Annotated in this window: 44 protein-coding genes and 1 pseudogene; 21 read left to right on the top strand and 24 right to left on the bottom strand. The window is 41.4% G+C overall.

Annotated elements, in window-relative coordinates; genetic code table 11:
• Window positions 1-256: 256 nt before the first annotated feature.
• On the bottom strand, window positions 257-2677 hold the full coding sequence (locus QNI22_RS33325; RefSeq protein WP_314517830.1) for a TonB-dependent receptor: 2421 nt from the start codon (window positions 2675-2677) through the stop codon (window positions 257-259).
• 291 nt (window positions 2678-2968) lie between these two features.
• On the opposite strand from QNI22_RS33325, the gene QNI22_RS33320 reads away from it, so the two are divergent.
• Window positions 2969-5338 carry an ABC transporter permease gene (locus QNI22_RS33320; protein ID WP_314517828.1) on the top strand — a complete coding sequence of 790 codons (2370 nt, stop codon included), beginning with the start codon at window positions 2969-2971 and terminating at the stop codon, window positions 5336-5338.
• 494 nt (window positions 5339-5832) lie between these two features.
• Here QNI22_RS33320 and QNI22_RS33315 read toward each other — a convergent pair whose 3' ends face one another.
• The 3 genes from QNI22_RS33315 to QNI22_RS33305 form a co-directional block, all read right to left on the bottom strand.
• A complete protein-coding gene (locus QNI22_RS33315; protein WP_314517825.1) occupies window positions 5833-6822 on the bottom strand; it encodes a hypothetical protein in 990 nt (329 codons plus the stop codon).
• 83 nt (window positions 6823-6905) lie between these two features.
• Window positions 6906-7532, bottom strand: coding sequence for a helix-turn-helix domain-containing protein (locus QNI22_RS33310; protein WP_314517823.1), 627 nt, complete (start codon window positions 7530-7532; stop codon window positions 6906-6908).
• Between the two features lie 66 nt (window positions 7533-7598).
• Window positions 7599-7976 (bottom strand): hypothetical protein, encoded by a 378-nt coding sequence (locus tag QNI22_RS33305; RefSeq protein WP_314517822.1) that lies wholly within the window; start codon window positions 7974-7976, stop codon window positions 7599-7601.
• Window positions 7977-8773: 797 nt separating this feature from the next.
• On the opposite strand from QNI22_RS33305, the gene QNI22_RS33300 reads away from it, so the two are divergent.
• Window positions 8774-11080 carry a histidine kinase dimerization/phosphoacceptor domain -containing protein gene (locus tag QNI22_RS33300; protein ID WP_314517818.1) on the top strand — a complete coding sequence of 769 codons (2307 nt, stop codon included), beginning with the start codon at window positions 8774-8776 and terminating at the stop codon, window positions 11078-11080.
• A 245-nt stretch (window positions 11081-11325) separates the two neighbouring features.
• On the opposite strand, the gene QNI22_RS33295 is transcribed toward QNI22_RS33300, so the two are convergent.
• The 9 genes from QNI22_RS33295 to QNI22_RS33255 all read right to left on the bottom strand — a co-directional run bounded on the left by QNI22_RS33295 (window position 11326) and on the right by QNI22_RS33255 (window position 24477).
• Entirely contained in the window at window positions 11326-12078 is a 753-nt protein-coding gene (locus QNI22_RS33295) for an SDR family NAD(P)-dependent oxidoreductase (protein WP_314517815.1), read from the bottom strand.
• A gap of 49 nt (window positions 12079-12127) precedes the next feature.
• Complete coding sequence (locus QNI22_RS33290) at window positions 12128-13135, bottom strand: helix-turn-helix domain-containing protein (RefSeq protein ID WP_314517813.1); 1008 nt, start codon at window positions 13133-13135, stop codon at window positions 12128-12130.
• 231 nt (window positions 13136-13366) lie between these two features.
• Window positions 13367-13573 (bottom strand): hypothetical protein, encoded by a 207-nt coding sequence (locus QNI22_RS33285; protein WP_314517811.1) that lies wholly within the window; start codon window positions 13571-13573, stop codon window positions 13367-13369.
• Between the two features lie 234 nt (window positions 13574-13807).
• Entirely contained in the window at window positions 13808-15118 is a 1311-nt protein-coding gene (locus QNI22_RS33280) for an amylo-alpha-1,6-glucosidase (protein WP_314517808.1), read from the bottom strand.
• A gap of 23 nt (window positions 15119-15141) precedes the next feature.
• Window positions 15142-18312, bottom strand: coding sequence for a GH92 family glycosyl hydrolase (locus tag QNI22_RS33275; RefSeq protein ID WP_314517805.1), 3171 nt, complete (start codon window positions 18310-18312; stop codon window positions 15142-15144).
• A 55-nt stretch (window positions 18313-18367) separates the two neighbouring features.
• Complete coding sequence (locus QNI22_RS33270; RefSeq protein ID WP_314517803.1) at window positions 18368-20122, bottom strand: class I mannose-6-phosphate isomerase; 1755 nt, start codon at window positions 20120-20122, stop codon at window positions 18368-18370.
• Between the two features lie 12 nt (window positions 20123-20134).
• A complete protein-coding gene (locus QNI22_RS33265; RefSeq protein WP_314517801.1) occupies window positions 20135-21082 on the bottom strand; it encodes an ROK family protein in 948 nt (315 codons plus the stop codon).
• 24 nt (window positions 21083-21106) lie between these two features.
• Window positions 21107-22447 carry a sugar porter family MFS transporter gene (locus tag QNI22_RS33260; RefSeq protein WP_314517798.1) on the bottom strand — a complete coding sequence of 447 codons (1341 nt, stop codon included), beginning with the start codon at window positions 22445-22447 and terminating at the stop codon, window positions 21107-21109.
• 848 nt (window positions 22448-23295) lie between these two features.
• A complete protein-coding gene (locus QNI22_RS33255; RefSeq protein ID WP_314517796.1) occupies window positions 23296-24477 on the bottom strand; it encodes a XylR family transcriptional regulator in 1182 nt (393 codons plus the stop codon).
• Window positions 24478-24733: 256 nt separating this feature from the next.
• On the opposite strand from QNI22_RS33255, the gene QNI22_RS33250 reads away from it, so the two are divergent.
• From QNI22_RS33250 to QNI22_RS33210, 9 genes are all read left to right on the top strand, one after another.
• Window positions 24734-25465: a hypothetical protein gene (locus QNI22_RS33250; protein ID WP_314517794.1), complete on the top strand. Its 732-nt coding sequence runs from the start codon at window positions 24734-24736 to the stop codon at window positions 25463-25465.
• A 299-nt stretch (window positions 25466-25764) separates the two neighbouring features.
• Complete coding sequence (locus QNI22_RS33245) at window positions 25765-26334, top strand: hypothetical protein (RefSeq protein WP_314517793.1); 570 nt, start codon at window positions 25765-25767, stop codon at window positions 26332-26334.
• Window positions 26331-27044 carry a hypothetical protein gene (locus QNI22_RS33240; RefSeq protein WP_314517789.1) on the top strand — a complete coding sequence of 238 codons (714 nt, stop codon included), beginning with the start codon at window positions 26331-26333 and terminating at the stop codon, window positions 27042-27044. Before QNI22_RS33245 ends, QNI22_RS33240 begins: the two co-directional genes overlap by 4 nt.
• Before the next feature lie 38 nt (window positions 27045-27082).
• Window positions 27083-27622, top strand: a complete 540-nt coding sequence (locus QNI22_RS33235; protein ID WP_314517787.1) for a hypothetical protein — start codon at window positions 27083-27085, stop codon at window positions 27620-27622.
• Between the two features lie 22 nt (window positions 27623-27644).
• The gene (locus QNI22_RS33230) at window positions 27645-28280 is read left to right on the top strand and encodes a carboxypeptidase-like regulatory domain-containing protein (protein WP_314517784.1); all 636 of its coding nucleotides are present in this window, start codon (window positions 27645-27647) and stop codon (window positions 28278-28280) included.
• 448 nt (window positions 28281-28728) lie between these two features.
• On the top strand, window positions 28729-28869 hold the full coding sequence (locus tag QNI22_RS33225; RefSeq protein WP_314517781.1) for a hypothetical protein: 141 nt from the start codon (window positions 28729-28731) through the stop codon (window positions 28867-28869).
• Between the two features lie 26 nt (window positions 28870-28895).
• The gene (locus QNI22_RS33220) at window positions 28896-29801 is read left to right on the top strand and encodes a helix-turn-helix domain-containing protein (RefSeq protein ID WP_314517778.1); all 906 of its coding nucleotides are present in this window, start codon (window positions 28896-28898) and stop codon (window positions 29799-29801) included.
• Window positions 29802-31049: 1248 nt separating this feature from the next.
• Window positions 31050-32003: an NADP-dependent oxidoreductase gene (locus tag QNI22_RS33215; protein WP_314517776.1), complete on the top strand. Its 954-nt coding sequence runs from the start codon at window positions 31050-31052 to the stop codon at window positions 32001-32003.
• Between the two features lie 48 nt (window positions 32004-32051).
• On the top strand, window positions 32052-32501 hold the full coding sequence (locus QNI22_RS33210; RefSeq protein WP_314517774.1) for an ester cyclase: 450 nt from the start codon (window positions 32052-32054) through the stop codon (window positions 32499-32501).
• Between the two features lie 1488 nt (window positions 32502-33989).
• Here the strand turns inward: QNI22_RS33210 and QNI22_RS33205 are convergent.
• The 5 genes from QNI22_RS33205 to QNI22_RS33185 all read right to left on the bottom strand — a co-directional run bounded on the left by QNI22_RS33205 (window position 33990) and on the right by QNI22_RS33185 (window position 39845).
• Window positions 33990-34436, bottom strand: coding sequence for a PRC-barrel domain-containing protein (locus QNI22_RS33205; RefSeq protein WP_314517772.1), 447 nt, complete (start codon window positions 34434-34436; stop codon window positions 33990-33992).
• A gap of 231 nt (window positions 34437-34667) precedes the next feature.
• On the bottom strand, window positions 34668-34844 hold the full coding sequence (locus tag QNI22_RS33200; RefSeq protein WP_314517770.1) for a hypothetical protein: 177 nt from the start codon (window positions 34842-34844) through the stop codon (window positions 34668-34670).
• Between the two features lie 54 nt (window positions 34845-34898).
• Window positions 34899-35357, bottom strand: a complete 459-nt coding sequence (locus QNI22_RS33195; protein ID WP_314518058.1) for a tetratricopeptide repeat protein — start codon at window positions 35355-35357, stop codon at window positions 34899-34901.
• Window positions 35358-35374: 17 nt separating this feature from the next.
• Window positions 35375-36973: a tetratricopeptide repeat protein gene (locus tag QNI22_RS33190; protein WP_314517768.1), complete on the bottom strand. Its 1599-nt coding sequence runs from the start codon at window positions 36971-36973 to the stop codon at window positions 35375-35377.
• A 406-nt stretch (window positions 36974-37379) separates the two neighbouring features.
• Window positions 37380-39845 (bottom strand): ATP-binding protein, encoded by a 2466-nt coding sequence (locus tag QNI22_RS33185; protein ID WP_314517764.1) that lies wholly within the window; start codon window positions 39843-39845, stop codon window positions 37380-37382.
• Between the two features lie 28 nt (window positions 39846-39873).
• Here QNI22_RS33185 and QNI22_RS33180 point away from each other — a divergent pair, with 28 nt between their 5' ends.
• The 9 genes and pseudogenes from QNI22_RS33180 (at window position 39874) to QNI22_RS33135 (ending at window position 51647) form a co-directional block, all read left to right on the top strand.
• Window positions 39874-40200, top strand: a complete 327-nt coding sequence (locus QNI22_RS33180; RefSeq protein WP_314517762.1) for a hypothetical protein — start codon at window positions 39874-39876, stop codon at window positions 40198-40200.
• Between the two features lie 369 nt (window positions 40201-40569).
• Window positions 40570-42933, top strand: coding sequence for an EcoAI/FtnUII family type I restriction enzme subunit R (hsdR, locus tag QNI22_RS33175; protein WP_314517760.1), 2364 nt, complete (start codon window positions 40570-40572; stop codon window positions 42931-42933).
• A 5-nt stretch (window positions 42934-42938) separates the two neighbouring features.
• The gene (locus tag QNI22_RS33170) at window positions 42939-44045 is read left to right on the top strand and encodes an FRG domain-containing protein (protein ID WP_314517758.1); all 1107 of its coding nucleotides are present in this window, start codon (window positions 42939-42941) and stop codon (window positions 44043-44045) included.
• Between the two features lies 1 nt (window position 44046).
• Window positions 44047-45479: pseudogene (locus tag QNI22_RS40405) on the top strand (N-6 DNA methylase).
• A gap of 55 nt (window positions 45480-45534) precedes the next feature.
• Window positions 45535-46935 carry a restriction endonuclease subunit S gene (locus QNI22_RS33155; RefSeq protein WP_314517752.1) on the top strand — a complete coding sequence of 467 codons (1401 nt, stop codon included), beginning with the start codon at window positions 45535-45537 and terminating at the stop codon, window positions 46933-46935.
• Between the two features lie 21 nt (window positions 46936-46956).
• Complete coding sequence (locus tag QNI22_RS33150; protein ID WP_314517750.1) at window positions 46957-48708, top strand: hypothetical protein; 1752 nt, start codon at window positions 46957-46959, stop codon at window positions 48706-48708.
• A gap of 107 nt (window positions 48709-48815) precedes the next feature.
• Window positions 48816-50096 (top strand): AAA family ATPase, encoded by a 1281-nt coding sequence (locus QNI22_RS33145; protein WP_314517747.1) that lies wholly within the window; start codon window positions 48816-48818, stop codon window positions 50094-50096.
• Window positions 50093-50926, top strand: coding sequence for an HNH endonuclease family protein (locus QNI22_RS33140; RefSeq protein ID WP_314517743.1), 834 nt, complete (start codon window positions 50093-50095; stop codon window positions 50924-50926). Before QNI22_RS33145 ends, QNI22_RS33140 begins: the two co-directional genes overlap by 4 nt.
• 559 nt (window positions 50927-51485) lie before the next feature.
• Window positions 51486-51647 carry a transposase gene (locus QNI22_RS33135; protein WP_314517740.1) on the top strand — a complete coding sequence of 54 codons (162 nt, stop codon included), beginning with the start codon at window positions 51486-51488 and terminating at the stop codon, window positions 51645-51647.
• A 123-nt stretch (window positions 51648-51770) separates the two neighbouring features.
• On the opposite strand, the gene QNI22_RS33130 is transcribed toward QNI22_RS33135, so the two are convergent.
• The 6 genes from QNI22_RS33130 to QNI22_RS33105 form a co-directional block, all read right to left on the bottom strand.
• Window positions 51771-52400, bottom strand: a complete 630-nt coding sequence (locus QNI22_RS33130) for an MSMEG_1061 family FMN-dependent PPOX-type flavoprotein (RefSeq protein WP_314517739.1) — start codon at window positions 52398-52400, stop codon at window positions 51771-51773.
• Window positions 52401-52660: 260 nt separating this feature from the next.
• Complete coding sequence (locus tag QNI22_RS33125) at window positions 52661-53353, bottom strand: SH3 domain-containing protein (protein WP_314517737.1); 693 nt, start codon at window positions 53351-53353, stop codon at window positions 52661-52663.
• A gap of 233 nt (window positions 53354-53586) precedes the next feature.
• On the bottom strand, window positions 53587-54021 hold the full coding sequence (locus QNI22_RS33120) for a hypothetical protein (RefSeq protein WP_314517733.1): 435 nt from the start codon (window positions 54019-54021) through the stop codon (window positions 53587-53589).
• Window positions 54022-54437: 416 nt separating this feature from the next.
• The gene (locus QNI22_RS33115) at window positions 54438-54800 is read right to left on the bottom strand and encodes a hypothetical protein (protein WP_314517732.1); all 363 of its coding nucleotides are present in this window, start codon (window positions 54798-54800) and stop codon (window positions 54438-54440) included.
• 216 nt (window positions 54801-55016) lie between these two features.
• On the bottom strand, window positions 55017-55370 hold the full coding sequence (locus QNI22_RS33110; RefSeq protein WP_314517729.1) for a peptidoglycan recognition protein family protein: 354 nt from the start codon (window positions 55368-55370) through the stop codon (window positions 55017-55019).
• Window positions 55371-55489: 119 nt separating this feature from the next.
• Window positions 55490-56305 carry an RpnC/YadD family protein gene (locus QNI22_RS33105; protein ID WP_314517727.1) on the bottom strand — a complete coding sequence of 272 codons (816 nt, stop codon included), beginning with the start codon at window positions 56303-56305 and terminating at the stop codon, window positions 55490-55492.
• 123 nt (window positions 56306-56428) lie between these two features.
• Here QNI22_RS33105 and QNI22_RS33100 point away from each other — a divergent pair, with 123 nt between their 5' ends.
• Window positions 56429-57568: an RHS repeat-associated core domain-containing protein gene (locus tag QNI22_RS33100; protein ID WP_314517725.1), complete on the top strand. Its 1140-nt coding sequence runs from the start codon at window positions 56429-56431 to the stop codon at window positions 57566-57568.
• Window positions 57569-57671 lie beyond the last annotated feature (103 nt).

Genomic DNA, 57671 nt, shown 5'->3' with positions numbered 1-57671 from the left:
GTGAGTTATGCGCAGCCAAAAAAATGATCGGAGTTATGATCAAAGTCAAAAGTGCTATGAACAAAACACAATCTGCTCATTGATCGAACAGATTGCCTTTCCATTGCTAAAAAAACTTTTGCCATGAACTATACGCAAGCCGTCTTTTGCTGTGAATTAAACGCAAGAGTAAGGCTTGTCGTAAATTCAGTATTGTTACGGTTCGGATAAGTTGCTAGCTAACATATAGAATACTGTTGTTAGGCAGTTTGATTACTTAAAACTTATAGGTAAAACCAACTGCTATATTCCTGGGTTTTTGCGGATTGACAGACCAGTAACCTATATAATAGACTTCGTTGGTTATATTGTTAACATTGAATGAGACACGGAATCGTTCTGCATTGTAAAATACACTTGCATTAAGTAACGTATAACTGGGCAAATTGAATATACCTGTCTGACTATTATCAATTACTTTATAGGTACTGGCATAGTTTCCACCAATGCCAATGCCCAGATTGCGAAGTTTGCCAGTGGTAAACTGATAGGTTGCCCATAGATTTGCCAGATTTTGAGGACCTTGGCCACCCGGACTTCTGCCTGGCTCACTATAAAAATCGGTTTGATCTCCTGCAATAACTTTGGTTTCATTATGACTGTATCCGGCAATAATATTCAATCCCCGTAATGGGTTAGCTGTTAGTTCAAGCTCAAATCCTTTGCTGCCTACTTTGCCTCCCTGTGTCACACTGCGGGGATTGGAAGGATCTGGCATTACCCGGTTAGATACTTTGATATCATAGACAGATAAAGTTGCATATAGGTTATCTGAAAATAAACTGGTTTTTACTCCATACTCCAGTTGGTCTGCATGCTCGGGTTTGAAAGATTTTACACGAGGATTGCTTCCATCTGCATCAGTAACCTGTTGTGGAGCTACATTGATAAATGCATTCATGTAGTTAAAAAATAGCGATACTTTATCAATGACAGGCTGATACACTAAACCTAATTTTGGAGACAGTGCAAATTGGTCAAAATCATCTTCAGAAGTACTTTTCTCACCTTTGGAGTCAAAGTAATCTCCACGCAGACTACCCATGATTAGTAAACCAGGTGTAATGTTGAGTATATCAGATACATATATGCTATAGGAACTGTTACTTATATTACTGTGGCTTCCTTCTGTACCTGCCAGAATGTTGTCGATCGATGCCTCAGTCAGATAAACAGGAGGGAGGGTATCGCCAGAAAAAGGCTCTACATAGTTGACATCTCCCTGTGGTGTAACACCACGAGCATATGCCCAACCAGATCCATTGTCAATTACATTTCGGTTAAAGAAGTCCAGACCAATCACTACACGGTTTCGTAGACTTCCGATCTTAAAGTCTCCGTTAAAGTTCTGCTGAATATCTGTTGTATAGGTTACCTGTTGTTCTTTGTGAAAATATTGACTGAAGTAATTATCACCTGATACGTCATCCCATATATAAGTATAGAATCCGTTTGAACGAACTGTAGCGCGTGAAAGCACAGTTTGTGAAGTCCACTGACTGGAAAGTTTGTATATCATCTGTCCCTGCAGATTAAATCTTGGATTCTTAATGGTCAGATCATTGCTGGTAAAGGAAAGACTATTATTCAGATTTAACTCCTTTAGATTTTTGAAAGGAAGAGTACTTGCTCGGTCTGAGTGGAAGAATACAGGAGGTACAGCCCGTTCTTCGTCCAGTATCTCTGTCAGAAAGTGAAAGGAAAGTCTATCATTGACTTCATATACCAAGGCAGGTGCTATGAAAAAAGATTTCTTGAACCCTGCATCCTGAAAGCTGTTTTCTGTATGATAAGCAGTATTTATCCGTAACGCTACTTTTTCTGTTTTGCTTAAAGGGGTATTGATATCAGCTGTAATCCGGTTGAGCCCAAAACTTCCTGCATTATAGGTGAGAGTACCTTTAAAGGTATAATGTGGCTTCTTTGTAATGGTATTGATAAAACCGCCATATCCATAAAAACTACCTCCAAACAGTGTCCCGGAAGGACCTTTAATAACCTGAATCTCTTCCACATTTGCCGGGTCCAGATTACCACTGGTTAATCCGGGTAGGCCGTTAACCAGGGTAGTTTGCGCTTCAAATCCCCGTAAGGCAAAATAAGAAGCTCCATCACCTGCTCTTCCGGTTGATTCCCAAGTTCTGGTAATGCCAGGTACATTGCGCATAGCATCATCATAACTGGTAATAACCTGTTGAGTCATCAGTTCTGAAGAGATTATACTATACACCTGAGGATTTTCCAGGTTTTTCAGTGGCATTTTGGCAACAGAAACAGTTTCTCTGTTAGGACCTGTAGAAGATACAACAATCTCTTGAAGTTGAGCTGCATTCTCTTTTAGTAAAAAGTCAAGGGTTGTGGTTTGACCTGTTTTGATATCAACAGTCTGTTGTTGTGTTTCCAGTCCTACAAAAGATGCTATTACTGTTTGTGTCCCCTCAGATACACCTTTTAACTGGTAGTTTCCATTTTTGTCAGTTAATGCCCCTTTCCGACTTCCCTTGATCGTAATGTTGACAAATTCAGCTGGACTGCCATCTGATGTTTTTACAGATCCCTGCAGATTTCCATTTTGCGCGAAAGCCAGAATTATACTTGTAAAGAAGAAAAAGAGGCTGTAAGTAAAGGTCTGTTTCATAAAGTATGATTTGTTCTCAGCCTCAAAAGTATTATTTAGAATTATTTTAAACAACGACTATTTGAAATAATTCTAAATAAATTGCAGCTTAATGCCAGATCTTTCATTTCATCAAGCTGTTTAAAAAATGATGCAATCAATGCTTGTTAGTAAATCTTAAAAACGAACAATAATTGTCCGAAAACGGACATTCGGTAGAGGTTTATCTCCCTGTACAAGACTACAAGGAGTTTTAAGCCTCTGGTATAATCCTTGAGACGCCTATCTAGGGATTATTAATGTTATATACCTATGTTCTACAGCTACTTAAAAACCGCCTGGCGCAATCTGCTCCAGAATAAGACCTTATCGTTTATCAATATTATTGGTCTTTCTCTGGGGGTAGGCTTTGCTTTGCTCATTGGAATGTGGATTCATTTTGAACAGAGTTTTGATAAGTTTAATACCAATAAGGATCGTATTGCTTTTGTGGGAAGGCATCTGCTGTTGAATAATCAGAAAAGTACTGCCCTATCTGTTATGTTGCCCTTGTATGATGAGCTTAAAGCTAATTATCCGGAAGTAAAACGTGCGACGCGGTTTGACTGGGGGAGGATGCATAGCTTGGTGCAGGGCAACCACAAATTTAACAAAGAAGGTATCTATGTGGATCCTGATTTCCTGGAGATGTTCACCTTAGAAGTGATAAAAGGAAATCCGAAAACTGCTTTGATCGATCAGAATGCCATTGTGCTCACTCAATCACTCGCAAATGCATTATTTGGTTCTCAGGACCCTATCGGAAAACTTATTACAATTGATAATCAATACCCTCTCCAGGTGACTGCTGTGATGAAGGATGTTCCGAAAAATTCATCCATACAATTTGAGTTTCTGGCACCTTTCTCCTTTCTGATTCACCAGAATGAGGAAATCAAAGGCTCACGAACAAGATGGAATAATAATTTCCTGGGAACCATCATTGAGATAAAAGAAGGAACTTCTATGGAAGCACTTTCTCAAAAACTCAGTCCTTTGCTTAAAGATAAAGATACTGGAATAAAAGATCAGAAGTTGTTTCTTTTTCCAATGGTAAGATGGCATTTATACGATGATTTTACTAATTGGGTAAATACGGATGGAAGGATTGGCTACCTGCGTTTGTTTGGAATTATTGGTATCTGTGTTTTGCTTATCGCTTGTATTAATTTCATGAATCTGGCCACTGCCCGCAGTGAAAAACGTGCCAGAGAAGTTGGCATTCGCAAGGCAGTAGGTTCTCAACGGAGCCAGCTGATTGTGCAATTTCTAACTGAGTCGTTGTTGACTTCTTTTGTTGCCTTTGTACTTTCATTGGTATTGATTCAATTGATATTGCCCTCATTAAGCAATTTTGGGCTTGAAGATATAAGACTTGATTACAGCCACCCTGGTTTTTGGATGGCTGTGATTGCTTTTTGCCTTGTTACTGGTTTGCTGGCGGGGAGTTATCCTGCTTTCTATTTTTCCTCATTTTTGCCAGTACGGGTATTGAAAGGTGTGCTAAAGCAAGGCAAAGGCACACTCAGCTTCCGGAAATTTTTGGTGGTATCACAGTTTGCTATTTCAATCGGGTTAATCATTTGTACACTTGTAGTGTTTCTTCAGGTCAAACATGCCCAAACACGCCCCATTGGGTATAATCCGGATAACCTTCTTATGCTGAATAGCAATCCGGATCTGCTAAAAAATTACAATGCGCTAAAACAGGATTTGCTGAACACAGGATATATTGAAGCAGTTGCCAAATCGTCCAGTGGCATGACTTGGGTGAACAATGATTTTCCCCATTTTAGCTGGGAAGGAAAAGATCCCAATACAACTATTGCATTGGATGTGGTGATGACTGATTGGGATTATGAAAAAGCTACACAACTGACATTTTTAGCAGGCCGACCCTTTACAAAAGAATTCGCAACGGATTCCAATAGTATTATTCTGAATGAAGCTGCCCTGAAACTAATTGGGTACAAAGATCCTATTGGTAAGACGATCAAACTTGGGGATAAGGTGTTGACTATTGTAGGTGTTATTAAAAATGTACTTATGAGAGATCCTTTTAAGTCTGTTGCACCTGGTGTTATTTTATTTAATACAGATAATATAAATGTCATTTTGATCCGGTTAAAAAACAATGCAGGTCTGAAGTATACCCTGAATACAATTGAACCCATTATTGGAAAATACAATGCTTCTCTACCCTTTGACTATTATTTCGCAGATGAAGAGTTTGCAAAGAAATTTACTACTGAAAATCAGGTAGCCAGATTGGGAGGTATATTTGCTGGACTAGCTATTTTTATTTCCTGTCTGGGATTATTCGGGTTGGCTATGTATATGGTTGAACGTCGGGCCAAAGAGATTAGCATCCGAAAAGTATTGGGTGCCTCAGTGACGCATCTCTGGTTATTGTTGTCCAGAGAGTTTGTCTGGATGGTTGTCATTGCCTTTTTGATTGCTTCTCCTATAACATTATGGGTGATGAATGGATGGTTGAGGAGATATGAGTATCGCGTTGAGATCTATTGGTGGATTTTTGCCATTGCTGGTATACTTGCAATCAGTATTGCTTTGGTCACAGTGAGTGTACAAGCTATTAAAGCCGCCCTTGCCAATCCAGCAAATCGGTTGAGAACAGAATGATTATTGATCATGTAAAGTTATTCGTGAAATTAATCTTACCTGAATCATCCTGGTAAGATTGATATGGGTTCTCCCGAACTTTAAGGAGAAGGATTTTATTTTGGAGATGGAAGATGGTCGAGTAAAGTAAAAAGAATAAGCTATAAATTGAACAATGATGCCTTCAAACGCAAAAGGTTGTAATTGTGCGTTGGAAATCTTTTCCCGCTAGGAAAGCCCCTGGCTTTGCGCGGGGAGGTCCGGCAGAAAGTACCCTTTTTTGCTCACACACAAATCTGGCTCACCAAATTCTCGTTTGGTACCCTTTTTTGGCAAGCAAAAGATGAAGAGGTTAGTGGAAGAATAATGTAAGGGACAATAAGCAGACTCAGGAAAAGAGATTTCTCAAAAGCTAACCAGCATCTATACTCTTTTCAAAAGCATAGATGCTGATTTTGTAAAACAAGCATTTCATTCAATATTCGGGATGGATCATATTAACAGAACTATACTGTTTATTTTTTTAAAGAATGACTTATGCCAAATTTTTTGTTTTTGGTATCGACTATCAAAATGTAATTCAGAAAAAGTGCATTACCTGTCATTCCGCCAATACCGATTTTCTTCATTTGCATAACCTGTGCATTGCTAACACCATCCATATACGTTACAGTATGGATAGGCAATTTAGTTGTAGCTATTTCAATACTATCTTGTGTAGGGAAGGTGTTGGCTGTCATAACCTTCTCCCATGACTTTACCTGGTATTGAAGGGGTGTGGAATTGGGAACGGAAAGAGATAAACTTGTTTCTTTATCTGTTAGAAGTGGATATGCACTTGAGCCTGTGTCAAAATAAAGAATAGTCTTTTTGTTTTTCAACAGAGCAGGTAACAGGATGCGTTTCCCTGTAAAAATGAAATCCGATAAACTGAAGTCTGAGGCAATCTTTGTAGGGATACTATCGCCAATAAAAATCTTTTTTGCTGGATAGTCAATTACCAGGGTCTTATTCTCAAAGAAGTCAACTCCAATGGTTCCTATAATCTCTATACTGTTCTTTTCTTTCCAGTGAATCGATGTGCTATCAAATTGCCTGATCGTTATTTCTTTTGCCAGTATCTTCTTTTTACCTATTCGAAATGAGAAGTTAGTTACTCTATCTGCTGAGTCTTTTATCTGTACTGATTTAGGATATCTGGCTTGTATAGCTTTTAGTTTATTGGTATAAAACAGTGAATAAGGAGAGCCTGAATCAAACTGCATATAGAACAATTTGTCACAGTGTGGGATTTCCACAGGGATTAGCAGAGCTGAATAAGATTCTGGCTTTGACTGAAGGGTATCTGTATACCACTGAAAGTCCAGTTGATAATCTTCTGTAGGTACTATCAGTGTATTGGTAGGTGTTTGGGGTATCTGCTGAGCCAGACATACGTCTGCAAAGGGAGGTATGAAGTAAATGATCATGAGCACACTGGCTCTCAGAAGTGTAGTAGTTTGCATAGGAGTGTGATGGTTTATCAGATGCAAAACTACGGAGCAGACCAATGAACGTCTATAGACATTTGCACGTCATTTCCACGAAATTAGGCAATAACAGACGTCTTTGAGACATAAGAGGACGCTAAATGAAGTTTTTGTATCTGGAAAATTTGCAAAAGAATAATGACTGTATTCAGTGTATAACAGAAGAAAAATGTCCATATAAAATCTAGTACGTAAGGACTTGCAGCATATTTAACCTGAAGGAAGTTAAAGAGAAACGTTAGCAAAAGCAGCACATGAAACGATATTACCCAATAAATCTGACTGAGAATTACTTTTCTGGCAAAACAAATGATGGCAGGATGTTGCTCCTTTCGTTTCTTTAAAAGAAACGATGGAACAAGAAAGTGTACAAATGGGATGATCAGATACACAAAGCAGGAAAGACAAAGTAATCGTAGAAAATGTTTGTCCTCTTCTATGCTGGAAGAGTCCTCTTCATGCAGATCTTTTGTGAGATTTTGCTCAGGAGAATTGAGTCCTAGTAGTTCTTCATAGGGTATTTCTAAGGCAGTAGCAATAGCTTTTAGCGTATAATTGCGGGGGGTACTTTCTCCACTTTCAATTCGCTGAATAGTTCGGGCTGTAACTTTTGTTAAGGCAGATAGCTCTTCCTGGGTTAGTCCTTTGCTTTTTCGGGCATTACTGATTTTGTGATGTAGGGTCATCCTAGGTTTATTTTGTTTCTTTCAGGTAGAAGTAGAGCAGATTTTTTATACTATCTGCTCTACTAGTTAGGTATATTGCTCTACTATTTCAATTTTACTAACTAGGCTTATATCCAAAATAGCCATGCTAGACACATACTGGAAACTATAGCCAATTGTGAGTAAGACGTTTCTGTTTCTATATTTATAATAATCAAAGGGATATTCTTCACTGATATATCCGAGGTTTGGAAAGCTCAACTCATAATCCATATTGACACTAAATTTATTTAACTTCCATACTAATCCAAAGCTTAGTCCATAATCTGTTCTGTCAGGTTGTTCTTTGTTTGAACCAAATGTATTTGTTTTTGTCTTCTTATCGGGATATCGGCACCTGTTGTATTGTATGATCTTTACATATTTCTTTTCCTCCAATGCCATAAGCAAAATAGGGACCTGCATTGGCTCCAATTTTTGAGATCGAGTGTAACGAGGACTTAGTTGCTATTTTAAGAGGTGCCTGAAGGTAGATTTGATTGGTTGTCTTCTTCCAGTATATAAATAGGAGGGATAAGTGAACCGATCCATATATCCGCATCTTTGTGTATAGTGCCTTTGGTTGTTACTATAAGAGCATATTGCAGGTAGAAGATTTTAGAGAGTGCATACTCTCCTGTGACTTCTAAGTGAAAGCCAACCTATGATCTTTTATACCGATAAGGTAGTTAGTAGACTCTTCTGCATCGGAAATATTCACTCCTGCCTTTACTCCAAAAGTGAATGATGTGTTCTGTGCAAGCAAAAAATATGACCCGAAAAGTAAGGAGATTAGTAAAACGAGTCTGTAGTGTCGCTGCATAAGGTAATACAGTGATGGATAGTAGAAAATTTGCTGAGGAGTTTCTTTATTTCAAGCTTTTACTGTTGCCATTTGGGTAGTTGTCAGTAATTGCCAAAAGTCTAATCTATAAATTATTTTGTGTTACTATACGTGTTTTTATGAGTGACTTTCTATGAAGAACTGCTTTGCGAGTACTTTTAGTACTTATCCAAAGGATAACATTTCAGTAAAGCAAAACACGTAACAATAGCTGTATCAATTACCAGGCAAAAATCTGTTTTGGAGTTAAACGTATAGTATAAAGCACTATATTTTTCTACTAGCGCCTTTCCCAGAGTGTTTTCAGGCAGTATCTTGAATATATTTGTTTTACAAAGAAGAGCTGATAATGCAATCAACTATATACTTCTTTATTACTATGGTATATCTAACCCAGAGTTTTTATGTACTGCTGGTAAGCTTTTTCTGTTGTGCTAATCTGGCAATAAAAGCAGAGTCCTTCTATCCGATACAAAAGCAAGACCCGGCAGATAGTATACGCAGGCTCCTGGAGCAAAGTAATCTGAAGCGTGCTGATACCAACCGAGCGAATCTATTACTGCAACTAAGCGCATACTATTTAAATAGAAACCCACCCAACGCTGACAGTGCTTACCTATACGCCAGGCAAAGCTATATAGTAAGCAATGTTCTTCATTTTCAAAAAGGAAAGATTGAAAGTATTTACTTATTAGGGGATGCATTGGTGTGGAAAGGCAATGGGCAAACGGGGCGAAGCACCTTATTGAAAGGTATTTCCCTAAGCAAGCAACAAGGAGATACACTACAGCAGGCAATGGGCTGGCTATATGTGGCTGCCAGTTATGGGCGGACAGAAGCCGAAATACCTGAAAAGATTCGGGCCTTTGAACAAGCTATGCTTCTCTTCCGACACATCGGAAATAAAGAGAAAGAAGCCAATGCGCTGAAAGAAATTGCCGATATGCACTTCTGGCAGGGAAAATCAGCCCAGTCTTTGGGTGAGTTATTACAGGTAGTAACCCTTTACCGATCCATTAACTATCCTAAGATCCATTACACCTATGATCTGCTTGTAGCGGTAAACAAACAATTAGGTAATTACAAGGATGCTATTCAGTACGGATTAGCTTCGATTGAAAGCGCACGGGCTGCACAGGATACCACCTCATTCGGTCTTTTCCATGGGCGGCTCGGAACGATCCATGGAGAATTAAAACAATGGGAAGAAGGATTGCTTTATTTAAAAAAAGCTCTTTGGTACTTTGAGCAGGATAAAAATATCTGGATGGTACTTCATACTGCCCGACTTATTTCTGCTAATTTAATTGCCCAGAACCGACCCAGGGAAGCACTTGATTTCTTTCTGAACATTATCAGGAAATATCCTCCTGAACATGTACATGCTACCTTGGAAGTAGAAAGATCATTGGGTGATTGCTACCTGGCCCTAAAGCAATATGCTCAGGCCGAAAAACATTATCTTCAAATGATCCATATTGAAGAGAGCCGGGATAGAAAAGGGGAACATACCATCGTTACCTATGAAAAAGCGGGCAGCTTTTACCTGGCTATACAACAATATGATAAAGCAAGGGCTTACCTGGAGAAGGCTTTGCGTTTACAAAAGGAGGCAGGTACGCTGCTTACTATCGCTGATATTCATTTAAAGTTATTCAGGATTGACTCAGCTCAGGGAAGGTATCCGGCAGCGATTACCCATTATCAGCACTACAAAGCGTTGAATGACTCTATCTTTAATGAGGCAAAAAGTAAGCAGATTTCTACTTTGCAAATCCAGTATGATACCAGGCAGAAAGAACAAAATATTGCACTTCTCACCGAGCAGAATCAAGTGCAAGCAGGGCGTATCAGGCAAAGAGAGATTCAGCGCAACAGCATTATTGCTGGAGCCACATTGTTGTTGCTGCTTTTAGGGCTTATTTACAGGCAATACCAGGTCAAAAAGCGTAACAATGAGCAGTTGCAGGCTCAGAAACTGGAAATAAGCCGTCAAAATGTAGCATTGCAAGAGTTGCTCAAGGAAAAAGAATGGCTGCTTAGGGAGGTGCATCATCGGGTAAAAAATAACCTGCAAATGGTAATCAGTTTACTTGAATCACAATCGGCCTACCTGGAAAGAGAGGCCCTGCAGGCAGTCAGGGATAGTCAGCACCGGGTATTTGCCATGTCACTGATTCACCAGAAACTCTACCAGGAGCATAATGTAGCTACTATTGCTATGTCAGTGTATTTGCACGAACTGGTCCACTACCTGCGCGACAGTTTTGATATCAGCCAACGCATCCGCTTTGAATTACAGATCCAGCCCATTGAGCTTGATGCTACACAAGCGATTCCACTGGGGTTGATTCTCAATGAAGCCCTCACCAATGCACTCAAATATGCATTTCCCAATAACCAGGACGGCCTGATCCGGATTTCACTCATCGAACAGGCAGACCATCATTTTCTGCTTACAGTGGCTGACAATGGTGTGGGATTACCTGATGGTTTTGATAGTTTGACAACCAGTACTTTAGGCATGAAACTCATGCAGGGGCTTAGTCAAGATATCAATGCCCGATTGGAAATTGAAAGCCAGCAAGGTACCTGGATTCGGATCTGGTTCATGGCCCATCCTGTGTTAGGCCAACTACCTGTAGACAGTCTTCCGCTAGCAGATATGCTAAACGGGAAACCTTAAGGGTTGTGATCAGTTTTTAGAAGCCAATCCTGAGGAGATAATTCTGGATTCACTCCAGTATACTCTAATACAGCTTGGGCGTGTGATGATTCGTAACTTACTTGCTGAGAGAGGGTTGTTGCATATTTCTCCGACAGATGACCATGCCATTTGACTGCTCTCACACGAATAAGTTGGAGTCCTAAAATAAAAACATACCGGACGGTTGATAATAGCTTCAAGAGTCCGGTATGAAAAAAATACTGTTAGAGTCCTACTCCCCCGGTTGCTTCAATACGCTGGCCGTTGATCCATCGGGCATCCTCACTACACAGAAAGGCTGCAATGCCCCCTATATCGTCAGGTAGTGCTATACGACCTAGTGCGGAAATCTGGGCAGCAAAGGCTCTCATCTCAGGTGTATCGGTCATGGCGCCTCCTCCAAACACAGCTCCAGGAGCAATCGAATTGACAGTAATCCCTCTTGGTCCAAGCTCGGCTGCCAGATTTCGGGTAAACACGTCCATGCCCCCTTTCATAATACTGTAGGCAGAGACGCCCGGATAGCTGATACGTGCCACTGCCGAAGACATATTAATAACACGACCTGCATTGTTGAGTAAGGGAAGCATTTTCTGAGTCAGAAAGAATACACCTTTCAGGTGAATAGCATACATCTGATCAAACTCTTCTTCGGTTTGGGTGGCAATAGGTGAAGTATGACTCGTACCGGCATTGTTGATTAGAAAATCAAAATGATCTGTCTCAAAAGTATTCTTTAGAACCGATGTAAGTTTGGTGTAAAATGCGTCAAAGGTGCTGGTGTCTGCCGTATTCAAACGCAGTGCTGCGGCTTTGCGACCTAAGTCTTTTAGTTGAGTTACTACCGATTCGGCTTCTGTTTGCTGGCTATGATAGGTAATGATAACGTCAGTTCCTTTTTTTGCCAGGCTCAAAGCTATGTCTTTGCCGATACCGCGGCTACCGCCGGTAACCAGCGCAATTTTATTTGTTGTCATTGGGTTAATGTTTACAGTAAATGAACACTGCAAAGATCTACCCCTTACATCAGATTTGTTTTGTATACCTCAATCCGTCTTTTGTATAAATCAATCCTCTGTCTGATTTAGGCTTTCTGGTATTACCTTCTGCCCGGAAAGCGGCTGGAGAAAGCAGGGTCTGACGTTTGAAGAAATGGGAGAAGTGCGCAACGTCTGTAAATCCAAGACTGTCTGAGATTTCTGCCATAGTCCAATGTGTTTTCTTTAACAAAACCTGCGCCTCCTGTGCAATGCGTTCGGAAATCAGATCGGTTGTGGTACGTCCTGTTTCTTGTTTGAGAATCTTATTCAGATGATTTACATGAACGGCCAGCACATCTGCGTACTCTTTAGCTGTACGTAAACGCACCTGTTGTTGTGGGGTCTCAATCGGAAATTGTTGTTCCAGTAATTCAATAAAGAGTGACGTGATTCGTGCCGATGCACTATGAGTAGGATGAAGGGTTGTGGCAGGCTGCAATTTTTGTCCAAAGTGAATCAGTTCCAGCACATAGGTTCGCAACAGGTCATATTTGTAGGCATAGTCCGATTTCAGTTCTTCCTGCATCCGCTGAAAAATAGCCATTGCCCGCATACACTGCTCATCAGAAAGTACAAATACAGGATATTCGTTTTCGTCAAAGATCGGTAGTTCATCCAGCACAACCCCACTTTTTAGCGGTTGCAAAAATTCCGCGGTAAAGACACAAAACTTACCTGATAGGTTCATCTCAAATGGATGCCAGTAGAAGGGCATTTTAGGCGTGGAGAAAATCAAAGCAGCTTGTTTAATATCGAAAACCTTGTTGGGGTATATCACCTGACTGGCTCCAATGGTAAGGCTTATCTTGTAAAACGATCGGCATGGATAGGGAGAGGCAGGTGTTTGCTGAATATTTTTAAACAGGTTATTGATATCAAACAGATTAAAGTGGCCTACCTGATTCTGAATATCACTGGGTAAAAGTGCAGTCAGATCCGTATGGGTACAGAGAGTGATTTCTTCATACAATTCGGTCAATGAAGCTGTTTTCATAGGACAGTATTTATACAGTAGTTTTGTAAAATTCAAATATAAGGCTTACTCTTGAAGAGAGCTACATAATAGCTGATAAAAAAGGAAATATTTGAAAAGCTGAACTGCATAACAATACCTCTGGTTCATACATGATAAAAAGTAGTATCTTAGTAAGGAGGATATAGCAATTAGATTTCGTGTCATAGATAGGCTGATTTTTTGGAATTTATTATTGGGGAGAATGTATATTCAAAAAACAGGTGTCATTTCAAATGTAAAAGCAGGTTGTTTTTGATTCTGCTGAAGAATCACGCCTCTTTTCTGACTTCCTACAGTGAGCGGTCTTTCTCTTTTTTTATCCTCCTTGAAAGGATCATTTTCTCTTTTTGTCCTTCTTAAAGAACCTTCCCGCCCACGCTGATGCGTGGCAGGCAGTTGTCGGGACAGGTGTGACAAATAGAGCCATTTTTGCTTTCTGAGAAGGAATATTCTCCAGTCGGAAAGGCCGCTAACATTGCAACGAGATTGTTACAGAAGGCTTTCTGTGTAGTTTGCCTTGATAGCATTGAACGGATGTTTGAATAAATTTGAATAGTGACACTAAAAACAAAGCCTACACTTCTAAAAAGCATAGGCTTTGCTTACTATGTCAGACTGAATTGTATCCAAAGTCTGGAATGATTCATATTACTACTGTTTCTCTGTAACTTTTTGTTGCTCCGCCCACTCTTCCAATAGTGTGATTGCCTTATACAATACACCTGCTGATCCGCGGAAGGTACCTGAACCTTCAGGTTTGTTCTGAGGAGTATACCATTCGTAAAATCCCTTATTTTTGACGGCTCTGTCAGCCATAGGTTTTAGCTGTTGTATGGCCTCTTCAATGAATCCATAACGCACCAGTTGTTGAATCATTCTGCCTCCAAACCAGTCCCAGTCGCCTCCGTTCTGATAGCCATAGGGATACATTCCCTTGTTTTTGAAATACCCTTGCGGATAGGGAGGATAGACTGTAAGTCCAATGGTTTTTGCTCCACTGGCTTTTACATTTTCGATCATGTGTTGAAGGGAAGCTTTGATTTCATCTTTGGATAGCAGGTCGGCTTCTATCGCAATAGCTGTTCCTCCATGATAGTAAATACTATCTTCATTAAACTCTTTCGGAAATGGGGAGGACGTGAGATAAATATGTGGTTTGAATTTTTGCTTCTTCGCATCCCAGAGATGTTTCCTGCAGTTAGCTGCGATAGACTGACGGACAGTTTTCCAGCGTTGTTGTTTTTGTGGTAACAGGTGAATCAGATTGTCCAGTGCAATGATAAACATGGCATTGTCATAGATGTCAAGGGTATAGTGAGTCTGATCGGTAATAAATACCCCCCAGTCATGTTCAGGTTGTACATCGCCCCAGTCCACTGTAGTTGCTCCGTATAGAAGTCCATGTGTTGTATCCAGACGGTGAGTCAAAAGATAATCCATCGCTGCTTCCAACCGGTCTGCGATAGTTTTGTCTCCGATTTTTGCAGTGAGAAACGTGGTGTCTTTGGTAACAGTTATGTATTTGTACACAGCCTGAACCAGCGAAGATTCCTGATCCGTCTCTACCGTATTTTTATGTCCGGCATAGCGGGGTTCCAGGTCAGAATAGATATAGTCGTAGCCTCCTGCTGCTTTTTGTCGTGGAATAAATCCATCTACGATATTGCCATCTTTGCCCTGAAGCCGGAAAAACACTTCGAGATTTTCGCGCAAAGCCTGTTGAGGGGATACTTTGGCGGATAGCTCAATAAAGGTGTTGTAGTCCCGTATCCACACCTCTCCATACCCGTCTCCGGCATTGAATCCGGTTTTGACTATATCCAGTGACAACTTTTTCACTGTCGCATAAGATGGATTAGCTAGAATGGAATCTGCAAGGGAATGGGTTGGGGGTTGCTTTGACTGGCATGAACCAAGTAATACAATCCCTATAAGAATCAGTAACGATATATTTTTAGACATAAGAATGTAAAGTATAGATAAGATTATTCAGCAACTGGCGGTGGTATAATGCCCCAGTTTTTATTGGGTTGTGGTCCCATTTCCAGTACCAGGCTTCCTCCTTTGAGGAGTGCACTGGCTGAAAACCAGCAGGCGTTTAATTCTTTGCCATTTAATACAGCTTTTTGAACAAACTTGTTGGTTCGGGATGCATTGTGTGCTTCAATGGTAAACGATTTTCCCCGGCCATACTGACTGCCTAAGTCAATCACTACTTTGGAATAGAGAGGGCTGCCAATTTCATAGATAGGATCAATCCGGCAACCACCATCTGTCTGAAATAATCCCAGTGCAGCCATGATAAACCAGGCACTCATCTGTCCCTGATCCTCGTCTCCTAAGTAAGCATTGGAAACTCCTGATCCATAATAACGATCTACAATAGAACGGCTCCACTGCTGGGTAAGCCAGGGTTGTTTTACCCAGTTAAACAGAAATGCAAAATGCATTGACTGCTGATTTCCCTGTATAACCGGATAGTCCCAGTACTGATCTCCGGGTGCATTAAACCGGAGCTTTTCACTTTCTGTAAAGCCCCAGTTGAGCCTTTTGATAAATTCGTTCTGTCCAATGATCTTTGCCAGTGCAGGTACATTCTGAGGAACAAAGAACGTGAGCTGCCATGCATTGCCTTCGACGTAATGCTCATTTGCGCCTGATTTAAAGGGATCAAAGTTTGCCTGCCAGTTACCATCCGAACCTCTCAGGTGGGCATACCCTGTTTTGGGATTGATGGCATTTTGCCACCAGTTGGCACGATCTGAAAATTGCTTATAAGAAGCTTGCTGGCCAAGTGATTTGGCAAATTGTGCTACACAATAGTCATCAAAGGCGTATTCCAGTGAATTTGAAAAACGTCCCTTATCATAAGGAACAAACTTGTGGGTAAGATAGGGTTGCAGGTCTGCATTGCCTGCTAAGCCGTTTCCTACCTTTTCAGGCAGGGTGGTTTGTGTTTTAATGGTTGCAGCCAACGCTTTGTTTACATCATAATCCCGAATACCCATCTGATAAGCACTGACCACAAGCGGAATTTCGTGTTCGGCAACCATCACCGGAATATATTCCATTCCTGCAGGGCCTTTAGCCAGCCAGCCATTGGCATCATACATTGCCAGCTGGGATTTAACCCATCGGGATGACCATTCCGGGGTAACCAGATTCCAGAACTGGTTCAGGTTCCAGAATGTATTCCAGAAGGCATCACAACCTAGTGCTACATCTTTTGGATTGGCAAACTGGTGAACTTTCTCTGTTGCATCTACCCATTGGCCATTGACATCACTCCAGGTATTGCGGCTACAGAGAGCACGATACATATTGGTATAAAACCGAACCTTTTCTCTTCTGTCGCTGGTGCTGATCTGAAGGCGGGATAACAGTTCATTCCAGGTTTTAACCTGAGCCTGACGCACTGCATTAAAGTCCCATCCAAATGGCTTGACTACCTCGGTTTCCAGATTGAGCCGGGCATTTTCCAGGCTGACCAGTGAAAGAGCCGAACGGACCTGTACAACTTTGTTTTGCTCGGTATCAAATTCGGCATAAGCTCCTGCATGGGCAGGTTTTATGCGATGGATCTGATTGGTGTTTTGTATCGAATCATTGATCCATGTACCTAGTTGTCGTATCGGTTGATCAAACTCAATGACAAAATAAATGGTATACTCCTGATCCACTCCTCCAGACCAGGCATCAGGTGTTTTCTGCTTGCTGAAGCCTTCTATGGTGTGATCATTTTTCTGTTTCACTTCCAGTTCTTCAATATGATAGGTATACTCAGCCGGAATCTGAAAGTCGACCATCACCCGAGAATCTTTCCGGTTAGGGAAGGTATAGCGCTGAAATCCGCAACGGGTTGTAGCGGTTAGTTCAGCCTGAATGTCATAATCAGTCAGATGAACTTTGTAATAACCCAATGGGGCTTGTTCGGATGCTTTATCCATACGGGATCGATAGCCTTGTCCGGGATGTTGGGGATCGCCTACCTGTATTTTGAGCGGACCATTGACTGGCATAATGCCAATAGCTGCCATTGTCCATTCATGAATGTGGCTAAACGAGCCAATGCTTTCAATGCTCGGGTCATAGCCTGCCTGCCATCCGGCGGGTTGATTATCAGGACTGAGCTTTACCATGCTGAAAGGCATCCAGGGGCCGGGAGCTATCATCCAGCGGGAATGGGCTGACCCCATCTGTGTGTCAACATAGTCTGCCGGAGTGATTAGGGGTTGTGCTGAACGTGCTACTTTACCTTTTAGTAGTGTTTTGCCATCCAGCTTTATTTCATACTCACTTTGTTTGTTTTGTGTCACCGCAGGCATAGGTGCTTCCAGTTGGTAACGTCCTGTTTCAATGGTCTCTTCCTGTATTTTTACCTTATCCAGCCATACACTCAGACGGGGTTTGCCTGACAGATGTTCCAGATCTATCAGCAGAGGCTGATAGGGTTTGCCGTCTTTTTCAATCTGATAGGCAGCAGGTTGTATCGTGCGGACAAACACCTGAGAGGGTTGGGTTATCTTTACATTTTGTGGCCCTTCCAGTCGTATCTGGTCAAACAATAACCAGGAGCCTTGCAGAATGGTTAAGGTGATTTCGTTGCCTGATTGAAGCCATTCAGTACGAAAAGGTACTTCCAGCGTATATTTTTTTGCACGAAACAGATTGCCTGTCAAGGAGGAATCCCCACCACCAGCAGGAAGCTGATATGTGGTAGCATGCCCATTGATGCTAACCTTGAAAAGGGGAGGATTGGTAGCTGCATTGTCAAGCAGATTCAGAATCAGTTTCCAGTTACCAGTAGCAGGCTTCTGGTCGATCCCAAACAGAATACTAAGTTGCTGATACCGAACACCGGAAGTAGGGCCTGTGCCACCCCATCCGTCCGCCGGACCAGGCAGCGCATAGGGCCAGTCAGTAGCAGGAGAGGAGCGACCAATCAGATAGTAACGGTCTTCCCAGCCAAAATCCTGGTTGAGGAATTGACTGAAACGGGAGGGAGCCAGCGCAAACTCTGTTCCCTTGCCATCCTGAGAGCCAATCTGCCAGATTACATGGGACTGTCCCCATACACCTGGTAGTGGAAGGCAGAGAAATATCAGATAAAAAAGCCATTTCCTTCTGGCATAAGAGAAGTGTTCAGCTATAGTCATTGTGGTTAATGAGTGGTAACAGATGGATGATAGTTTTCTCAGAGAAACTTACGTTTTAGGGTATCGGATTTCTCACATACGCTTTCATTGTTGCATACATGGATGAATTCCCAATAGGACGAACGGTATATTCTCCCACAGCAGCAGGGACAACAAATGTTTCTGCATAATGAACCTCAAACGGAGCGAATGCCTGTGTTGGACTTTCCACCAGTACCTGATCTCCTTCTACCAGATTCAGTACATGGACAGTACCTTGTGTATGGTGGGAAACCTTAGTCGTAAACCAGTGTCTTCGTGTTTCGATAAATTCCAGTGCATGTAGTCCGGTACGTTCTTCTTTCCAGCCTTCGCCACTAGCTAGTATTTCAATCTGGTCCAGAAGCTGCTGAGCTGTCCAGTTTTGATCCCGTTCCCATTGAATAACCTTGCGTCCGTGTTCAATGTGAATTGGCCGCGGTTTTCCATCGAGTCCCATTCTTCCCCAGTCCCAAAGCTTGAAAGTAAAGATATAGGGGGTGGCACTGATTTCAAGTACCATGCTGTTTTTGCCAGAACAATGGATGGTTCCTGCCGGGATCAAGGCATGATCGTGTTTTTTGACAGCCCACTTGTTTACATATTCATCTGCATCAAACGGATTACCAGAATGTTGTGCGTCCTCTAGTGCAGTAATCATCCGGTCAGGGTCAATTCCTTCTTTCACCCCAAGATAGACAAAGGCATCGGGTTTGGCATCCAGAAAGTAATAGCTTTCATCCTGCGTATAAGGCATCGAAAAGTGTTCATGGATATATTCTCGGGTAGGATGGACCTGAAGACTTAGGTTGCCTCCATCCATGGTATCGAGCATGTCAAACCGGATTGGAAACTCTTCTCCAAAAACAGCATGTACATGCTCTCCAAGTAAAGCTTGGGCATGCAGGAAAACCAGATTGATAGCAGGTGTTTCCAGTGAGATGTCTCCAAAAGCCAGAAGCAGGCTGTTTTCCTCTGGTACACAGTCAAACCCCCAGGCAAAGTTAACTACAGAGCTATCCAGACCCATCACCTCTTTCATCCATTGTCCTCCCCAAGGACCCGGATCAAAAAACGGTACAGGTCGGAAGGGTTGTTTTACCAGTTGAGAAAGACTCTCCAGATAGGTAGATCCGGATACCATTTTCGGAACCTCTGCCTGTACGGTATCCAGGTAGTAATTCAGACGGGTAAATAATGTCTTTTTGTGTAGGTCGAGTACCCGCCAGTCAATAAAGTAACTTTGTTTATACAAACGGGAAAATGCTTCAGTTGCATTATCTGCTCCCAGGTTGCTTACCTGCTTTTGTCGCATCCGCAGTTGAATCTCCCAGCGTGGCATATCCAGATACAGCAACAGGTCTGGTTGTGGCGCTACATACGAAGCTCCCTCTCCATACACAATTACCAGTCCTGTCCGGATAGCCTGAATTTGTGCCTGAATAGCTGATACTTTCTCTTCCTCAAAGAAATCCTTGATTGTTAGATTGGTAATTCTACCAAACACAGGGTCATCGGTTAAGTCCGGATCGACCATTTGCCTGCATTGCTCTACGGATTTAAAGGCATCCGTACTTTTAAAAAAGGCAGTATGTGGCAAAGACCGAAAGGCGCTTTCTGCTTCTGTATGATTGACACCCTGATAGGTATCCACAACAAGGATCACCCGTTGTTTTTGGAGTTCCTGTAACTGATTGGTGAGTGCATCTAAAATAGCAGGCCAACCACTAATAACCTGTTGAGAATCTGCAGAGACAGTTGTTTTAGGAAATTTATCGTAATGAGATGACATAACACCAAAAGATTAATGAGTATAGCTGGTTAGTAGATAATCCATTCCTAGCAAAGCCGCAAATTCAATCTGTTCGGCAGCGACAATGGAGACATTATTGTTTTTACTCCAGCTGTGTTTTTGCTCCATGTGTTTTACATAAGGGATTATAATTTCACTATTATGCATGATGCCACCGCCAACAATCACTTTTTCAGGATCATAGGCATGAATCAGATTGATAATCCCCAGAGCCCAGGCCTTCAGGCTATGATGCACTAGTTTATTGGCAAGTGAATCGCCTATTTTAGCTTGCTGAAACAAGGTTTGGAAGTTTATCTCCTCCTGTCTGGCTAACGTGCTGGACGGAAAGATAGGCGAACTTTCGACCAGATCCTGTAGTGCCCAGCCAGAACTTTCGGTTTCCAGACAACCAATATTTCCACAGTTGCACACACGACCATCCAGGTTAATAGTCATATGTCCACCCAGATTGCCTGCCAGGTAATTTCTGCCGCGTACTAGTCGGCCATCCATGATAACTGCTGAGCCAAACCCAGTACCCAATGTAACCAGTACCAGATCATTGGATAATTTGCCTGCTCCATATTGCCATTCTCCTACCAGGGCTGCCCGTGCATCATTCTCAATAGCCAGAGGGATATTCCAGTGAGTTACTGCCCAGTCTGTAAGATCGATATCTTTGGCATTGGGATATTTGACATAGTCAGACAGAATACGTTTGTTTGGACTGTCTACAATACCCGGAAAGGCAATGCCTATCCCATAGGGTACTATGGATGTCTGACGAATCAGATCATTGATTACCGGTACCAGTTCGTTGAGAATGCTTTCGAGACTGGCACGGGAGGAGGCGGGTTGTTTGTGAACCGTTACGATTTTTCCCTGGTGCACAATACCAATCTTAAGGGTAGTGCCTCCCATGTCAATAGCTATCGCTGCTTTGGAATTTGGTGTCATGGACAAAAAAATAGGTAGATACAATTACTTCCACTGTTGTTCTATCTCTTCCAGTGTCAGATTCTTTGTTTCAGGAATGTTTTTCAATGTGAATAAGAAGAGCACAATAGAATTGCCCATGAAGATCCAGAACAGATAAGCTCCTCCTACACTATCCAGCAGGATAGGAGTAAATTGTGTAATAAGAAGCACTCCTACCCATACCATGCCTGTAGCGACAGACATCGCCACGCCCCGTGTTTGGGTAGGGAAAATCTCTGAAATAATAATCCAGGGAATGGGTCCGAGTGAAGAGGCAAAACAGGCGATATAGGCCAATATGGCAATCAACAACCAGGGACCTGAAAGAAGAGAGAAGTAAAAGCAGTACCCAACTACTCCCAGGCAGATTGTCATACCTGCCACACCCCAGAGGAGCAGTTTTCTACGTCCCTGCCAGTCGACCAGCCAGAGGGCCACAATGGTAAAGATGGTATTGATAATGCCAATCAGAAATGTTTGCATGAAGGCTGAGTCAGCCGAAAAGCCTATGCGTTTGAAAATTTCCGGGGCAAAATAGATGATGGCATTGATTCCGGTAATCTGAGAAAACAAGGCCAGCACAACACCGATACTCAGGGCTTTCCGAAGTCCGGGTGCAAACAAGTCGCTAAATGTGCCTGTCTTTTTCTCCAGAGACTCCCTGATTTGTTCACGGATAGACTCTGCCTGTTGTGTACCATTGACGGCCTTGAGAATGTCCAGTGCCTGTCCGATTTTCCCTTGCTTGATAAGCCAGCGTGGACTTTCCGGAACAAAGAACAAGAGTATGCCAAACAGAATGGCCGGAATCGTTTCAGACCCTAGCATGATCCGCCAGCCGGTTTGTGTATTCCATGCCTGATCACCCATAGCCGCAATCTGCATGTTTACATAGTAAATCAGGTTAATTCCAATCACGATGGCAAGTTGATACAAGGTTACCAGTCTGCCTCGTATATGAGGAGGGGCAATTTCGGCAATGTATAGTGGGGAAAGCATAGAGGCAGCCCCAATGGCTAGTCCACCCACAAAGCGAGCCAGAATAAAGAGAGACAGACTATTGGGTAATGCCGTTGCAATCCCTGAAATGGTAAATAGAAACGCTGTCAGCAGCAAGGCTTTTTTACGGCCAAACTGATCACTGAGATAGCCTGCGAAAGCTACACCCGCCACACATCCCCAGATGGCACTGCTGGCTACCCAGCCAACCATGGTGGGCGAAAGATCAAACCGGGCTTGTAAAAAACCGATAGCACCCGCGATTACAGCTGTATCATATCCGAAGAGCAGTCCGCCAAGAGCTGCTACCAGACATACTCTGAGAACAAAAAGAGAATTAGCCATTGTGCAATAATTCCTGATAAGTAAAGTCAGTACCTGAGAGCCTTCTGTTCAGGCTTTGTCAGGTTTGTGTTGAGTTGTAAAGATGGAGGGGTTTTTCAGAAAAGAACCTGCATTTTGCGTTTATAAGCTGTCCAATTGCGAATGGATTATTTGAATAGGAAATGGGAGGATGAGAAGAATGTCTTTTATCCTCCTGTAAAGAATATTCCCACTACTGGCTAGTATCTATACTTGTTTATACTCTCTGTCTTCACTCTTCCATCAGCTTCTTTCATTCTTATTTGTTTGTATCCAAAATTGGTTTAAAGTCCAGAACATTTCTCTTCTTATCGCCGTGTCACTTTTTTGCTTGCCCAAAAAAGTAACCCAAAAAGGGCACTTTCTGCCGAACCTCCCCCCGCAAAGCCATGGGCTTTCCTCGCGGCAGAAAGAAGGCCAACGCACAGATACAACCTTTCGCGTTTAAATGCATCTTCACTCTCTTTGTACCAAAAAATAATCTGATTATTCCTTACCTCTAGCACATGGCACAAAGAAAATAATGGTCACTTCAATCGTGTGTGGTGGTGTAGATGTGTAGGGTTTCCTTTTCCCGCGAGGTTGGCCCTTGGCCTGTGGGCAGGAGGATCGGGAAAAGGTGCCCTTTTTGGGTTACTTTTTTGGGCAAGCAAAAAAGTGACACGGCGATAAGAAGAGATACGTTCTGGACTTTAAACCAAATCTGGAAGGAAACATGCACAGGCTTGTGGAAGAATAATGATTGGGAATATGAACAGATGAAATTGAAGCAACAACCCTATAGCGCACATTTCCACAAAAGGAAAGGATTGATAAACCCTCACAGGGTGCTAGTGTAAAGGAGCAGAATTACCAGACTGGTATTTCTTTCTATACTCCAGAGGACTATACCCTGTAGCCTGCCTGAAATAGCGGGTGATATTGTCTGGGTTTTCAAAATCCATTTCATAAGCAATCTGCTGAATAGTCAGCGTTGACTCAGAGAGTAAATACTTAATCCGGTTAATACGGACCAGGCGGATCTGATCGAGAATGGATGTATTAAGCTGGGACTTGAATTTCTTTTCCAGAATCCGTCGGGAGTGGTGGGTTACGGCAATTACATCTTCCACCCGAATATTTTTAAAAGGAGCATGCTCTCCGATAAATGATAGTGCTAACCGAATCTGAGGGTCATCAATAGCCAGCGAACTGGTCGATTGACGGACTACTACCGTCTTGGGAGGAATGATAAAATCTGCTTCCGGGGGGTGGTTGGTATCCAGCCAGTGTAACATCCCTTCTGCTACCTGGTATCCAGCCTGAAACGCATTCTGATCTATGCTGGATAGAGTAGGTTGCATCATCTCACAAAGCAACTGGTCATCGTCTACTCCCAGAAGAACCAGTTCGTCGGGTATGCTCAGATTGACTTTTCGGGCGGCTTCCAGCAAGTGGATGTTAAGTTCATCTGTAGCCGAAAAGACAGCACAGGGTTTGGGGAGTTGCTGCGCCCATTGGCCGAGATTGGATGGCAGGTCTTCCCAGCTCATTTGCTGGCTATCAAACAGGAATGTTTCTGCGAATAGTGAACAAGCCTGCAGGGATTGTATAAATGCCAGTTGTCGCTCTATAGACCACTGAAACTCTTTGAATCCTATAAAGCCCAGATGTTTATACCCTTTTTCCACAAAATATCGGGCTGCGAGTTCGCCTATCGCTTTGTTGTCTGCCCACAGATTGATACAATCGGGATAGGTTTGGGTATGAGGAGATATAATAAGAGGAACCTGAAAGGATTGCAACTGATCCATTCCGGCAGTTTCCCGTGCGATGATTCCATCCGGATGCCAGTGTTGTAAGCGGGTCCACAGCTTATCCGAGTCGGCTGGCTGGATATAGGTAGGTGAATAAAAGAAGAAGGTAAACTTGTCGTATAGTTTATTAAAATGCGTGATGCCTTTAAGAACATCTCTGTCGTAGGCTCTGGACGTATCTAACAGTACAGCGATTCGATAACGTTGGGGTGTCAAGGTATCTGTATTTTTCTTCTTTACGGCTGTAAGTATAGAAAGAATTATTCAATTCTCTGAAAAAATGCAGACCTGTGGAGTTTCAATCCCCGATCTGATGGCCTTTCCGGTTTCGTTGTTTTACAGATTATCATGCAACTATTTCAAATTTGAATAGTATTTTGTAAATACGTCAATAGAAAACTGTTGTAAACGTACAAATCTCTTGCCATAAGAGAATGAAACGTATACTATTACCGGCAACCAGACAATCCTGATGAAGCTGACTAAACGACATGTAAAATTTACTTCAGAGTTGAGGGATCAACTCGCTATCTATTTTAACGAACACGGATATTATCTAACAGATAAAGAGTTTGTAGAATTTAGGTATGATAGTGATACCTATTCCGATTATGTGTGGTTATATGCTGGAGAAGACAAATGGAAGAAGAAATTCAGTACAATGATTGAATGTGCAAGGACCATTAAATATATTGAAAGTTACTGGGATGAATACAAGAAAACACCTCTGGCATTTTCCGAAAAGATACTTTTGTATACGTTTAGTGGTGTCCCTTATGAGAAAGACCCAGTATCGCATGCACAAAAGAATCCAACCCGAATGGAGATTCCTTTTGATAATTGTTCCATTGAAGATATTAGTAACAAGCTAATTTACAGCTGGGAAACTTTGCTTAAGCCTCGGTTAGATCAATACTCACATATTGACAAGCTAGACTCTGTTGTTAATAAAACACTGGAAAAAATTGACTTTCCTGTACATAATGATGGAATCTGGTTCTACAAAATGATAATTGCTAAACTTGCTGGAAATCCTATGTATGAAGACATTTATACATACATAAGTCAGTTATATAAAAAGTGTATAAGTGATGAAACTATGTCTACTCACAAGGAATACTACAAAACTCGTTTATGGGTAGTAGAACAATTATATCTAAAGCTGAGAGATGTAAAACCTTTAGATAATACCAGTTTAATTTAATACATATTCTTTCCGAATTAAACGTTTCCATGTGAACAATTACCTGTACCTGATCGGATAGATACGTTTATATCCAAAGAGATCTATTTATTTGATGTTATGTGCTGGAATCACAAACCTATAAAACCACCTGCTCCATTGTTTTATCAAATCTCTGGATTTGATAGTTTACCTTTTTTCTGATAATATTCGCCCGAAAGTTATATTGACACTAAAGGAAAGCTATTCGTTGGGTAGGAGAGCTGTGAGGCTTTCTATAATAATAATATAACACTTCAGGATTTCTATACCACACAGCTATGAGCTTGTTTTCTGGATTTGAAACAGATGTTAAAAATATTCAGGTCTTCCCTCAATGGCGAGTACTGCTATATATTATTGTTGGATATGGCCTGTGCCAGATTATTTTTTACTTTTCTACTGATTTTTTTAAATCCATAGTAATCTATGCCGGGCTTGGACTTACTTTTTCCATTGCCATTTCAACCATGCTTTCTGAAACCAGGCTCCGCATTGTACTCTTCTTATCTTTAAGTACACTGCTCTATTTTCTAATGTTGCAACTATCGTTAGTACAAGCCTATTTTTCTCCAAACCCTTTTTTTGTAATCCTGGCCTCTGTCAGTGGGGCTATTTTAGAAACACTCCTTTTCTGTACCTTATTTCAGTGTTTAGGCTATCTTACCTACCTTGACATTATTTTTGTTCTGCTATTTGCTGCGCTGGCATTTTTTGTTCTGACAGCTGTCCATTTGCCGGGTAGCTCAGACTTTGTGGGGATAGTAATCTGGCAACTGGCTGTGGGATATGCATTCACCAGAATCTATACCAGAAAGATAGCTACCCAAAAGCCTGCTGAGCATCCATGAATAAGAAGTTATCTCCTGCCAGACTCCTCTTTATCCTGGCTTTCTTTGCCTGTGCAGCAATCGTAGATGTATGGATCGTTTTTTCAAACACGGAAGCAGAAATTCTGGCTGGCAACATCCGATATAGCCATGAATGTGGATGGATTACACAGGATCATGCCATTCCGGATGGCCCCAGACAACTGCTAACAAGGATGTATCAGCAAAACGCAACCCGAAAAGATAGTTTTGACATCACCTACAGGCAGACTATGAAGTATTCCTTTTCCGGAAAAAGGCTCATTGCAGAAGCTGCCTCCACCTATCGTTTGGCAACAGGAATGAGCAAAGAACAAACAGACGCTGCTACACTTTTGATCCTCATGGATGTGTCAGAGCAGTTTGAGGATATGCAGGGTAGCTTTCCCTATAAGCTTATCAGTGAAGGATCTTCCTTCCGGAAAGGAGATCTTACGGGCAATCTGCTTGCTTACTACAAAGCACTCCATTCGGAACCGCCAGATACTGTAACTTCTTCACTTACCTGGCAGGCTCCAGATGCTGCATTGCAACGATGGCAACATGAGTCTTCTCAAAAACAGGAGAGGTTTATTCCTCTACAAAAAGATAGTCTCTCCCAGTGTTTTCTGTGGAGTTTAGTAGCTCAGGCACAGAGCTTGAATCTATCTCCCAGATTAATAAACCGGAAACGAGATCTTTATTTTGAGTAGATAGGGTAATGTGTTTTTTGGGTGAGCTAATACCAACAATGAAAAAAGACCAAATTGACAGGGACATTAAAGCAGGTAAGTTGTCCAGTAAAGAGTTTCAACTGGATACGTTCAGAGCGGTCATTGTGCTAAGTTGGCTGTTTGTACTTACAGTGGCGGCTGTAGCTATTGTTGTATGGGATTGGCTTCATTCTAAACAGCCAGTAACAGAAATAAGTATAGTAGGAATACTAGTCGGGGTATTTTTTATGGTACAACTACTCTCATTTTTTCGGGAAGATAGATTGACCAGTATAGAAACAGGGCTAAATAGTGAACAAAACAGACAGCTTATCAGACAATGTATTCACAAGCTTGGCTGGAAGCTTACTCATGAGAATACCTATGTCCTGGTTGCCTATACCAGTGTGTGGTCTCGCTTGCTAGAACAACAGATTGTAGTATTGCTTGAAGATGAGCATATTCATGTGAATGTAAAGCATATTGGGACTTCACGAGGCAGGTTTCCGTATCTGTTTGGCTTAAATCAAAGACGAATCAATCAATTTATGGAAAAAATAAAGGAAAAGCATCTATGATATAGTAACACGCATTGGAAAAATGAAAAAAATATACATTTTGTTTGGGTTGCTCATGCTTGTGTCCTGTAAACCATTGGAGAGTCGGATTGTAGGAAGATATTGGCACTATGCAGACTTTGAATTTCATACTAAAATTACGCTGCATCCAGACCATCGGTTTGTATTTGAGGGGCAGGAGGGATTACAATTTCTGAAAACTCAAGGAAGCTGGGAAGTAAAAGGGCATCAATTGATTTTAAACTCTGATCCGGAGTTGTTTCTTTCCAGAGAATCTACAGTAGTAGAACAGGGTATCAGTGCAACCAAAACTTTTTCTGTGAGAGTTCTTGACCAGGATGCGGCTGCACTGCCGGGAGCCTCTATTCAGATGACTCATCAGGGACAGATAACAGGCAGGGCTGGCGACACTAGTGGAGAAGGTCTTTTTCCATTGGCTGATTATGATAGTTTACAGGTCAGTTTTATAGGGTATAAAGAGCTGACGGTGAAACTTCCCGATAAGACGATTAACTCCATTACCGTACAATTAGCACTGGATGATCTGCAAGGGTCAGTCAAGTTTAAGAATGAAAAGTGGCAGGTGAAATCTGGGAGCTTATTTGATCCCAGATTCAAAAGCAGAAAGTGGAAGAATAGGTATAAGAAAGTAGACTAATGGTATTTGGACTCGAATATTCCACGCAAGTCAGGCTTTAGCTTATCCTGATCAACACCTTGAACCAATACAGGGTCCAAAATACCATCTAAAGAAATACTATGTACTTTTCTCTCAGAGACCAAGCGTAACTCTATTTGTCACAGGATTCTTTCAGAAGGACAGAAAGGAAGAAGATTGTTGGAAGGATAAGAAAGAGAGTTATTCTTTTTGTGGGGCCTTTATTTGCAAAATCCTTTTCCAGAAAAGATATGGGACTTTATAAGCACAGCCCTAGTTACAGGCCAGACTACCTATCCTTTGATTTTAACCATTAATGCTTTGACTTTGACTATTCTGTCTCACTACGAAAGAATACTTTTGTAATCAAAAACAATTATAGGTTAACTCGGTGTCTCCCGACTCTACCTTAACGGATTTATTTCTGGAATGCAAGTCGGAGGAATCTATGAGAGTCATTTCTGCCATCAGTGCTTGTAATCGGTTGAGTATTTCTGCTGCTATTGACTGTGTGATTGCTTTGCCTGTAAGCGATGAAGCAAACCAGGTAGGCGGGCAAACTATTGGAACCAATGGGGCTATGGTATAACTTTATAACTTTGACAGATAGTTAGTATGGAAAAAGTGGAATCGCTGGAAGCCTTCTATCGGCAAAAGTTAGGGTTCTGGCCAAGCGAAAATGTACATAGCATCGGACATTTTAATGTCTTTGGGATGGAAGATTATTCAGGACCCAAACCTCCTTATCCGATGCCATACAGTCGGAAGGATTTTTTTAAGATAGCCCTTATTTATGGACCCAATACAGTAGACTATGTGGATCAGACTTTTCATGTGCAACACAACATGTTGATGTTTGCCAATCCGTTGGTTCCTTACCGATGGACACCTGCTGATGAAAAGCCCAGGGGGGTATTTTGCCTGTTTACAGATACGTTCTTTAAAGGGCATGGAAGCCTGAAGGAATATCCTTTGTATCAGCCCGGTGGTACACCTATTTTAGACCTTACCGATGAAGAAGTTGCTACTGTCAGAGCTATTTTTGATAAGATGTTTCAAGAGATCCGTTCAGACTTTAGCTTTAAATACGATGTGTTACGCACATTAACACTTGAACTTATCTTCACCGCCTTAAAACTAAGACCTGCCCTGTCGGAGGTAGTTAAAACCGGTCAGTCCAACGCATCAGAAAGGATAGCTACTCTCTTTCTGGAATTGCTGGAAAGGCAGTTTCCGATTGAAAGTCCTCTACAGCAGATACATCTTAAGTTTCCGGGAGAATTTGCGGAACAGTTGCATGTACATAGTAATCACTTAAACAAAGCACTCAAGGAGATTACCGGAAAAACCACCAGCCAGCTTATTTCTGAACGGATTGCGACAGAGGCAAGGGCGTTATTAAAGCATACAAACTGGAATATTGCAGAAATTTCCTGGTGTCTGGGATTTGAAGATCCTTCTAACTTTATCAAATTTTTTAAGAAAAATACTACGACTACTCCTAAGCATTTTCGGGAATAGATACATTCGGAAGAATTCTATACTGAGTAAAGCTGCCTCTATGCTTTTGGAAAGAAGGTAGTCGCTTATTTTTTTTGCTTGTTTGTATCCAAAGTTGGTTTATAGTTCCTTTCTTCAGTCTTCCCTAGGCCACTTCTTTTTTGCTTGCCCAAAAAGGTTTTTATCTTCAATACATCCATCTTCCTACCATATTACTTTTTTGCTTGTCCAAAAAAGTAACCCAAAAAGGACACTTTTCTCCGGTCCTTCTGCCCGCAAGGCCAAAGGCCAACCTCGCGGAGAAAAGATTGCCAGCGCACCTACACCACCTGCCGCGATTGAAGTCATCACCACTCTCCTTGTTGCATCAAAAAGCTGGCTTTCACTCTATTTGTCAATATGTTATCTTCTTCTAATTTATCTTTTTTCTTTATTGTCCTGAAAAGAACAATCTATTCTTTTGTCCTTCTGAAAGAATCCCGTGGCAAGACCGGCGGCCTTTGGATTCTGACTGTACTTGTTATTCTCACAAACCAAACGTGACACTATTTGTCACAGGATTCTTTCAGAAGGACAGGGAGGGATGAACCTTCTAAGAAGACAAAGGTGTGCTGATTGGCAGCGTGTCACGCATTTATTTCCGTCGTTGGTGTTCTCACCAAAGAGCTGTTTCCCCTCATGCAAGTTGGTATTATCACCAGCCTGGAGAAGAAAGAAAAAACACTCTTCCTGTTCTTCCGAAAAGCTCAGCTTTCCTCCTTGTCCTTCTGAAAGAATCTCTTCTTGAAATGATTACACTCTGTCCTTCTGGAAGAATCTTGTGACAAATAGAGTGATCTCTGGTTTCTGGGCGAAGATTACCTCCAAAAGTAAAGGCCGCTGGTCTTGTCACAAGATTCTTTCAGAAGGACAATAAATAAGAAAAAAGGAATAAACCGACAGCATTGAGCGGACGCTGCTCTCAAAATAGTCACGGGTGGATACCCACGCCAGTGACTTTTTATGTTAGTTCCCTTTTCCAGAAATGCTATAAGACAGGATAAGGACAAGAGGTCGTTTAGGGACGGGTGTAGCTAGTAGCCGACCTGTTTTTTGTTGAACAAAGCTGGTGTTTAAAGGACCTGCATTTCATTGGATAGAGCCTCTTCACCGAACTTTTACTTTACTACAAATGGGGTGTTTGATATATACCATTTTTGGTTTGATTCAACCCATTCCATGCCATGACCCAGCAGTACTTTTGTAGGGTAAACATTAACTGGTAAACACATGAAAAGTTACATTTTGAAAGCAAATGGTGGAATTGAAAACCTGGTTGAAAGTTCGGATAGCATTCCTGACTTACAGCCTGACGAAGTGCTTATCAAAACGAAAGCGATTGGATTAAATCCCATTGATAGTGCAGTGAGGCAGTATCCTCACATGCTGGAGATGATTACCCAGCCCAATATTCCCGATAAAGTAATATTGGGCTGGGACGTGGCCGGGGTAATCGAGAAAGTGGGATCACAGGTTACAGCCTTTCGGGAAGGGGATGCCGTATATGGCTTGCTCAATATGCCCGGTCTGGGACGCACCAATGCAACCTATGTTGCTGCCTCCTCAACGCATATTGCCTTAAAGCCAGCCCAACTCACCTTTGCTCAGGCGGCAGCTGTACCGATGGCTGCGCTTACAGCGTATCAGGCAGTGCTACAGGCACAGATTACACCAGGAGAGCGAGTTTTAGTGCATGGCGCTTCCGGTGGGGTGGGGCATTTTGCTGTCCAGATAGCCAAACAACTGGGAGTCTATGTAATAGGAACCAGTTCGGCAAAAAATAAAGCATTTGTTGAAAGCCTGGGTGTAGATGAATGGATTGACTACCAGGCCAGACCTTTTGAAGAGGTAGTTGCCAAAGTAGATGTCGTGATAGATACCGTCAATTCGGTTGAGCACATCCGCAGGTCTATCAGCGTGCTTACTACAGGAGGGCGTCTGGTTTACCTGCAACCGCATTTTGAAAGCCAACTGGAGGATGCACTGGCAAAAGCCAGCGTACGTGGATACAGGATCTTTGTCAATTCTTCCGGTGAGAACCTGACCAAAATTTCCGAACTAATTGAAAAGGGCTTTGTCAGGCCTCATGTGTCTCAGGAATTTCCATTCAGCCAATTGCCACAGGCTCATCTTGCCCTGGAAGCTGGTCAGACACCTGGAAAAATTGTTGTCGGGGTTGATTAATCATCCCATATACTTATCAACTATATATAATTAAACACTAAAATTACTATGAAAGACTATCAAACAGAAGGCCTGGTACGAGGTATTAGCCCTGAAGAACGCAATACCATCCATTCCTTCTATAATCTATTTGCAACAAGAGATTTTACGCTGCTGGATCAGATTCTGGCTACTGACTGGGAAGATATTCCATTAGCTCCCGGACAGCAGGCAGGGGCAGCAGGATTTAAAGATCTGGTCCTGAATTTTACAGCTATGTTTCCTGATATCATGATTACCATTCTGGATATTGTGGGTGCAGAAGGGAAAGTGGGAGTAAGAGCCCAACTGTCATTTACCCATACGCATGAATTTATGGGCATGCAGCCATCTAACAAAAAGGTTGTCATTGCGCTGCATGAATTTCATTATCTGGAAAAAGGAAAGATTGTAAAAACATGGCATCTGGAAGACTGGATGAGCATGTTATTTCAAACAGGCTCTTGGCCTGTCCAGTAGCTTATACGATATACAACGATCTGAAAAGTAAAGTAGTCCTGATTACCAGGGTTACCAAACATGAGTCATCCCGAATTTTGGATGAGAATTTGTTTTACAAAATCAGCGTCTATGCTTTTGAAAAGAGTATAGGCGCTGATTGATTTTAAGAAACCTTTTTAGTTGGGTTTGTTTATTGTCCCTTTCATTATTCTTCCACTGACCTCTTCATTTTTTGCTTGTCCAAAAAAGGACAACAAATGAGAATTTGTTGGGCCAGGATGTGGGCCAGCCGCAAAAAAGGGCAAAAAATTCCAAAGCTTCGCCCCACAGGGCTAACGCTAGGCCCGCGGAATTTTTATCCCTACGCACCTACACGACCATGCGCGATTGAAGTCGTCTTTGCTCTCTTTGTAACATTTATGATCCTTTCTCAATGACATTTTTTACTAAAAATTCGGGATGATTCATTTAAGTAGCCCTGATAATCAGGGCTACCAAAGGCATAGGCTGCAAAGGCAGATTTGAATTAGGTTCTTGAAGAACTAAAGATACATGGGCTGCGATTTTGCCCATTTTGAGGAGGGTAGCTAGTGGTCTTATGGTGTCCCATACCCTTTCCAGAAATGGAGGTTTAAAGAGAGAGCACTGGTTCGAATAGAAAGACGCTGGTTCGAACGTCCGTTAGGACCCAATTTGAAAGCAACGTCCGTTGCGTTGGGACAAAGAGAGCCAAGTCCAGGTTTGTGATACTACTCAAACAGGGCTTTACCCACCAATGCAGCGGACGCTCAATGCTGTCCCCTTAAGAAAACCACTCAAACTATCTCACCTGTCCTTCTGGAAGAATCTCGTGGCAAGACCGGCGGCTTTTCCGAGTGGAGAGCAATTCTCTCTCAGAGAACAAACATCGCTCTATTTGTCACAGGATTCTTTCAGAAAGACAGAGAGGGATGAACCTTCTAAGAAGACAAAGGTGTGCTGATTGGCAGCGTGTCACGCATTTATTTCCGTCGTTGGTGTTCTCACCAACGAGCTGTTTCCCCTCAGGCAAGTTGGTATTATAATCAACCTGGAGAAGAATGAAAAAAACTCTCTTCCTGTTCTTCCGAAAAGCTCAGCTTTCCTCCTTGTCCTTCTGGAAGAAACTTGTGACAAATAGAGCCTTGTCTGGGTTCTGAGAGAAAAATAATTTATTTCCAGTCGGAAAGATCGCCGGTCTTGTCACAAGATTCTTTCAGAAGGACAGGAAGAGAGAGAATTCTTTCAGAAGAACAATAAAGAAATATGAAAAAAAGAAACAAACTTTCTTAAGTGATAGCATTGAGCGTCCGCTGCTTTCATAATGGGCACCGATGGACACTTGTGCCAGAAACTTTCTTTGTTTCCAAAAAAGATATGGGACACGATAAGGCCACTGGCTACGTCCCTCAAAATGCTCTCATCTCGCTACAAAATCTAGCCTTTTCCCTTCTTTACTACTAATTTAAACAACCTCTTATACATGTATTATCCTCCATAGCCTTTACCTTCTCCTTCCTTTGCCGTTTCGTTAGGAGCTTGACCTGGTGTAAGAGGAGCTGTAGAATTAGCCTGTGTACCCTGACCGGTAGAGGCATTGTCCTTCCAGTACGTTGGTAGCTGATACGTCTGATATAACTGATTCAGAAAGTTTTTATCGCTCACCAGGTCACCAAGTGCATTTCGGTCTACTTGTACATTGTAGCTTTTTACCTTATCAGTGTCAATTACATAACCGCCTGACTGTAAGTCTGCTTTCATCATTGTCCAGGGTAAGGCATACGATCCCTGATCGAACTCTGCTATTACACAGACTACTTTACCTTCTTCCACATCCATCAACCATTCGATGACTTTGCCAATTTCTTGTCCCGACTGATCTTTAAGTTTTACAGCGGATAAGCGTGCTCCCAATGCTAATGTGGGCGTGTTCATAGTTGAAAAATTTAAGGTTAAAAATGGAAAACTGAGCGTTGAACAACAAGCGCTTTACTTTAAACTGTCTGATTATCAGAATTGTTTTGTTTGATGTGCTTTATTGCTGCTACAAGCCAACTGATTTTTTTCCATAGAATTTCTACTAGAATTATGCCACGCCAGCACTTGTACCCTGCATGATGGAGAAGCTCTCAGGAAAAGAATATATCGTGTATGATAGAGCTTTGACTAACCGAAAGACAGTACGTCAAATCCTTCACCAATGCCTGGTTGCTGGCTAATGTTGAAAGTACTTTGTCCATTGGGAAGCATCTTTACTACTTCACTTTTGGTACTTGTTCGAGTAGAAAGACGCTGGTTCGAATGTCCGTTAGGATCTATCTTGAATGGTGGGAAAGTGGTCATTGGTGATAACACCAACGACGGAAATAAAAAGTAGCCCTGATTACCAGGACTACTTTACTTTTTGGAAGTGGGCTTGCATAAGTTACAAGCTTCTTTATAGCCCAAAGAGCATGCTTTCGCATAGTCTGGACAGGCATCTTGTTTGAGGGTTTCTTTAATGACTCCTATGTTATAATACGTGTCTGCAAAATTAGGTTTGAGTGTGGTCACTTTGGTATAGTCTGCAAGTGCTTCCTGATACTTTCGCAGATTACTGAGTGCAACCCCTCGTTTAAAATACGATTCTGAATCATCAGGTTTGAGTTTAATCATTTGGGTATAGTCCTCTACCGCTTCCTGATAGCGTTGTGATTTGAGGTATACGTTCCCACGACTTACATAGGCATTGGCGTAATCTGGCTTAAGTTGAATCACCTTTGTCAGATCTGCCAGCGCCTCCGGATATCGTTGCAATATGTTATATATAAGCCCTCGGTTTAAATACGCATCTGTATACTCAGGCTTGAGTTGAATGGTTTTTGTAAAGTCTTCTACGCATTCTGATAACGTTGAAATTTAATGTACATGTTTCCCCGACTAAAGTAGGCTTCCGACAGATCAGGTTTAAGTTGAATCACTTTGGTATAGTCTGTAATAGCTTCCTGGTATTGTCGCAACTCACTGTACAGATATCCCCGATTAGCATAGGCATCTGTATAATCCGGCTTAAGCTGAATGGCCTTTGTAAAATCAGCAATGGCCTCCTGAGCGTGGCGTAATTGATAATAGGCCATTCCTCTGGTGAAGTATACTACTGCCATAGTGGGATCAAGCTGAATCGCTTTTGTGAGATCAGGTATCGCCTCCTGATAGCGTTTCGATTGGGTAAATATAGTCCCGCGATTGATGTAGGCTGCCAGATAATCGGGTTTAAGCTGAATGGCTTTGGTATAGTTTGCAATGGCTTCCTGGGTGTGTTGCAAATAAAAATGTGTACGTCCGAGGTTTGAATAGGCTTCGGCAATGTTTGGCTTGAGCTGGATAGCTTTTGTCAGATCAGCCAATGCTTCCTGATAGCGTCCTAACTTATTGTAGGCATTCCCTCGATTGACATATGCTTCCGCAAAATCTGGCTTGATCCCGATGGCCTTTGAGATATCTGTCATAGCCTCCTGAGGATGTTCTAACTCATTGTACAGGCTTGCTCTGTTATTATAGGCTTCCACATAGTCAGGCTTGAGTGTAATTGCCTGAGTGAAGTCGGCAATAGATTCCTGATAACGTTTTAATTGGGTATAGGTATTTCCGCGATTGAAATAGTATTCAGCCTTAGCTGGATCTATGTTGATGGCCTTGGTGTAATCGGCAATGGCTTCCTCGTAACGGTGTAAGGTTTCATAGGCAAGTCCGCGATCATTATATATACCTTTATAACCGGCATCGAGACTGATAGCCTGTGTGTAGTGGCTAATGGCATTTTGATAGTGTTGCGCCAAATGGGAGATAGCGCCTTTGACATAGTGCACACTTGCATTCTGACTTGTGGTACTTACAATTTGTCCCTTTGCTTCGGTATACCCTTCCAGAACAGATTTTTTTCTTGTTTCTAAACAGGCATGTTCAGACTGCATCTCATCCTTGCAATCCGGATGAGACATTTTCGTTAAATAGAATAGCGCTTGTTCCTCTGTGGCTCCCTGTTTTTCTAAAAGTAAACCAACATAGGCATCTGCGGCCCATTCATATTGTCGCAATACCTCTAACGGAGCCGATTGTTTATGTAGTGGCTGATTGCTCAAGTAGCGCCCGATTTCATAGGACAGTATACCTAATGCATTCCAGTCTACTTTATTGCCTGCAAAAGTTCTGGAAAGAAAACTTTTATTGTACAGAATGTAGCGAATGCCTTGCTCATCTTCATAGGCCAGACAGGTCTTAATTTTTGGACATTCTACCAGGAAAAGATTGAGTTCTTCATATTTGTTGATGGGAGCCAGGATGTGTTCGAAAACGGTATCTGTTTTGATGGATTGTGCACTGACTCCGGGTTTCTGGTTTTTCAGGCATATGCCTGCATCGGTAAGTTCGTTCTGTGCAAAACAGAATTGTACATGGGTAAGCAGTAAAAGCGATAAACAAAATCGCAACATTGGGATATGGGTTTAAAATGTGATTGGGGCAGTCTTGTTGATGTCGAGGCAGGTAACCTGTGTAGTTAGTATACAGTTTCTGTCGTTAGCTCGTAAATAAAAACCAGCAAAGGTAGTATTTGCCCTGCTCTTATTCAACAGGAAGTCTAAAGCCTTATCGTGTCCGATAACTTTTTCAATCTAGGGTTTTAGGGAAAAGGCACTGGTTCGAATAGGAAGGCACTGGTTCGAACGTCTGTTCTATATACTGTCAACTAAAAAAAACACTCATTCCTCCCTGTCCTTCTGAAAGAATCCTGTGACAAGACCGGCGATCTTTCCGACTGGAAATAAATTATTTTTCTCTCAGAACCCAGACAAGGCTCTATTTGTCACAAGTTTCTTTCAGAAGGACAGAAGAGAGAGTTTAGTGACTACCTTCCCTAGCCATACCCTCTATTGATTCAGGAGGTCGGCTGGTATCTTCTTGTCCTACTAGTGGAAAGCGAACGGTAAAGCGGGTACCTACATCTACTTGACTGTCTACGTGAATGCTTCCTCCCAGCGATTCTACCTGTTTTCTTACCAGATATAAGCCTATACCTCGTGAGTCGGCATGGGCATGAAACGTCTTGTAGAGGCCAAAGAGCTTGTGTCCGTATTTTTCCAGGTCTATCCCCATACCATTATCCTCGATCTCAAGCAGCACATTACCGTCTGCCTGCCAGGACGTAATTTTGATGTAGGGTGTTCTTTCCGGGGAACGGTATTTAAGGGCATTGGAAAGGAAGTTATGAAGAATACTTTCCATATACACCTTTGGATAGCGTAGAGACTCAACTGCAAGCTGTGGGTGAATCTGTGCGCCTGTTTGTTCTATATGGCTGGAAAGGTTTGCCATTTCCCGCCGGATAAGTTCTGGCAGGTCAATAAGCTCAAACGAAAGTTCTTTACTCTGATTCACTTTGAGTAACTGGTGCAGTTCCTGTAGCGTTTGTTTCATATGACCAGAAACCAGAGCAATTTTGTCCAGCACCAGTTGAGCCGTGTCAAAATCTTCCTGGTGGTGATACAGCCCGAGCAGTCCCTGGATGTTGTTTAAGGGGGCAATCAGATTATGGGAGGCAATATGTGTAAAGTCTTCCATCTGTGCATTCTTACCCTCCAGTTGCGTATTGAGGTCACGAAGTTTTTCGGCCTGGCAGGTAAGCTGAATACTCACGACCGTTTTACCCAGCGAGCGAATCCGTTCAATCTCCAGTTCACTCCAGACAGCCGATTTGCCCTCAATGGCCTGTTCCCATTTGGCAAACGACTTTCTCGGATGCAGCCTTTGTTCTGAATCCATCTGTAACGACTTATCGGGGTTACCTGCCCAGGTGATGGTCTCCTTGATCTCTGGTTTAAAATACAGAATATATTCCTGATTGTGTCTGGATAGCTCCAGCAATAGCAAGCCACTGGCTACCTGTTTAAACCCAAAAGCAGGAGGATACACTTTATATAACTCCTGTGTATGGTACACCTGTGGCAATGTCTGCTCACTCGCCCACTGAACCAGCTTTCGGATGGCAGCCTGACCGGGACATTTTCCCAGCGTCGTTATTTTGCCATTCAGCACCAGGGCTGCTCCTGTAGCAGAGGACAAATCAAGTAAAGTAACAGGTTTTACAAATAAACTTTTCTTAATGTTCAGGCTTTCCTCCATCTTCTGTATAAGTGTCTTTTCCACCTGTTTATAGGTCTGGTCCAGTTCCTTATCGTCCTTCTCTTTAGCTGAGAGAATGCAGGAGGCATAGTACTGGGTAATCAGGTTGGCCGTAGTGCGCTGGTAGTAGTCAATCAGACAGGGCGATTGGTGATGACCGCATATGAGGCCCCACAGATTGCCTTTCACCAGGATCGCAATGGATACAGTGGCTCCTACCTCCATATTCTGTAAGTACTCCAGGTGAATTTCAGAAGGGTTTCGCAGTTCGGTACTGCTGACATTGGTAGGCTTGCCTGTACGTGGATGCAAATAGGGTATAAGGGGAACACTTTCTGCGGCTACATCTACAATCTGCCGGATACCTTTCTTTCTGAGCATGGCGCGTGCTTGTTCGGGGATATCACTGGCCGGAAAATGATGATTGAAATACGACTTTACTCCTGGCTTTACTTTCTCTGCCACCACATGTCCATGCCAGTCCTCGTCAAACTGATAGATCATTACCCTGTCGTAATCAAACAATTGCTGAATTCGCTCGGCGGCTACCAGGGAGAGTTCGTTAATCGTATTTTTTTGGCTTAGCTGCTGAAAAGTAGCTGCCTGGTGAGCATTCAGTTGGGTAAGCTGGGTAAGGGAGTGATGATGGGTAGGCTCTAATTCCAGCAGCAGTTTATCTTTCAGATCATGCAGCAACGCTATGTAGTGCTTTTCCTGTATGACTACTGGAAAAGGAGAGGCTACCATTTCTTGTGCTGCCGAAGCTTCACCGAATGAGCTGATCTCCGCAAGCACTTCTTTAGGCAATAGCTTCTCATAGGACATGTTCAGACACTGTTCAGCCGCGATCCCTGTAAGCAGATGTATATTTTCGCTTACCTGAGCGATTGTCTTACGCTCGGTATCCAGAACCAGCAAAAATCCATGGGCCTGAATGGTGCCAATGATGTGAATAGGTTCTTTGTCACAATTGGACTGGTCAATTTGTAAATGTGGATAGTTCTTCATCGGAACAGGCCCCTTATATGCCTGAGCTATTTTGTGTATAGTATGTGTACTGTGGAATGACCTACAAAACGTAGTAAGCGAGAAATGAAAGAAAAGGATAAAAATTCGCGCCAGAGTGTAATGAGTAGGTTTAATATGGGAAGTGACGGGAGAGGTAACGTTGTAAAAAATCTTCATTTTTGTATTCTACTCTTTTTGTGAATTCATGAAGCTACTCTCCACCTATGTGAAAAGTGCCTTCTGGTGGGGCTTTATTCTGCAGGCTTTGTTTTATGTACTATCTCTGATAGCGATTATCCTAGCTATTCCTGTTTTAAATTATAGGCGGCCTGCTCGTGATGGATGGTGGTTTGTTTTAGGTCTGAATCTTTTTCTACTGGGATATTTGCTTCTTTTCATCAACTCATTTATTGGGGTTATGAAGCCTTCTTATCAGGTTAACAAGGGATCAATGTTAGCAAACGGATTGTTTGTAGGAGGAGTGATACTATGTTGGCTTATACGTTTCTATCAAGTTAACTATAGCCATTAAACATGTATACATGGCATTTTAAGTTCTCAGCTTACTTTTCTGTTTTGACAGTTTAGTGTATATCTCCCTTCGATTATCGAATCATTTTATCGCATATCCTATACAAAAGCTGGTAATTATTGTAGAATTTAGTTAGTGTTCATGTAAGGTTTTTGTGAAGTTATGCGTTTGAAAGTCAGTCATTTCTGTCTCAGTACAAACCTAATACTATCAGACCCTTTTCTTATATGTATGATTTATTGAATTTTTGTATAATAGATAGAGAAATATACCTGCTTCCGGGTATTGTATGTGAGGTCATTATCTTTGATATTGCATTCTTAAAGTAACGCCTCTATTTAGCTTGTTTTACTCTGTAAGAAAGAGAGTATGATTTCGAAAAAAGACCTCTCAGAACGGGACATCTGTACCAAGTTTATCACCCCTGCTATCCGAAAAGCAGGGTGGGATATACAGACACAAGTATTGGAAGAAGTTAGCTTTACAGATGGACGTATCCTGATTCGTGGTAAGATGGTAGGTCGTGGTAAACAGAAAAGAGCTGATTATATACTCTATTATAAATCAAATATTCCCGTTGCTATTGTTGAGGCGAAAGACAATAAACACACGGTTCGGGCTGGGTTACAGCAAGCTATTGAGTATGCCCAGATTCTGGATATTCCCTGTGTATTCAGCAGTAATGGTGATAGTTTTTTGTGGCATGATCGTACAGCTACAGGCGAAGATCTGGAAACCGAGATAGATCTTGATAATTTTCCTTCACCTCAGGTGCTTTGGGAAAAATACAAACAATACAAAGGAATCTCTACTGAGGAAGCTGAACGGATTGTTTTACAAGACTATTATACCGACATATCAGGTAAACGTCCACGGTACTATCAGCAGATTGCCATTAACCGAACCATTGAGGCTATTGCCAAAAAGCAAAACCGTATTATGCTGGTTATGGCAACAGGAACAGGCAAAACGCTTACTGCCTTTCAGATTGTATACCGCCTCTGGAAGGCCGGAGTAAAGAAACGAATCCTGTTTCTAGCCGACCGAAAAATTCTGGTGTATCAGGCAGATAAGACATTTGACTACTTTAAGAATGTAAAGACTACGGTAGTGAACCGAAAGGTAGATAAGTCGTATGAATTGTATTTTGCATTGTACCAAGGCTTATCCAGTAGTGAAGAAGAAAAGAATACCTATAAACAGTTCTCCCCTGATTTCTTTGATCTGGTGATTATTGATGAGTGTCATAGAGGTAGTGCCAATGAAGACAGTGCCTGGCGGGAGATTCTGAATTACTTTAAAAAGGCTACCCATATTGGTCTGACTGCTACCCCGAAAGAAACGACAGAAGCTTCTTCCAGTGAATATTTTGGTGATCCTATCTATACCTACTCACTGAAGCAGGGTATTGACGATGGTTTCCTGGCTCCTTATAATGTGGTGCGTATTGGACTCAATGTAGACTTAGACGGGTACCGACCTGAGAAAGGCAAGCGGGATAAGTATGGCTTACTAGTAGAAGACCGGATCTATAACCGCAAGGACTTTGAAAAGAACCTGGTGATTGACGAACGGACGGATCTGGTAGCCCGGAAGGTGGCAGAGTTTATGAAGGTTACAGACCGCTATAGTAAGACGATTGTATTCTGTGTGGACATTGACCATGCCGAACGTATGCGAAGTGCGCTGGCACGTCATAATGCGGATCTGGTGAAGGAGAACTATAAATATGTAATGCAGATTACAGGGGACAATGAAGAAGGCAAACGGGAGCTGGATAACTTCATTAACCCGGAAGAACGCTATCCGGTAATTGCCACTACATCCAAGCTGATGACAACGGGTGTAGATGCGCAGACCTGTAAGATTATTGTACTGGACAGCAACATCCAGTCGATGACGGAGTTTAAGCAGATCATTGGGCGGGGGACACGGATCAATGAGGAGTTTGGAAAGCTGTATTTTACGATTCTGGACTTCCGGAATGTAACTGACCTGTTTGCTGATCCACAGTTTGATGGCGATCCTATTCGGGTGAAAGAGCTAGGTGAAGGGGATGATATAACAGATGTGCTGGAGGATGAGATAGATGGCGAACCAGAAGACATTGAAAGGGAAATTAAGCCTGTTTCCATTCGGATGGCTGGGACTATTGTACAAAGTCCCGGACGAAAGGTGTATGTTAATAATGTGGATGTATCGGTACTCATGGAACGGGAGATGTTTTTCGACTACCAGGGCAAGCCGGTTACTTCGAGTCTGAAAGACTATACTGCAAACACGATTAAAAGCGAATACAAGAGTCTGGATGAGTTTTTAAGCAAGTGGAATACCGCAGAACGTAAAAAAGCTATTATTGAAGAACTCACTGAAAAAGGCATTCCAGTTGAGCAACTACAGAATGCCATAGGCCGTGAGCTGGATCTGTTTGACTTGATTTGCCATGCCGCCTATGACATGCCTCCACTAACTCGTCGTGACCGGGCCAATAACGTAAAGAAGCGTAACTACTTTACCAAATACGGCGAAAAAGCTCGTCAAGTGATTGAAGCATTACTGGAGAAGTATGCCGATGAAGGGGTGGAGACTATTGAAGATACGAAAGTACTGAATCTGGACCCGTTTAATAAAATGGGAACGCCTTTGGAGATTATTAAGGTGTTTGGAAGTAAGGAGAAGTACTTACAGGTTATTAAAGAGTTAGAAAAAGAATTATATCAACTAAATGCATAAGTCGAATGAATTTACCCGAATACAAAACCTTATCAGAAAAAAAAGAATATTTTGTCTCATATCAGATAGATGATTGGGAAAGTCTTAAACAGATTATAGATCAGTACTATGAAGATAGTAAAGAAATCTCTATTGAAGATGTTTCCGCCCCAGAAGAAGAGGTAGATTATAACATTCTCCCAACGGATTCAGACTCTGAAGCTATTCAAAAAATTATTATCAAGGATCAGGAAAGACATGCGAAGCGTAAAACCATACCTATTTTCAGAGGAATGCATGCGGCCAAATACAAATTATATACATCATCCCAACGATACTGGGTTAAAAACAGCCTTTCAAGTAAGTATAGCAACATTGATGAGTTCATAAAAAAGCAAATTGATTTTGCAAAATCATACCAAAATAATCTTTTAGAGAACTTCTATAGTGCTTTTAATCATAAAGCATATGACTTGTCAATTTTAGGATTTCTTCAACACTATGGTGCTGGAACTCCTATTCTAGATTGGAGTCACAGGTTTAATAGTGCATTGTTTTTTGCTTTCGATGGCCTAAGTTCTTCTTATGATGACCAAGAGGATGGACTTGAAAAATATGTATCAGTTTATATGATTGACTTGGGAAAATCACACCTAAATATTCCCAATCTAATCGCTCATATAAATAAAAGTACTTCAGACATTGATGCAATTATAAAAAAATATAAAAATTTAAACCCTAATCATAGTTCTGTCACTTCCAAGATAGAAATGCTTGATTATAGTTATTTTAGTAGCTTAAAATTATTTTATATGCCTGGATATCTGGAAGGAGGACAAAAATTTCTTATTGAAGAAATTCCTGATTTTGAAGTGATATATAATCAACATAACTTAAATATAATTGCTCAGAAAGGGTGCTTTATGTTTAATAATTCTTCTGATAAACCTTTAGAGGAAATGTTTTTAGGTCCCAATAACGATTGGGACCTAAAAAAAATAACCTGCTATAATGTACATAAGAACTTAGAAACCCAGGTGAGGCAATACCTTGATAAGATAAATATAAATAAAGCGTTTATGTTTCCTGAAGAAGAAAAAATTGCAAAAATTGCTTTAAATAAATCTCTTTAATATGTCTAACCTCTCCGGTACTATAAAAACCATTCAGAACATCATGCGCAAGGATGCGGGCGTGGATGGGGATGCGCAGCGGATTTCACAGCTGGTCTGGATGCTGTTTCTGAAAATATTTGACGACAAAGAAAAGGATTACGAAATTCTGGAAGATAACTACCAGTCACCTATTCCTGAACCCTTACGGTGGAGTAACTGGGCAGCGGATGAAGAGGGCATTACAGGAGAGGCTATGCTGCGGTTTATTAATAATGAGTTGTTTCCAACGCTGAAAGAGTTGCCTGTTCGCGGACCTAAAGACCATGCGCAGATTATCCGGTTGGTGTTTGAGGATAGCTACAACTACATGAAGTCTGGTACGCTGATCCGACAGGTGGTCAATGAGATTAACAAAGGAATTGACCTGACTACTACTGAAGAGCGGCACTTGTTTAATGATATTTACGAACAAATACTGCGCGACCTGCAATCGGCAGGGAATGCAGGGGAGTACTATACCCCTCGGGCAGCTACTCAATTTGTGGTAGAGATGGTAAACCACACCTGGGTGAAACAGTGCTTGATCCGGCTTGTGGTACAGCTGGATTTTTGGTCAATACCATTGAACATATCCGTACTACTGATGGTATCCAGAGCCTGGAAGATCGCGAAATGCTGCAAAATAGTATTAAAGGAGTAGAGAAAAAGCCTTTGCCTCATATGCTAGCAACTACCAACCTCATTTTGCACGGCATTGAGCTACCCGGTATTCGGCATGACAACCTGCTTTCCAGAGCCTATACCGAATGGAGTAACAAAGACCGTGTCGATGTCATTCTCAGTAACCCTCCCTTTGGAGGAATGGAAGAAGATGGTGTAGAAGCCAACTTTCCGCAGAATTTTCGTACCCGTGAAACAGCCAATCTGTTCCTATACCTGATCGTTCACTTGCTAAAAGACAAAGGCCGGGCTGGTGTCGTATTGCCTGATGGCTTCTTGTTTGGGGAAGGTGTGGCTACGCGTATTAAGGAAATGCTACTAGAGAAGTGTAATCTGCATACAATTGTACGCTTGCCTAATGGCGTGTTTGCTCCCTATACAGGGATTAAAACCAATCTGCTATTCTTTCAGAAAGGCGAACCTACCAAAGAGATCTGGTATTTTGAGCATCCTTATCCGGAAGGAGTAAAAAGCTATAGCAAAACGCGTCCACTGAATATTAAGGAATTTGATTTGGAAAAAGCCTGGTGGAATAATCGGGTAGAAAATGAATATGCTTGGCGAGTGAGTGTAGAGGATATTAAAAAGCGGAATTATAACCTGGATATCAAGAATCCAAAGGTGACAGAAGAAGAACAGACGTATACTAGTCGTGAGTTGCTGAATAAGCTGCATGATTCGTTTGAGAGGAGTGAGAAAATATTGACACAGTTACGTTTAGAACTATCTTAGTTAGAAAATACTAGAAGATAAAGTATACTTACTCTTTTTAAAATTATCATAATAAATGACTTGGCAGAAAATTAAGATAAGAAAGATACTTACAGAAAGTAAAGTACCATCAGATAGTCCCGATCCAGACAAGAGAATCACCGTGAAATTAAATGTAAAAGGAGTGGAGAAAAGACCATTTGAAAATGGAATAGAAGGAGGGACAAAATATTATATAAGAAGAGCTGGTCAATTTATTTATGGAAAGCAAAATCTATTTAAAGGGGCTTTTGGTATTATTCCCTCTGAATTGGACGGCTTTGAAAGTAGTTCAGATATCCCTACGTTTGATATTCATGAAGATTGTTTAAGTGAATGGATTTTTTATTTCTTAAAACAGGGTGATTTTTATAAATCTTTAGAGGGATTAGCGAAAGGAACAGGATCAAAACGTATTCATCCAGAACAATTTTTTGACATCGATATACCATTTCCATCTAGGGAAGAACAACAGGAGATCATTAAGAAAATTAAGTCTTTTGAAACCAAATATGATACTTTACAATCTGAACTTAAACTTCAATCAGAATTACTAACTCAGCTTCGGCAAGCTATTTTGCGGGAGGCCGTACAAGGTAAACTCGTACCCCAAGACCCTGCCGATGAACCTGCTTCAGAGTTACTAAAACGCATTCGTGCTGAAAAAGAGCAACTCATACGCGAAGGCAAGCTCAAGAAAGAAAAGCCCTTACCACCCATCACCCCCGAAGAAATCCCCTTCGAGCTGCCTCAAGGTTGGGTGTGGTGTAGGTTAGGAGATGTTACATTAAAATCTGAATCTGGAAAAAGTTTTACATGTGAGAAATATCCAGCTGAGTATCCGGAATGGGGTGTTATAAAAGTCAGCGCTATATCTTGGGATGCTTTTAATGAGAAAGAAAATAAGGCGTTATTACGTAATACACAGCCAACTTTGGCATATCAAATCCATGAAGGAGATTATTTAATTTCAAGAGCAAATACAGAAGATCTTGTTGGCAAAAGTGTAGTAGTTGGTAAAGTTTCCTTAAATGTACTTTTAAGTGATAAATCTATCCGCTTTCTCTTTAGTAGCAAAGTAGATAAACATTACATAAATCTATTGAACAATTCTTCTATAGCAAGAGAATATTATAAGGAAGTCGCAACAGGAACAAGTGACTCAATGAAAAATATTTCAAGAGAGCAGATGTACAGTTTGCTAATTCCTCTCCCACCTTTTGCTGAACAAAACCGCATTGTTGAAAAAGTAGAATCTCTGATGACTTTGTGCACCCAACTCGAAGCACAAATCACTACCAGTCAGCAGCAAGCTGAGCAGTTAATGCAAACCGTACTTCGGGACGCATTTACCAATCCGGACATAATGGAAGAAGCCGAATTGTTGGGAGAAGAAAAAGCTACATTATTTGAAACAGAGCAATTGCGGTTGTTCTAATATACAGAAACTAATACATTCATGAGTAGAACTAATATAACACCAGGAGCTTTTTTAGGATATTTTAATGGCTCTACTTCCAATCAGATAGTTTCAATAAAGGATGTAGAAATTTCTCAGCCAATTATCTTTGGCATTGTAAGGAATTTTCATTATGTAATAATTGAAAATGTCATGTTTGCTAAAGATGTGGAATTTAGATCAGTTGGACTTGGAGCTGGTATTAAATTTATAAATTGTGAATTTCAAGGCGAAATTAAATTTGACAATGTTACAGCTGTAGGACCTCCTCCAGATCATTTAATTGATAGCCACAATCTTATCTTTCAAGCTTGTAAAATAAATAGTTCTATAAAAATTTTTGATAGCAGTTTAGCTAGAGGAATAACTTTTACTGAGCAAACAAAAGTTGAGCATTTAATTTTTGAAAGGCTGAAATGTAGAGAAGGAAGTATCTTATTTGATGAGGTTACAGTTAATAAAAAGCTTGATATTGACGATAATAGAATAAGATATATTGAATTTCGAAAATCGAAAGTTTCATCAGGCGTTAGATTATGGCATAATGATGCGGATAGTATATCTTTTATTGAATCTGGGTTTGATAAGGATATTCAAATATCTAATGGAAGCCTTAATTCTATTATCTTTAATAATGGGGAATACAAAGATGATGTAAATATAAAGAATGTTGTACTTGTCGAAAATCTAACTGTCTACAACGATAACTTTAAAAGATCATTGATTTACGACTTTCACAAAGTCAGTAATCCATTAAAAAATATATACATTGATAATACTCAATTTGGAACTGCTTTAAGTGTAAAGGGTGCTAATCAATCAGTTAAAAAGATTACTATAATATGTTCACAAGGGTTAGTAGGAACATTTCAGGTAAAACAATGCCAAATCGACCACCTTGTTATCAAGAATGATAATCATAAAGGGAACATTGTCTTTAATGATTGCGATTTTGCAAGAATAGACTTCAATAGCTTTACTAACTATGGTAATCTAATTATCTCTTCTTGTAAGGCCATTTCAGGAAACAGCTCTCAACTTAACTTAATTAACTCAAACCTTGGAAAAGCCCAACTGTATGATTTCTCTTTCAGAAGCTTTACAGACCTCAAAATTATTAATTCAATTTTTAGTGAGATAGCTACCTTAGGCATAGACTGGTTCAATGATAACCAACTTTCTACATCTCTCCATGATACACCAAATATTAAAAGTATAAAGAATCTACAAAGCAAACGAGAAGTTTATAGACAGCTCAAGCAAGCTTCTGAAAAACAGGGAGACCGCATTCAGGCGTTGGAATTTCAAGCAAGAGAATTACAAGTATTTAAAGACTACCTTATTCTAAAACACAAAGGATGGTGGAATAACGACCGCCTAATTTTGTGGTTAGGTCAGACAAATGACTTTGGTTTGAATTGGGTCAAGCCATTAGGATGGGCATTAGTACTTACTACTCTGTTTTGGTTCTTTATAGTGATTGCAGCAACAAAGGAGTTAAGTTGGTTTCCTGCTACTTCGTCGGACGATCTTTGGGCTACCTGGAATGCCTTCACACATTGCAGCACAGTTTGGGCTCAGTTATTTAATCCTACCCGTTCATTAAAACAAATCTTTCCTGAGCCATCTAAGGTGATTCCTTGGCACTTGGATATGAATTTTGGTTTGTCCTTACTAGATGGGTTACATCGTATAATTATCTCTTTTTTCATCTTTCAAATCATTTCGGCCTTTCGAAAGTATGTAAAGTAGCTAATTTTGCGTCTCCTGACTAGTACGAGACGAGATTAGTACGAATAGATCATTATTTTATCCTAGAATATTCTTTCAGCAGCAGCTCAACCTGAATTTTAAAGCACATGTACATACAAAAAGTAAGTATCAAAAACATCCGATCCATTCAGCGCTTTGAAATGGAGTTTGAGAACCCTGCCGGCTGGCATGTGCTTATTGGAGACAATGGTGCCGGAAAGTCAAGTATCATTCGCTCTATTGCGTTAGGCCTGGTAGGTCCCGAAGAAATACTGGGAATCAAACCTAACTGGAATAACTGGATCACCTGGAAGGAAGACAATGGGAGTGTAGAACTAGGTATTGAACCAGAAGAGGGGATTGATAGTCAGGATAGTACATCTGGTATAGGCAAGAGTTTTACATTACAACTCAATTTCAGGAGAGATCCGGAGGGTAATGTGTTTTTTGATACAACCACAGGTGTACAAAATCAGGTGCCTGCTGCTCTCTGGAAAGGGAAGGAAGGTTGGTTTTCTGCCGGATATGGCCCTTTTCGACGGTTTTCAGGAGGCTCAACCGAAATGGAGAAGGTATTCGAGAACCCAGGGTATGCCCGATTAGCTTCCCATCTGAGTTTGTTTGGTGAAGATGTGGCGCTTACAGAGGCCACCCGATGGCTGGTTACTGTCAATTATAAAATGCTGGAACAGCGGGCAAACAATGCTTCCTATCGGGACTGGCTTGAAGATTTGAAACGTCTGATTAATTCTACTGATTTTTTACCGCACAATACCAGCTTACTCCGCATTAGTTCAGACGGCGTTGTATTCAAAGATGGAAATGGTGCTGAGATTTCGGTTATGCAGATGAGTGATGGATACCGGTCTATTCTCAGTCTGACACTTGAGCTAATCCGGCAAATGGTACGAGTATATGGGGAGGATAAAGTATTCAAAGATATCCGGGAAGATAGGATGATTATCAACCTGCCCGGAGTAGTGCTCATTGATGAAGTAGATGCCCATCTGCACCCAACCTGGCAAACCCGCATCGGGCAGTGGTTTACGAAATATTTTCCCAAGTTACAGTTTATTGTTACCTCACATAGCCCGCTGGTATGTAGGGCAGCTGAAAAAGGAAGCATCTGGCGACTGGCAGCTCCGGGTAGTGACAATGAATCGGGTCCTGTAACAGGCATTCAACGGGATCGATTGATTTATGGCAATGTGCTGGATGCGTATGGTACGGAGGTATTTGGAGAGAATGTATCTATTTCTGCACAGTCTACAGAAAAGATAAACCAATTGGCAGCCTTAAATATAAAGTCGGTAATGGGTACTATCTCAGCTTCAGAAAAGAAAGAATTACAGGATCTGAAAGCTATTTTTCCAACAGAAACCCTATGATAAAACTTCCTAATACGATAGCTCCTGCATCACATATACTTGCCAAACTGCAGGAGTATCAGGATGAGATTGATAGACTGACTACATTTACAGAAAGAAGTGAGAAAGCCAAAGCGGTCTTTGGTAGCCGGAATAAAATAGGAAACACCGTATTTGATGCCATCAAGGTAAAACTATCCGATATGTGTTCAGGTGCACGGCGTTGTGTCTATTGTGAAGATTCGGTAGGAGATGAGGTAGAGCACATTCGTCCTAAGGACTTATATCCGGGGGTATGCTTTAGCTGGACAAACTATGTCTATGCCTGTGGAAATTGCAATGGTCCTAAAAACAATAAGTTTGCTGTATTTCGTCACTCAGATGGGCAATTTGTAGAAGTAAATCCGCCACGTGGCCAACAGGCTGCAGAACCGCCTGCCGGGGATGATGCTCTTATTAACCCCCGCATAGAAGATCCCTTTGCCTATTGTATGCTGGATCTGATTTCTACTTTTCAGTTTGTCATCACCGCACCTGCTGGCACTCCCGAACACCAGAAGGCTGAATATACAATCAATACAGTGCTTAGGCTGAATGAACGTGAGTTTTTACGAAAATCCCGACGCAGCGCTTTCGAAAATTACAAAGCCCGGTTGTATCAGTATGTACATAAACGAAATGCCGGGGCCTCTGCCGGTAAGTTACAACTCATGCGGGAGGGAATTCAAACCGAGGCACATCCTACTGTATGGAAGGAAATGCAACGATACCACCGTCGGGGTATTCTGAGAAATGTAGACCCGGATCTGGACGATCTGTTTCTGGCTGAGCCAAATGCATTGAATTGGTAACACCATCAGATTGAACAGAGGCAAATGGTGTTGAATGAGGCGGGAAGGATGATTGAAAAATGGTATCAGGAATTATCTCAAAAATTTAAGGATATTCAATTGGGAGAATATATTATTATGCCCAATCATTTTCATTGTATTATCGAAAATACAGGTAATGTAGGGTGCACCGGAGCTTGCCACGAGCTGGCGTAGTGTGCGCCCTGTTTCCCGCAGACCGCATTTGTGATAATCGGATATCGTAGGGGCGATCACGCCAAGTCGTGACAGGTTGGCAGGTCGCCCTGGTTCCTTGCCGAAGGTCTGGGATTATACCGAACCCATGTAGGGGCAGGGCTTGCCCCTGCCCGGTTTCCATACATGAATGATTAGGTTTATCAGACATGATTTCGGATTAATTCCAGACTGGGTTTGTGCCAAACACGGGCACCCGCAAGGGGATGCCCCTACATTGTCGGAGTATCACAAACGCGGTCTGCAACAATCCGGGGAATCACGCCCATGTCGTGACAGGCACGCAGGTTCGCCCCTACATCGGGTAATTCAATGGTTTTAAACCATGACCACCAACGAATATATCCGGGGTGTGAAAGAAGGAAATTGGCCTTCATTTCCGGGCAAATTATGGCAACGTAATTATTATGAACACATCATACGCAATGCCCGTTCCCACCAGCAGATTGCCGAATACATTACCACAAACCCTTTACAATGGGAATAGGATACGTTGTATGCGTTATAAGGATATTGACCTGTCCAACACAAGTCATCAGCCGGTTCATACCTCACATGCAGGTTGTAGAGGAAGAAAGTAAGCTATCAACCTGCATGTGGGGTATACTTGTTAATACAAATTCGTTTTCTCATCCTTTTTTATGCGATCATCCAGTTCTTCGTAGGAGATGTCGAGCTTTCCATGGTCAACGAGTACCTTAGCCAGTGAGGGGACCGAATGCTCTTGTGTATAATCCGGATTTCTCCATAGGTTCGACCGGATCATACACTTGGCACAATGCATGAAGGCTTCTTTGACAGTTACAATGATGGCAAATGAGGGTAGCTTACCTTCACAGGATAACTGTTCCAGCACCCATTGGTCTGTGACTATTTTGGCTTCTCCATTGATCCGTAATGTTTCCCTGATTCCCGGAATTAAAAAGATCAGACCTATATGCGGATTTTGAATGATGTTTGTGAGGGTATCTGCTTTACGGTTTCCTGGCCTGTCTGGGATAGCCAGTGTTTGCTCGTCCAATATTTTTACAAAACCTGCAGGATCTCCTTTGGGAGATACATCAAAATTGTTGCTCAGGTCAGCGGTGGCAATGGTAATAAAAGGGGATTGTTCAATAAAGCTCCGGCAATGCTCATCGATATACTGGATTGTTTTTCGGGTAACGATCTCGTTGGGATATCCCATAATGTCCCGGAGTTCTTTTTCAGTAGTAATAATGTTGTCGAATGTCCATTCCATTAGTTTAGGGGTTTTAGATTCTGACAAAACGAGTGAAACTGTAGAAGTGTCTAATTTACATTTAATTTTTGAGGGTCAACATTTTTTATGTTTTTTTCTGTTAGTCAGGAGTGTATTTCGCTTTGGGATAAGGAATAGTATCCACCCTTTCTGTGTGAAGGACAGGCAATGTTTGTTTGGGCACATTGAACAGGGGCAAATGGTGTTGAATGAGGTGGTGGGTGATAGCAGGATTAGTACTAGCTATTGTTCTGTGTTTTTCAATCGATGGTTAGGATGGTTCTATGACTATACTTTCCTTCTTTAATGATCCATACAACTGTATATCCTCCTGCTCCGTCACTATTGAAACTACTGATATAGAGCTGATCCAACTGCTTATCATAATTCACTTTCGTATTAAACAAAGTAGGCTCAAACAAATTGGCAAGCGCTTTATCGGGTAGTTCTATTTGCTTAGTACCCATCCTGATTTGAATCTGACGATAGGCTACTGTAGGCAGATCTCCATCTTCCCCCCATACGGGTTTATGATCAATACTAATCACACTCTCTTTGTAAGTAGGATGATATTGAATGGTATGGGCACTTTTCACAAATGGCTTTGTGCTCAACTCAACCCGGATGCTATCTTTTTGAAGAACAATCGTATTGGTTTTCTCTTCCTTTACAGGAAGCGGATCTAAGGTTTCAATAAAGGTTACTCTTGAAGCATGTATATAGCCAGTAATTCTCTTCTCTTTTCTTTCCATATTTACAGGATACCAGTCTCCTTTCCGATCATGACAATAAAATACATCTGACTCAAGGGCTTTTTCCAGTATAGAACTGCTTGCATCAGGCTTACTACGAACATTGACATATCCATCCTTATCTTTTATTCTAGCCAGTTGTGCCCAAAGGCTGGTAGAACACAGAATGAGTAACACAGAGGCTATAGATACTTTCTTCATTTTGATCAGAACGAATAAAACAGAATAAATAAGGTGGATAGAAATACAATTTTAAAAAGACTCTATACTTGGTATTGGTGCTAAATCAAAAGAACCCTGTACACCTAAAAAAAGCATCTATTGCAGAGACAACCATACAGCGACTACAAGGATGGCTACCTGGCATTGCCTTACAGTCTGCTTTCAGTAACAACCTCCTGTTTTTAAGTAGCTTTATTTACAGACTGATTTACTTACTCACTAGTTTGAGTGTTTTTCTGAGTAAGACCCCAACCTGTCCTGACGATAAATAGAATGCTTACGATTGTGGGCCATACCAAAAGAAACCACTCTCCAGGTCGCTCTATGGTAAAAACCCTCTTCCAGTATAGTTCATATGGTCCAAGTAAGAGGACAAAAGAGGCTACTCCTGCTATGAGAAAGAATAACACCGATTTATCTGGTTTGTCAGCAAAATTCAGGGCAAGTTTGATCAAACCGATATAGCCCATTATCCCTAAAATAATTGTGATCAACTCTGTGATTCTTCCGTCTGAAATGGAGGCATTTTCCTCTTGGATGTTGTAGTGATTCAAAATTTCGACAATGCCTGGCAGGCGCATTAGAACTAAGCCTGTTGCCGGAATCAAAGCCGACAATAAAAGCAGATACTTTAGGATTTTATTCAAGCTCATTATTTTATCCTATAAAGTTTTATTGTCTAAGAAAGTGTTTTTCTTCTACGCTTGTGCCTCACTATTGAATACAGGCACTCCCTTTACAACCACCTTACTGAAGAGTTTAGATACTACACTGCTATATGAGAATATATAGGGAAATGCAAACCAGAAAGTAACCTTTTAAGCCTAATGGCAGGCAAATTTGGATGTAATTACGGGCAAGGTTTTTTATCAGTCAATACCTTACTTTAGGTATTTTTTATCTGCTGAGACAATTCTAGTTAGTTCAGTTTAACATAAGCGTCCGAATAAGAACGTTCAATTGTTTTAAAATTGGTTTCTCTATGGGGTAGGGAGTAAATCAGAGAACTTGCCTTCATAGTCTGAACTGTTTAGTTTCACTAATACATCTGAAGGGAATGAGGTCATTTTTTCGAAATGGAAAGAATAGTGATTGCCTGTTTATTTATGTATAGCGAACCTACGTGATCATCCAACTTGAGTGCTTTCAATTGACCATCAAAAAGGACAGGAATACTATCCTTTGTTTTGTAATTCAATTGTTCAACCTGCGTATATTCAGGATTACATACCTCATAAACATTCAGACGAAATCCTTCTGGTACAATGGAAACCTGCTTGCTGGTTTCGTCATAATAAAGTACTCCCGAAATATTGTTAACAGTCGATAATACAGGGCTATCACAACCATACTCAGGCTGTTTTTCCTTTTTACAACCACATAGGTACAAGGCTAAAGCCACGATAGTAACTATTTTTATTTTCATAGGGAACTATTGTTTATGTCTTGACACAAGATGTATGTAGATGGTTGCATCTGTGTCTGTTAATTTTATGACATAACGCATAAAAAATACGATTTCTTCCATATGAAAACACGTGATTGTAAGTGGTAACGGTCGGTAAAGAGAACGCAAAAGCCGACGGAATACAAGTCGGCTTTTGTATTTTTACTTCTTCCAGGCTTGTCTGAAATAGCTTTCCTACCTAAACAGATTACGCCATTCGATGGTATGTTCGGGAATGCCTAGTTGTTTAAGCCAAGTAGGTACGAAGAAGCTGGGACAGGCTTTGTTGGCAAATTGGTTATGTCCGGCGATCTGGATAGTAGGCGCATAGGCTAGCACTTCATGGATGATCGTTAGCATCGTTTCGCTTTGCTGAGGTGTGCGGGTGTCCTGGGCTTTGTGAAAGGTTTTGTCCAGTCCGCCTACATAGCATAAATGGCGGGAGATAGCGTTGATGCCTGCTACTCCGTTTGTGATCTCGAAAGAATCTATGGTCAGGTCGTTGTTATGCTTGACAAACTGGTGACGCGAGCCGTCTAGTAGGATCAAGTCAGAGTAGCCTACTTGTTTCCAGCCGTTGCCATAGGGTTTAGGGGCGGTGTGCCAGCGTTTAACCTCATCACCCGATATCTAGTGGCTGGCAGAGGGTGAGAATACTGCTAGAATGCTTATGGCTGAAGGCTTTTCTTCAGTTCTTCCACAAACTCTTCAGTGACATCAAAATAGGAGACTAGTTGCTGAGTCGTGAGAACGCCATCTTTGAGGAATTTGAGAATAGCTTCTGCTTTTCCTTTGCGTTCTCCTTTCTGTTCTCCTTTTTTGAAAAGAAAATCATCTTCTTCTTTGATATATTGTGTAATGGAGTCAATCATGAGTTCAATAAAAGGTGTTAGTTTACGCAAATTAGCTAATATCCGTAACTGTTGCAAGTGCCGGTTTAGTTCCAGTGAATTGGGTGAAGTCTGGGTCAATCGGTCCAAAATCTGTTGAGCAGCTTCTTGAGGTGCTGTATTTCCAAAATGACCTAGCACGGCAAAAACGACTTCATCCGCCTGATCTGAGGAGAGAAATAACGTATAGTTTACCTGCGAAAGTCTGACCAGATCAAAGAAGAATATCAATCCATATTGTTCGATACGGGTGGACATGGTAGGCACCGTATCCGAGAGAAACAAAACATACTGGCGAACTTCCAGTTTGTATTTTCGCATGAGTATAGACCTGTATTCGATCATGCGATAAACCATATCGGCTTCATCGACGAGTTGAAACTCGAGGTGCAAAAGAAACGTTTGGCCTTGTTTATCGGTTATTTTCAAGAGTTGATCAGGCTTCCGTTCCAGAGTACGTTGTAGGTCAACTGTTACTTTCTCATAATTGGCGACTTCAATATGAAGTACTTTCTCAACCAGAGCCAAAGTAACTGATTCGAGGTTTTCTTTGAATATTTTATCGTATTGATTCGCTTCTTTTTTTGAACTCATAAACAGGTGGCTTATCAGCGTCAAAAGTAGGGAATAATTTAGTGAGGTGTATAAAACAGCAATGTTTTACTATATACCTTATATATTTTGCAACTTGCATGAGACAGAGGTAAGGTAGAAAGTGTGCGTAAAGTAGGAGAAAGGACTGTGGTTACACAGGTCACCTATCAGTATGACGCAGCTGTTAACCGAACAGTAAAAGCCACTGAAACCAGAGACAATACGGGCAAGATAACCGAAGCAAAAACAACCTATTATGTACGGGATAACCAGGGTAATGTACTCTCCGTTTATGAAGCTGTAAGTACTACCAGCACTACAGTTTCTAATCCATTACAGAAAGAGATTTATTTATATGGTTCCAGACGTTTGGGATTATTAAAACCATTAACTAGCAGCACTGCTAGCAATACTATCTTTACTCGGAAGCTTGGTCTGAAAGACTATGAATTGACTGACCACTTAGGTGACGTACGAGCTGTGATAGGCGATTATCGCAGTGGAAATACTTTACAGGTAGCCTTGAAAAGCTATGCTAACTACTATGCTTTTGGGTTGGAGATGTCAGGTATGACTTATAATGACTATCGTTATGGCTATAACGGCAAGGAGAAGGATAAAGATTTCCAGAATAACTATGATTATGGATTTAGAATTTATAATGCGGCTGTTGGGAAGTTCTTGAGTGTTGATCCATTGACTGCAAAATTCCCTTGGTACACTCCTTATGAGTTTGCAGGAAATAGCCCTATTGGCCTTATTGATTTGGAAGGATTGCAAACTCCAACCCAAGCCAATACTCAAAGTATGACTAGAACAGATCCTATGCTATTAAGACAGATGGCAATGGATGCAGCTAAGGAATCTGCTTTGAGTGGAGGAACAAGTGTTCCTCGTCCACCACCTGTATCAACAGGACCTCAGTATATGCAAGATCAATGGGGTAATAGAGTTTTACTTCCTACTTATTATGTTTATCGTATTCCTATTGATATAAAATCTCCAAAGGCAACCAAAAAGGAATATGAAGATGCAGAGCAAATCTATGATGCAAACAATCCTCCGGGCTATCATGCTTATGCAAAATATGATAAAGATTATGAAGATACTAAAGAATGGGAAAAGTATAAAGATAAAAAGTTTATACCACAACAACCTACTAAAGTATTTGAAGCACCAGAAGAAGATCCTAATTATGATTATCTTTACCGAGCAATGAGTATAGAAGAATATAATAATATATATACTACTAGACAATTTTAAAAATAGTTGATTTTTTAGGAAAGCGCTTGAGCAGATACTCTCGAAAATCGACTAGACAAGTGAGCTTTTCTTTGAGTTTTTGTAGCCCATCACGAAAAACAGA

This window comes from Xanthocytophaga agilis, assembly GCF_030068605.1.
Lineage (GTDB): Bacteria > Bacteroidota > Bacteroidia > Cytophagales > 172606-1 > Xanthocytophaga > Xanthocytophaga agilis.
This window is presented reverse-complemented; position numbering and strand designations above follow the sequence as displayed.

Coding starts and splice junctions, on each gene's coding strand:
- QNI22_RS33200 (WP_314517770.1), bottom strand. CDS start 34,844: ATGACCACTTTCCCACCATTCAAGATAGATCCTAACGGACATTCGAAC.
- QNI22_RS33215 (WP_314517776.1), top strand. CDS start 31,050: ATGAAAAGTTACATTTTGAAAGCAAATGGTGGAATTGAAAACCTGGTT.
- QNI22_RS33240 (WP_314517789.1), top strand. CDS start 26,331: ATGAATAAGAAGTTATCTCCTGCCAGACTCCTCTTTATCCTGGCTTTC.
- QNI22_RS33170 (WP_314517758.1), top strand. CDS start 42,939: ATGAATTTACCCGAATACAAAACCTTATCAGAAAAAAAAGAATATTTT.
- QNI22_RS33310 (WP_314517823.1), bottom strand. CDS start 7,532: ATGACCCTACATCACAAAATCAGTAATGCCCGAAAAAGCAAAGGACTA.
- hsdR (WP_314517760.1), top strand. CDS start 40,570: ATGATTTCGAAAAAAGACCTCTCAGAACGGGACATCTGTACCAAGTTT.
- QNI22_RS33235 (WP_314517787.1), top strand. CDS start 27,083: ATGAAAAAAGACCAAATTGACAGGGACATTAAAGCAGGTAAGTTGTCC.
- QNI22_RS33320 (WP_314517828.1), top strand. CDS start 2,969: ATGTTCTACAGCTACTTAAAAACCGCCTGGCGCAATCTGCTCCAGAAT.
- QNI22_RS33325 (WP_314517830.1), bottom strand. CDS start 2,677: ATGAAACAGACCTTTACTTACAGCCTCTTTTTCTTCTTTACAAGTATA.
- QNI22_RS33220 (WP_314517778.1), top strand. CDS start 28,896: ATGGAAAAAGTGGAATCGCTGGAAGCCTTCTATCGGCAAAAGTTAGGG.
- QNI22_RS33190 (WP_314517768.1), bottom strand. CDS start 36,973: ATGTTGCGATTTTGTTTATCGCTTTTACTGCTTACCCATGTACAATTC.
- QNI22_RS33105 (WP_314517727.1), bottom strand. CDS start 56,305: ATGAGTTCAAAAAAAGAAGCGAATCAATACGATAAAATATTCAAAGAA.
- QNI22_RS33315 (WP_314517825.1), bottom strand. CDS start 6,822: ATGCAAACTACTACACTTCTGAGAGCCAGTGTGCTCATGATCATTTAC.
- QNI22_RS33290 (WP_314517813.1), bottom strand. CDS start 13,135: ATGAAAACAGCTTCATTGACCGAATTGTATGAAGAAATCACTCTCTGT.
- QNI22_RS33300 (WP_314517818.1), top strand. CDS start 8,774: ATGGTATATCTAACCCAGAGTTTTTATGTACTGCTGGTAAGCTTTTTC.
- QNI22_RS33295 (WP_314517815.1), bottom strand. CDS start 12,078: ATGACAACAAATAAAATTGCGCTGGTTACCGGCGGTAGCCGCGGTATC.
- QNI22_RS33150 (WP_314517750.1), top strand. CDS start 46,957: ATGAGTAGAACTAATATAACACCAGGAGCTTTTTTAGGATATTTTAAT.
- QNI22_RS33225 (WP_314517781.1), top strand. CDS start 28,729: ATGAGAGTCATTTCTGCCATCAGTGCTTGTAATCGGTTGAGTATTTCT.
- QNI22_RS33155 (WP_314517752.1), top strand. CDS start 45,535: ATGACTTGGCAGAAAATTAAGATAAGAAAGATACTTACAGAAAGTAAA.
- QNI22_RS33145 (WP_314517747.1), top strand. CDS start 48,816: ATGTACATACAAAAAGTAAGTATCAAAAACATCCGATCCATTCAGCGC.
- QNI22_RS33125 (WP_314517737.1), bottom strand. CDS start 53,353: ATGAAGAAAGTATCTATAGCCTCTGTGTTACTCATTCTGTGTTCTACC.
- QNI22_RS33185 (WP_314517764.1), bottom strand. CDS start 39,845: ATGAAGATTTTTTACAACGTTACCTCTCCCGTCACTTCCCATATTAAA.
- QNI22_RS33280 (WP_314517808.1), bottom strand. CDS start 15,118: ATGTCTAAAAATATATCGTTACTGATTCTTATAGGGATTGTATTACTT.
- QNI22_RS33210 (WP_314517774.1), top strand. CDS start 32,052: ATGAAAGACTATCAAACAGAAGGCCTGGTACGAGGTATTAGCCCTGAA.
- QNI22_RS33135 (WP_314517740.1), top strand. CDS start 51,486: ATGACCACCAACGAATATATCCGGGGTGTGAAAGAAGGAAATTGGCCT.
- QNI22_RS33245 (WP_314517793.1), top strand. CDS start 25,765: ATGAGCTTGTTTTCTGGATTTGAAACAGATGTTAAAAATATTCAGGTC.
- QNI22_RS33260 (WP_314517798.1), bottom strand. CDS start 22,447: ATGGCTAATTCTCTTTTTGTTCTCAGAGTATGTCTGGTAGCAGCTCTT.
- QNI22_RS33265 (WP_314517801.1), bottom strand. CDS start 21,082: ATGACACCAAATTCCAAAGCAGCGATAGCTATTGACATGGGAGGCACT.
- QNI22_RS33275 (WP_314517805.1), bottom strand. CDS start 18,312: ATGACTATAGCTGAACACTTCTCTTATGCCAGAAGGAAATGGCTTTTT.
- QNI22_RS33180 (WP_314517762.1), top strand. CDS start 39,874: ATGAAGCTACTCTCCACCTATGTGAAAAGTGCCTTCTGGTGGGGCTTT.
- QNI22_RS33250 (WP_314517794.1), top strand. CDS start 24,734: ATGAAGCTGACTAAACGACATGTAAAATTTACTTCAGAGTTGAGGGAT.
- QNI22_RS33205 (WP_314517772.1), bottom strand. CDS start 34,436: ATGAACACGCCCACATTAGCATTGGGAGCACGCTTATCCGCTGTAAAA.
- QNI22_RS33140 (WP_314517743.1), top strand. CDS start 50,093: ATGATAAAACTTCCTAATACGATAGCTCCTGCATCACATATACTTGCC.
- QNI22_RS33305 (WP_314517822.1), bottom strand. CDS start 7,976: ATGCAGGTCCCTATTTTGCTTATGGCATTGGAGGAAAAGAAATATGTA.
- QNI22_RS33115 (WP_314517732.1), bottom strand. CDS start 54,800: ATGAAAATAAAAATAGTTACTATCGTGGCTTTAGCCTTGTACCTATGT.
- QNI22_RS33130 (WP_314517739.1), bottom strand. CDS start 52,400: ATGGAATGGACATTCGACAACATTATTACTACTGAAAAAGAACTCCGG.
- QNI22_RS33230 (WP_314517784.1), top strand. CDS start 27,645: ATGAAAAAAATATACATTTTGTTTGGGTTGCTCATGCTTGTGTCCTGT.
- QNI22_RS33270 (WP_314517803.1), bottom strand. CDS start 20,122: ATGTCATCTCATTACGATAAATTTCCTAAAACAACTGTCTCTGCAGAT.